The 57,671-nt window shown below is 66.5% G+C and carries 41 protein-coding genes and 1 pseudogene (2 of these 42 running past the window's edge); 20 read left to right on the forward strand and 22 right to left on the reverse strand.

The window, feature by feature from the left end; all coding sequences use genetic code 11:
* Positions 1 to 856, reverse strand: partial view of an MFS transporter gene (locus tag ACVWY1_RS12555; protein ID WP_457378348.1) — the 5' portion only. Its footprint begins 518 nt before the window's first position; the window shows 856 of its 1,374 coding nt (coding positions 1–856); it begins with the start codon at positions 854 to 856; its stop codon lies off the left edge, out of view.
* A gap of 393 nt (positions 857 to 1,249) precedes the next feature.
* On the opposite strand from ACVWY1_RS12555, the gene quiC reads away from it, so the two are divergent.
* Entirely contained in the window at positions 1,250 to 3,157 is a 1,908-nt protein-coding gene (quiC, locus tag ACVWY1_RS12560; protein ID WP_214501846.1) for a 3-dehydroshikimate dehydratase QuiC, read from the forward strand.
* 126 nt (positions 3,158 to 3,283) lie between these two features.
* Entirely contained in the window at positions 3,284 to 3,946 is a 663-nt protein-coding gene (locus tag ACVWY1_RS12565; RefSeq protein ID WP_102683763.1) for a TetR/AcrR family transcriptional regulator, read from the forward strand.
* A 71-nt stretch (positions 3,947 to 4,017) separates the two neighbouring features.
* Here the strand turns inward: ACVWY1_RS12565 and ACVWY1_RS12570 are convergent, their stop codons facing one another.
* Positions 4,018 to 4,863 (reverse strand): shikimate dehydrogenase, encoded by an 846-nt coding sequence (locus ACVWY1_RS12570; RefSeq protein ID WP_457378349.1) that lies wholly within the window; start codon positions 4,861 to 4,863, stop codon positions 4,018 to 4,020.
* Positions 4,860 to 5,309 (reverse strand): type II 3-dehydroquinate dehydratase, encoded by a 450-nt coding sequence (gene aroQ / locus ACVWY1_RS12575; protein ID WP_277503539.1) that lies wholly within the window; start codon positions 5,307 to 5,309, stop codon positions 4,860 to 4,862. Before aroQ ends, ACVWY1_RS12570 begins: the two co-directional genes overlap by 4 nt.
* A gap of 297 nt (positions 5,310 to 5,606) precedes the next feature.
* Between aroQ and mqo the strand changes: the two genes are divergently transcribed.
* The 3 genes from mqo (at position 5,607) to ACVWY1_RS12590 (ending at position 21,387) form a co-directional block, all read left to right on the forward strand.
* Positions 5,607 to 7,181: a malate dehydrogenase (quinone) gene (mqo, locus tag ACVWY1_RS12580; protein ID WP_139670170.1), complete on the forward strand. Its 1,575-nt coding sequence runs from the start codon at positions 5,607 to 5,609 to the stop codon at positions 7,179 to 7,181.
* Between the two features lie 349 nt (positions 7,182 to 7,530).
* On the forward strand, positions 7,531 to 8,679 hold the full coding sequence (locus ACVWY1_RS12585) for a substrate-binding domain-containing protein (protein WP_457378350.1): 1,149 nt from the start codon (positions 7,531 to 7,533) through the stop codon (positions 8,677 to 8,679).
* Between the two features lie 207 nt (positions 8,680 to 8,886).
* On the forward strand, positions 8,887 to 21,387 hold the full coding sequence (locus ACVWY1_RS12590; protein ID WP_457378351.1) for a filamentous haemagglutinin family protein: 12,501 nt from the start codon (positions 8,887 to 8,889) through the stop codon (positions 21,385 to 21,387).
* Between the two features lie 27 nt (positions 21,388 to 21,414).
* On the opposite strand, the gene ACVWY1_RS12595 is transcribed toward ACVWY1_RS12590, so the two are convergent.
* The 5 genes from ACVWY1_RS12595 to ribBA all read right to left on the reverse strand — a co-directional run bounded on the left by ACVWY1_RS12595 (position 21,415) and on the right by ribBA (position 26,774).
* Positions 21,415 to 22,563: an ABC transporter ATP-binding protein gene (locus tag ACVWY1_RS12595; RefSeq protein ID WP_214501841.1), complete on the reverse strand. Its 1,149-nt coding sequence runs from the start codon at positions 22,561 to 22,563 to the stop codon at positions 21,415 to 21,417.
* A 19-nt stretch (positions 22,564 to 22,582) separates the two neighbouring features.
* Positions 22,583 to 23,389, reverse strand: coding sequence for an ABC transporter permease (locus tag ACVWY1_RS12600; protein ID WP_110701623.1), 807 nt, complete (start codon positions 23,387 to 23,389; stop codon positions 22,583 to 22,585).
* Positions 23,390 to 23,395: 6 nt separating this feature from the next.
* Positions 23,396 to 24,313: an ABC transporter permease gene (locus ACVWY1_RS12605; RefSeq protein WP_111532250.1), complete on the reverse strand. Its 918-nt coding sequence runs from the start codon at positions 24,311 to 24,313 to the stop codon at positions 23,396 to 23,398.
* On the reverse strand, positions 24,310 to 25,335 hold the full coding sequence (locus tag ACVWY1_RS12610) for an ABC transporter substrate-binding protein (protein WP_094011077.1): 1,026 nt from the start codon (positions 25,333 to 25,335) through the stop codon (positions 24,310 to 24,312). Before ACVWY1_RS12610 ends, ACVWY1_RS12605 begins: the two co-directional genes overlap by 4 nt.
* 326 nt (positions 25,336 to 25,661) lie before the next feature.
* Complete coding sequence (gene ribBA, locus ACVWY1_RS12615) at positions 25,662 to 26,774, reverse strand: bifunctional 3,4-dihydroxy-2-butanone-4-phosphate synthase/GTP cyclohydrolase II (protein WP_110701627.1); 1,113 nt, start codon at positions 26,772 to 26,774, stop codon at positions 25,662 to 25,664.
* A 78-nt stretch (positions 26,775 to 26,852) separates the two neighbouring features.
* On the opposite strand from ribBA, the gene ACVWY1_RS12620 reads away from it, so the two are divergent.
* Positions 26,853 to 27,146, forward strand: coding sequence for a DUF1330 domain-containing protein (locus ACVWY1_RS12620; protein ID WP_457378352.1), 294 nt, complete (start codon positions 26,853 to 26,855; stop codon positions 27,144 to 27,146).
* Here ACVWY1_RS12620 and ACVWY1_RS12625 read toward each other — a convergent pair whose 3' ends face one another.
* Positions 27,147 to 28,235, reverse strand: a complete 1,089-nt coding sequence (locus tag ACVWY1_RS12625; protein ID WP_457378353.1) for a TerC family protein — start codon at positions 28,233 to 28,235, stop codon at positions 27,147 to 27,149. It abuts the gene before it with no gap.
* 304 nt (positions 28,236 to 28,539) lie between these two features.
* On the opposite strand from ACVWY1_RS12625, the gene ACVWY1_RS12630 reads away from it, so the two are divergent.
* Entirely contained in the window at positions 28,540 to 30,774 is a 2,235-nt protein-coding gene (locus ACVWY1_RS12630; protein ID WP_457378354.1) for a TonB-dependent siderophore receptor, read from the forward strand.
* 36 nt (positions 30,775 to 30,810) lie between these two features.
* On the opposite strand, the gene gspI is transcribed toward ACVWY1_RS12630, so the two are convergent.
* Positions 30,811 to 31,191 (reverse strand): type II secretion system minor pseudopilin GspI, encoded by a 381-nt coding sequence (gene gspI, locus ACVWY1_RS12635; RefSeq protein ID WP_110701631.1) that lies wholly within the window; start codon positions 31,189 to 31,191, stop codon positions 30,811 to 30,813.
* Between the two features lie 147 nt (positions 31,192 to 31,338).
* Here gspI and gspG point away from each other — a divergent pair, with 147 nt between their 5' ends.
* Genes gspG through gspF form a run of 7 tightly spaced genes read left to right on the forward strand, consistent with a single transcriptional unit; the run spans position 31,339 to position 39,150 of the window.
* The gene (gspG, locus tag ACVWY1_RS12640; RefSeq protein ID WP_038705895.1) at positions 31,339 to 31,785 is read left to right on the forward strand and encodes a type II secretion system major pseudopilin GspG; all 447 of its coding nucleotides are present in this window, start codon (positions 31,339 to 31,341) and stop codon (positions 31,783 to 31,785) included.
* Positions 31,786 to 31,791: 6 nt separating this feature from the next.
* Entirely contained in the window at positions 31,792 to 32,742 is a 951-nt protein-coding gene (gspK, locus tag ACVWY1_RS12645) for a type II secretion system minor pseudopilin GspK (RefSeq protein WP_457378355.1), read from the forward strand.
* Positions 32,739 to 33,659, forward strand: a complete 921-nt coding sequence (locus tag ACVWY1_RS12650) for a GspL/Epsl periplasmic domain-containing protein (protein WP_457378356.1) — start codon at positions 32,739 to 32,741, stop codon at positions 33,657 to 33,659. Before gspK ends, ACVWY1_RS12650 begins: the two co-directional genes overlap by 4 nt.
* A complete protein-coding gene (gene gspM, locus ACVWY1_RS12655; protein WP_457378357.1) occupies positions 33,649 to 34,167 on the forward strand; it encodes a type II secretion system protein GspM in 519 nt (172 codons plus the stop codon). The genes ACVWY1_RS12650 and gspM overlap by 11 nt, the downstream gene beginning before the upstream one ends.
* Complete coding sequence (gspD, locus tag ACVWY1_RS12660) at positions 34,164 to 36,527, forward strand: type II secretion system secretin GspD (protein WP_457378358.1); 2,364 nt, start codon at positions 34,164 to 34,166, stop codon at positions 36,525 to 36,527. Before gspM ends, gspD begins: the two co-directional genes overlap by 4 nt.
* Positions 36,524 to 37,945 carry a type II secretion system ATPase GspE gene (gene gspE, locus ACVWY1_RS12665; protein WP_139670185.1) on the forward strand — a complete coding sequence of 474 codons (1,422 nt, stop codon included), beginning with the start codon at positions 36,524 to 36,526 and terminating at the stop codon, positions 37,943 to 37,945. Before gspD ends, gspE begins: the two co-directional genes overlap by 4 nt.
* The gene (gspF, locus tag ACVWY1_RS12670) at positions 37,945 to 39,150 is read left to right on the forward strand and encodes a type II secretion system inner membrane protein GspF (RefSeq protein ID WP_457378359.1); all 1,206 of its coding nucleotides are present in this window, start codon (positions 37,945 to 37,947) and stop codon (positions 39,148 to 39,150) included. Before gspE ends, gspF begins: the two co-directional genes overlap by 1 nt.
* Positions 39,151 to 39,212: 62 nt before the next feature.
* Here the strand turns inward: gspF and ACVWY1_RS12675 are convergent, their stop codons facing one another.
* Complete coding sequence (locus ACVWY1_RS12675) at positions 39,213 to 40,265, reverse strand: YVTN family beta-propeller repeat protein (protein WP_277503566.1); 1,053 nt, start codon at positions 40,263 to 40,265, stop codon at positions 39,213 to 39,215.
* A gap of 266 nt (positions 40,266 to 40,531) precedes the next feature.
* Here ACVWY1_RS12675 and ACVWY1_RS12680 point away from each other — a divergent pair.
* Positions 40,532 to 40,606, forward strand: a pseudogene (locus ACVWY1_RS12680) (hypothetical protein); the annotation flags it as partial.
* On the opposite strand, the gene ACVWY1_RS12685 reads toward ACVWY1_RS12680, so the two are convergent.
* The gene (locus tag ACVWY1_RS12685; protein WP_457378360.1) at positions 40,587 to 41,513 is read right to left on the reverse strand and encodes a LysR family transcriptional regulator; all 927 of its coding nucleotides are present in this window, start codon (positions 41,511 to 41,513) and stop codon (positions 40,587 to 40,589) included. The pseudogene ACVWY1_RS12680 and the gene ACVWY1_RS12685 overlap by 20 nt on opposite strands.
* Before the next feature lie 87 nt (positions 41,514 to 41,600).
* Here ACVWY1_RS12685 and ACVWY1_RS12690 point away from each other — a divergent pair, with 87 nt between their 5' ends.
* Together ACVWY1_RS12690 and ACVWY1_RS12695 are read left to right on the forward strand one after the other, a co-directional pair.
* Positions 41,601 to 41,906, forward strand: a complete 306-nt coding sequence (locus tag ACVWY1_RS12690) for a putative quinol monooxygenase (RefSeq protein ID WP_111532256.1) — start codon at positions 41,601 to 41,603, stop codon at positions 41,904 to 41,906.
* A 13-nt stretch (positions 41,907 to 41,919) separates the two neighbouring features.
* Positions 41,920 to 42,774, forward strand: coding sequence for a type 1 glutamine amidotransferase domain-containing protein (locus ACVWY1_RS12695; protein ID WP_277503570.1), 855 nt, complete (start codon positions 41,920 to 41,922; stop codon positions 42,772 to 42,774).
* A 113-nt stretch (positions 42,775 to 42,887) separates the two neighbouring features.
* On the opposite strand, the gene ACVWY1_RS12700 is transcribed toward ACVWY1_RS12695, so the two are convergent.
* Complete coding sequence (locus ACVWY1_RS12700) at positions 42,888 to 43,376, reverse strand: signal peptidase II (RefSeq protein ID WP_277503572.1); 489 nt, start codon at positions 43,374 to 43,376, stop codon at positions 42,888 to 42,890.
* 194 nt (positions 43,377 to 43,570) lie between these two features.
* Between ACVWY1_RS12700 and ACVWY1_RS12705 the strand changes: the two genes are divergently transcribed.
* The gene (locus ACVWY1_RS12705; protein ID WP_457378361.1) at positions 43,571 to 44,617 is read left to right on the forward strand and encodes a class I SAM-dependent methyltransferase; all 1,047 of its coding nucleotides are present in this window, start codon (positions 43,571 to 43,573) and stop codon (positions 44,615 to 44,617) included.
* A gap of 99 nt (positions 44,618 to 44,716) precedes the next feature.
* Here the strand turns inward: ACVWY1_RS12705 and ACVWY1_RS12710 are convergent, their stop codons facing one another.
* Positions 44,717 to 45,961 carry a saccharopine dehydrogenase family protein gene (locus ACVWY1_RS12710; protein ID WP_038705903.1) on the reverse strand — a complete coding sequence of 415 codons (1,245 nt, stop codon included), beginning with the start codon at positions 45,959 to 45,961 and terminating at the stop codon, positions 44,717 to 44,719.
* Positions 45,962 to 45,991: 30 nt separating this feature from the next.
* Complete coding sequence (locus ACVWY1_RS12715; protein ID WP_102683737.1) at positions 45,992 to 47,089, reverse strand: carboxynorspermidine decarboxylase; 1,098 nt, start codon at positions 47,087 to 47,089, stop codon at positions 45,992 to 45,994.
* A gap of 480 nt (positions 47,090 to 47,569) precedes the next feature.
* Between ACVWY1_RS12715 and katG the strand changes: the two genes are divergently transcribed.
* Positions 47,570 to 49,816, forward strand: coding sequence for a catalase/peroxidase HPI (gene katG / locus ACVWY1_RS12720; protein ID WP_457378362.1), 2,247 nt, complete (start codon positions 47,570 to 47,572; stop codon positions 49,814 to 49,816).
* 55 nt (positions 49,817 to 49,871) lie between these two features.
* Here the strand turns inward: katG and ACVWY1_RS12725 are convergent, their stop codons facing one another.
* From ACVWY1_RS12725 to ACVWY1_RS12755, 7 genes are all read right to left on the reverse strand, one after another.
* Positions 49,872 to 51,506: a hypothetical protein gene (locus ACVWY1_RS12725; protein WP_457378363.1), complete on the reverse strand. Its 1,635-nt coding sequence runs from the start codon at positions 51,504 to 51,506 to the stop codon at positions 49,872 to 49,874.
* A 142-nt stretch (positions 51,507 to 51,648) separates the two neighbouring features.
* Positions 51,649 to 52,995 carry an MFS transporter gene (locus ACVWY1_RS12730; RefSeq protein WP_258598191.1) on the reverse strand — a complete coding sequence of 449 codons (1,347 nt, stop codon included), beginning with the start codon at positions 52,993 to 52,995 and terminating at the stop codon, positions 51,649 to 51,651.
* A 149-nt stretch (positions 52,996 to 53,144) separates the two neighbouring features.
* Positions 53,145 to 53,591, reverse strand: a complete 447-nt coding sequence (locus ACVWY1_RS12735) for a hypothetical protein (RefSeq protein WP_102683734.1) — start codon at positions 53,589 to 53,591, stop codon at positions 53,145 to 53,147.
* Positions 53,592 to 53,695: 104 nt separating this feature from the next.
* Positions 53,696 to 54,475: a DNA/RNA non-specific endonuclease gene (locus ACVWY1_RS12740; protein WP_457378364.1), complete on the reverse strand. Its 780-nt coding sequence runs from the start codon at positions 54,473 to 54,475 to the stop codon at positions 53,696 to 53,698.
* Positions 54,476 to 54,559: 84 nt separating this feature from the next.
* Entirely contained in the window at positions 54,560 to 56,134 is a 1,575-nt protein-coding gene (locus tag ACVWY1_RS12745) for a sensor domain-containing diguanylate cyclase (protein ID WP_457378365.1), read from the reverse strand.
* A gap of 167 nt (positions 56,135 to 56,301) precedes the next feature.
* Positions 56,302 to 56,781: a hypothetical protein gene (locus ACVWY1_RS12750; RefSeq protein WP_198755226.1), complete on the reverse strand. Its 480-nt coding sequence runs from the start codon at positions 56,779 to 56,781 to the stop codon at positions 56,302 to 56,304.
* 56 nt (positions 56,782 to 56,837) lie between these two features.
* The gene (locus tag ACVWY1_RS12755) at positions 56,838 to 56,993 is read right to left on the reverse strand and encodes a hypothetical protein (protein ID WP_156177603.1); all 156 of its coding nucleotides are present in this window, start codon (positions 56,991 to 56,993) and stop codon (positions 56,838 to 56,840) included.
* A 285-nt stretch (positions 56,994 to 57,278) separates the two neighbouring features.
* On the opposite strand from ACVWY1_RS12755, the gene ACVWY1_RS12760 reads away from it, so the two are divergent.
* Positions 57,279 to 57,671: the 5' portion of a bleomycin resistance protein gene (locus ACVWY1_RS12760; RefSeq protein WP_102683730.1), read on the forward strand. Its footprint extends 42 nt past the window's final position; only the first 393 of its 435 coding nucleotides appear in the window; its start codon is at positions 57,279 to 57,281; its stop codon lies off the right edge, out of view.

Consider the following 57,671-nt stretch of genomic DNA (forward strand, 5'->3'; position numbering starts at 1 on the left):
CGATGTTACCCACCACCGGGATCCACAGGTACACGCTCTTGTCAAAGCCGATGCCGTAGGCCGGCTGCACCGCGTAGGCCGCGCCGAAGATGGTGGCGACCACCGGGATCACGTTCATCAGCGCCATGAACATCACCAGCACCATGTGCTTCCAGCTGTGGCGGAAGGCCTCGCTGATCGGCGACTTGGCCACCTTGTCCTGTTTCTCTTCCCTAACGAAGGCCGGAGTCTCGTGAACCTCCTTGCGGATGATGAAGCCAGCCACCAGCACCAGCGCGCTCATCAGGAACGGAATGCGCCAGCCCCAGTCGTTGAAGGCCTCGCTGGGCATGAAGTAGGCCAGCGGCAGGAACACCGCGGCGGCCATCACCTGGCCGGCCTGCACCCCTTGCAGGGTGTAGCTGGCGTAGTAACCACGCCGGCCGAACGGCGCGTGCTCCATGATCATCGAGCTGGCGCCGGAGATCTCGCCGGCCACGGCGAAGCCCTGGACCAGGCGCAGCAGGACCAGCAGTGCCGGGGCGAGCAGGCCGACATCGTGGTAGGTCGGCAGCAGGCCTACGGCCATGGTCGAAAGACCCATGAGGAACATGCACAGCAGCAGCACGTTCTTGCGCCCGCGGGTATCGCCCCAGTGGCCAAGCACGAAGGCGCCCACCGGGCGCGCCAGGTAACCCACGCCGTAGGTGGCCAGCGAGGCGATGATGGCCATCTTCGGGTCGGCGGACGGGAAGAAGATCTGCGGGAAGATCAGCGCCGCGGCCTGGGCGTAGATGAAGAAGTCGTAGTACTCGAGGGCAGAGCCGATCCATCCGCTGGCGGTGGCTTTCTTGGCTTGGGAACTTGAGCGGGCCATGTTGTCTCCGTTGTTCTTGTCAGGGGCCGGATTGGTCAGCGCTTGAGGCGCGGGCAGGGGCTGTGTGGAGAAGACGAACGAGGCGGCGCGGATCGCAGGGCGAGCAAGGTGTGCATAGGTCGGTACCCGTTTTCTTGAACTTATTATGTGGTGACGTTGGGTATTGCAGCGCAGGTTCCGCCGAACGACCGGCGTGGCGGCGGGAAGGGGCGGCGGGCCTGCGACTGGTGTTCATGGTTGTTCACGGGGGTGGGTGAGGCAATTCGCTGGAACGGGTTTTGTTCGGTAATCGAACAAAAACTAACTGTTCCGTACAAAGTTCGTTGCCGGGGCGACTTTACCTGCGAATAATCGATCGTGCCAGGCCTCACTCAATAACAAGGAATACCCGCCATGCACCGTTCGATTGCCACCGTTTCCTTGAGCGGCACCCTGCCGGAAAAGCTCGAAGCCATCGCCGCCGCCGGTTTCGACGGCGTCGAGATCTTCGAGAACGATCTGCTGTACTACGCCGGCAGCCCCCGCGAAGTGCGCCAGTTGTGCGCGGACCTGGGGCTGGCCATTACCCTGTTCCAGCCGTTCCGCGATTTCGAGGGCTGCCGCCGCGACCGCCTGCGCAAGAATCTCGACCGCGCCGAGCGCAAGTTCGATCTGATGCAGGAGCTAGGCACCGACCTGGTGCTGGTGTGCAGTAATGTCCAGCCCGACGCCCTGGGCGACGAACAGTTGCTGGTGGACGACCTGCGCCTGCTCGCCGAACATGCCGGCGCGCGGGGCCTGCGCATCGGCTACGAGGCCCTGGCCTGGGGGCGCCACGTGAATACCTGGCAACAGGTGTGGAACCTGGTGCGCCAGGCCGACCACCCGGCACTGGGGGTGATCCTCGACAGCTTCCATACGCTGTCGCTCAGGGGCGACCCCAGCGGCATCCGCGATATCCCTGGCGAGAAGATCTTCTTCGTGCAGATGGCCGATGCGCCGATCCTGGCCATGGATGTGTTGGAGTGGAGCCGGCACTTCCGCTGCTTCCCCGGCCAGGGGGAAATGGACCTGGCGGGCTTCCTGGCGCCGATCCTGGCCAGCGGCTATCGCGGCCCGTTGTCGCTGGAGATCTTCAATGACGGTTTCCGCGCGGCACCACCCCGGCAGAACGCCGCCGATGGCCTGCGCTCGCTGCTGTACCTGGAGGAGAAGACCCGCCGCCAGCTCGAGCGCGAGGCGCGGGCGGTCGAGCCGGGCGTGCTGTTCGCGCCGCCGGCCGCCAGCCGCTACGACGGCGTGGAGTTCCTCGAGTTCGCCGTCGACGAGGCGGTCGGCGCACGCCTGGGCGCCTGGCTCAAGCGCCTGGGCTTCGCCGAGGCCGGCGAGCACCGCAGCAAGGCCGTGCGTCTGCTGCGCCAGGGCGATATCAACATCGTCCTCAATGGTGAACCTTATTCGTTCGCCCACAACTTCTTCGAAGCTCATGGCCCGTCACTGTGCGCCACGGCCTTGCGGGTCAACGCTGGCCAGGACGCCCTGCAGCGCGCCATGGCCTACCGTGGCCAGCCGTTCCGCGGCCTGGTCGGCCCCAACGAGCGCGAGATCCCGGCGGTGCGCGCACCGGACGGCAGCCTGTTGTACCTGGTGCAGCCCGACGGCAACGGCCAGACCCTCTACGACACCGATTTCCGCCTGGACCCGACAGCCCGCGCCAGTGGTGGCCTCAAGCGAATCGACCACATGGCCCTGGCGTTGCCGGCCGAAGCGCTGGACAGCTGGGTGCTGTTCTATAAGAGCCTGTTCGACTTCACCGCCGACGACGAGGTGGTGTTGCCCGACCCCTATGGCCTGGTCAAGAGCCGTGCCCTGCGCAGCCACTGCGGCACCCTGCGGCTGCCACTGAACATCTCGGAAAACCGCAACACCGCCATCGCCCATGCCCTGGACAGTTATCGCGGCTCGGGCGTGCACCACGTCGCCTTTGACTGTGACGACATTTTCCGCGAGGTGGCCAGGGCCAAGGAAGCCGGCGTGCCGTTGCTGGAAATCCCGCTGAACTACTACGACGACCTGGCGGCGCGCTTCGACTTCGATGACGAGTTCCTCAGCGAGCTGGCGTATTACAACGTGCTGTACGACCGCGATGCCCAGGGCGGCGAGCTGTTCCACGTGTACACCGAGCCGTTCGAAGGGCGGTTCTTCTTCGAGGTCCTGCAGCGCAAGGGCGGCTATGCCGGCTATGGCGCGGCCAACGTGGCGGTGCGCCTGGCAGCGATGGCCAAGGCGCGCAGCGGGGCAGGGCGCAAGGTGGTGTTGTGAGCGAGGCCCTTGGCCGGCGACGGCGCCTCTAGGCCAAACCTGACCACCCGACCAACACCGCGCTTCCCAGCATCGCCCGGCTCACGGATAATCGCCCGGATTACTACAACGAGCCTGTGAGTCGGTATGAGTGATTCGGTCGTCAAGCCTGAAGTCGAAGGCCTGCGCAAGACGCGCAAGAACAATCCGGAAAAGACCCGCGAGAACATTCTCCAGGCCGCCATCACCGAGTTCGTCCAGCAGGGCCTGGCGGGTGCCCGGGTCGATGCCATCGCCGAGCGCACCGCCACCTCCAAGCGCATGATCTACTACTACTTCGGTAGCAAGGAGCAGTTGTACGTCGAGTGCCTGGTCAAGCTCTACGGCGACATCCGCAAGACCGAGCACAGCCTGGACCTTGACTCGCTGGCGCCTGAGCAGGCGATCCAGCGCCTGGTGGAGTTCACCTTCGACCACCACGCCAACAACGTCGATTTCGTGCGCATTGTCTGCACCGAGAACATCCACTACGGCGAGTACGTCAAGCAGTCGCCGGTGATCCGCGAAATGAGCAGCATGGTGCTCGACGCGCTGGGCAAGATTCTCGCCCGTGGCGTTGCCCAGGGCGTGTTCCGCCCCGGCATCGAAGTGATCGACCTGCATATGCTGATGAGCTCGTTCTGCTTCTACCGGGTGTCCAACCGCCATACCTTTGGCGACATCTTCCAGATCGACCTGTCCGACGAGCAGGTCAAGCAGCGTCACAAGCAGGTAATCTGCGAGGCGGTGATGCGTTACATCAAGGCCTGAATGCAAGCGCGGGGCAAACCCGCTCCCTCTTCCATGGGAGCGGGCTTGCCCCGCGATGAGCTGCCTGGCGACTAGAAACTGGCGAAATGCGCCTGCATCCGCGTGGCATCCGCCGGGCGTCCACTGAACAGCTCGAACGCCTTGACCGCCTGGAACACTGCCATGGTGCCGCCATCGAGGGTGCGACAGCCCAGGGCCCGGGCCTGGCGCAACAGCTCGGTCTCCAGCGGAAAATAGATGATCTCCGCCACCCAAAGCCGTGCGTGCAGCAACGCTGGCGGCAAGGGGGTGCCCGGCAGCTTGGCCATGCCCACGGGCGTGGTGTTGACCAGGCCATCGGCGCCGGCCAGGGTCTCGGCCAGATCGTTGCCGAGCATGGCGCGGCCCGCGCCGAAGCGCTGTGTGAGATTGTCCACCAGCGCCTGGGCGCGGGCCGGATCCACCTCGAACACGTGCAGTTGCTCGACGCCTTCGGCCAACAGTGCGTGAGCCACCGCCGCGCCCGCGCCACCCGCGCCCAGCTGCACCACGCGGCGTCTGGCCACCCCGGGCAGGCCCCGGCGCAGACCTTCGGCGAAGCCCAGGCAGTCTGTGTTGTGGCCGACCCGCCTGCCATCGCGCAGCACCACGGTGTTCACCGCGCCGATGCCGCGGGCCTCGTCCGACAGTTCGTCGAGCAACGGCAGGATCGCCTGCTTGAACGGGAAGGTGATGTTGAGCCCGCTGAACCCGGTGCGTTGGGCCGCGTCGAGCAACGCGGGCAGGGCGCTGTCGTCAAGGCCCAGCTGGTCGGCGTCGATCAGCCGGTACAGGTAGCGCAGCGCCTGGGCGTCGCCTTCGCGCTCGTGCAGCGCCGGTGTGCGCGAGGCCTGGATGCCACGGCCGATGAGGCCGGCGAGGATGCCTTGGGTGCTCATGCCGCGTGCTCGCACAGGTGCTCGCTGAAATAGCCCAAGGCCATGCGGTAGCCCTGGCTGCCAAGGCCGCAGATGACTCCCACGGCGATGCTGGAGACGAACGACAGGTGACGGAACGGCTCGCGCTTGTGCACGTTGGACAGGTGCACTTCGATCACCGGCAGTTCACTGGCCACCAGGGCATCGCGGATGGCCACCGAGGTGTGGGTCCAGGCGGCGGGGTTGATCACGATGCCGTGGCAGCGGCCACGGGCGGCGTGAATCCAGTCGAGCAGCTCGCCTTCGTGGTTGGTCTGGCGGAACTCCAGTTCCAGGCCCAGTTCGCGGGCACTGCCGGCGCACAGGCTGGCCAGGTCGGCAAGGGTTTCATGGCCATACTGGGTAGGTTCGCGGGTACCCAGCAGGTTGAGGTTGGGGCCGTTGAGCACGAGGATTCGGGGTGTCATGGCGGGTATCGCTTTGTTGTTTTTGAATAGCTCGATATTTGTACTATCTGGTTAGTTTCGTCAAATCCCGGAGGATTGAAAACGGGCGATTATCGGACCGTCCATGTCGATTATTTCGCGCATTTTTGCAGCGCCCATTAGACCGAGCGCCGCCCGAGCGGCGCTCGATCCCACAGGCGCTGCAACTCTCCCGCCGATCACGACAAAGGCGATAAGAAACACAGCAACCATGCCTGAGCAAAACACTCGGCTAAGCTTGTCCTCCAGGCGCACGGAATGACCAAAACGGGAGAGCACATGAACATCTACAAAACGCCCAGATGGGCATTGGCGGCCCTCACCCTGGCCCTGGGGTTGCATGCCCAGGCCGCCGACAGCAAGCGCGTCGATGTGCTGCTGGTGGGCGGCGGCATCATGAGTTCCACCCTGGCGGTGTGGCTCAACGAGCTGGAGCCGGGCTGGTCGATGCAGATGGTCGAGCGCCTGGACAAGGTGGCCGAGGAAAGCTCCAACGGCTGGAACAACGCCGGCACCGGTCACTCGGCGCTGGCCGAGCTCAACTACACGCCGGAGAAGGACGGCAAGATCGACATCAGCAAGGCGGTGGAGATCAACGAGTCGTTCCAGGTCACCCGTCAGTTCCTCGCCTGGCAGGTCAAGCAGGGCGTGCTGAAGAACCCGCGCTCGTTCATCAATACCACGCCGCACATGAGTTTCGTCTGGGGTGACGACAACATCCGCTTCCTCAAGAAACGCTACGAGGCGTTGCAGGCCAGCCCGCTGTTCAAGCCAATGCAGTACTCCGAGGATCACGCGCAGATCGCCAAATGGGTGCCGCTGATGATGCAAGGGCGCGACCCCAACCAGAAGCTCGCCGTCACCTGGACGCCGATCGGCACCGATGTCAATTTCGGCGAGATCACCCGCCAGTACGTGGGCTACCTGCAGACCCGGCCGAACTTCGACCTCAAGCTGTCCAGCGAGGTGCAGGACATCACCCGTAACGACGACGGCAGCTGGCACGTCGAGTACAAGAACCTCAAGGACGGCGGCACCGCGAGCACCGACGCCAAGTTCCTGTTCATCGGTGCCGGCGGCGCCGCGCTGCACCTGCTGCAGAAGTCGGGCATCGACGAGGCCAAGGACTACGCCGGCTTCCCGGTGGGCGGCTCGTTCCTGGTCACCGACAACCCGGCTATCGCCCAGCGCCACATGGCCAAGGCCTACGGCATTGCCGCCACCGGCGCGCCGCCCATGTCGGTGCCGCACCTGGACACCCGGGTGCTTGATGGCAAGCGCATGATCCTGTTCGGGCCGTTCGCCACCTTCTCCACCAAGTTCCTCAAGGAGGGCTCGCTGCTTGACCTGTTCGCCAGCATGTCGTTGCACAACACCTGGCCGATGGTGCGGGTGGGGGTGCGCGAGTTCGACCTGGTGCAATACCTGATCGGCCAGTTGATGCAGTCCGATGATGACCGCTTCGCCGCCTTGCAGACCTACTTCCCTGAAGCGAAGAAGGAAGACTGGCGCCTGTGGCAGGCCGGGCAGCGGGTGCAGATCATCAAGAAGGATGACAACCTGGGCGGGGTGCTGAAGCTGGGCACCGAGGTGGTCACCGCCAAGGACGGCAGCATAGCCGGGTTGCTCGGCGCCTCGCCGGGCGCCTCGACCGCGCCGCCGATCATGCTCGACCTGTTGAACAAGGTGTTCAAGGACAAGGTGGCCACGCCTGAGTGGCAGGCGAAGATCAAGCAGATCATCCCCTCCTATGGCATCCGCCTGAACGAGCACCCCGACAAGGTCCAGGAAGAGTGGACCTATACCAGCGAACTCCTGCAACTGGCATCGCCCAGCGAGGTGGCCGCGCCCTGAAAGTCCGGCCATGACCAACCGGCCACTGTGAAGTGGCCGGCGCTGGCACACTGTTTTTTCTCCCCTTGGCCCAACTCCCGAGTGCCTGATTCGCCATCCTCCGGAGCGTCCCCTCCCGTACCGCCTGCGCCGGCTCATGGCCAGCCCGCCGCACACCCGAAAAGCGCCCGCCGACACCCGAGCTTTTCCCCGCCGAACTCCCGATGTTTTTTCCTTTGCCTGTCACCACAAGCTGCGAATGTTGGCCCCGTGGACAGGCCTCAGCCCCTCTGGATCAGGGTATACGGCCTGTGGCCACAGCAATGCGCGACCCACTCAACGTATGAACACGACGATAGGAGATTGCTTCATGTTTAAGCGTACTGTGATCGCCGCCTCCCTGGTGGCTGCTACCCTGGCTTCGGCCCAATCCATGGCTGCTGTTGTCGGTGGCGGCGCCACCCTGCCGGAAAACCTCTACAACGGCACCTCGAGCCTGCCGCGCCTGCTGCCGGCCGACTTCAGCTACACCGGTGTCGGCAGTGGTGGCGGCAAGACGGCGTTCCTGACCAACGCAGCGGCCTCGGTCAACCAGCCGGCCGGCACCAACGTCGACTTCGCCGGCAGCGACTCGGTCCTGAGCGCCTCGGAGCTGTCGACCTACAACAGCAGCAAGGCCGCCACCTGGGGCAAGCTGGTGCAGATCCCATCGGTGGGCACCTCCGTTGCCATTCCCTACAAGAAGTCGGGCGTGACCAACCTGCAACTGACCGGCGCCCAGCTGTGCGGCGTGTTCTCCGGTACCACCACCACCTGGGGCCAGCTGCTGGGCACCGCCGACGCCACGCCGATCAAGGTCATCTACCGCTCCGGCAGCAGCGGCACCACCGAGCTGCTGTCGCGCTTCCTGGCTGACGCCTGCCCATCGTCCTTCGTGGTCAGCAGCACCTTCACCACCGCCAACGTCGGCAGCGAACCGGCCACCTGGCAAGCCGTCGCCGGCAGCGCCGATGTGGTCAACGCGGTCAACGCCACCGATGGCACCATCGGCTACGTCAGCCCTGACTATGTCGCCACCGGCAACAACGCCGTGGTCGCCCGCGTCAGCAAGAACGCCATGGCCGCCGGTACCGCGCCACTGCCAACCGCCGCCAACGCCCGCACCGCCCTGGGTACCGCTGTCGCCCCGAGCACCGCAGCCGACCGCGCCGACCCAAGCAAGTGGGTGCCGATCTTCAACGCCGGTGGCGTGGTACCGACTTCGGGCTATCCGATCGTCGGCTACACCAACCTGCTAGTCGGCCAGTGCTACCAGACCGCCGCCGATGCCACCGCCATCCGCAGCTTCCTGAACGATCTGTACACCGGTGCCAAGGCCGCCACCATCGCCCAGCACTCCTTCGTCAGCCTGCCGGCCGCCTACGCCGCCGAGATCAAGAAGGTGTTCCTGGACAACGGCTACAACGAAGGCACCAACATCGCCAACGCTTCGGTCTGTAACGGTATCGGCCGTCTGTAAGCGTCACGCGAAGCGCCAGGCCCGCAACGGGCGGACAACCGACGGTGGCCGGCACGGCACCGTCGGTTTTCGCGTGTGCGCGTACCCCAGGCAGATGAACTTTGCATGACAAAGCTTCGGTCCGCGCCCGGGCCGACTGCCTTATGGCAAAGCGGCATCACGGCCGCACCGACCTGCCTTCCATGACCCTGCACAAGGAACCCTGCAATGTCGCGCGGCCAGCACCAGCCAGACCTACCCGCCACCGTCGCCCGCCGGCGTCGCCAGCCTGCAGGCCACGCGCCGATGCTGCTCAAGCCCTTGGCCCAGGCCATCGCACTGTTGTTGCTGTCCGGCACGGCCCAGGCCGCGCAGCCGTTCAGCTCGGCCTGGTTCGCGGCCAAGGGCGCCGCGCCCGCAGCCGGTGGCGGCGCGGCAGCGGGCCACGTGCAACTGCCCGGCGCGCCACCTCCGCTGGCCCAGCAGCAGCGCCTGCAGCAGCGGTTCCAGCGCTCCCTGGGCAACCTCGACAACACCGTGTCCGCCATCGCCGCGCAGCAGGCGGCGCAGGCCGCCGGCCGCACCCTGGCGCAGGTGCAGCCGCAGACCGTGCCCAACGGCCTGGGCGAGGGCGGCCTGAAGGTCGACGAGAACCCGCTGACCAAGGGCTGGCAGAACGCCAAGGCGCCGCAGCAGAGCCAGGTGGGCGGCAAGACCCAGGTGCTGATCGAACAGACCGCCGACAAGGCGATCCTCAACTGGGAAACCTTCAACGTTGGCCGCGACACCACGGTCAAGTTCGACCAGCAGGCGCAGTGGGCGGTACTCAACCGGGTCAACGACCCCAACGCCCGGCCGAGCCAGATCCACGGCCAGATCGAGGCCCAGGGCACGGTGATGCTGCTCAACCGCAACGGCGTGGTATTCAACGGCAGCAGCCAGGTCAACGTGCGCAACCTGGTGGCGGCGGCGGCGCAGGTCAGCGACGAGCAGTTCCGCGAACGCGGGCTGTATGTCGACAGCAACGGCAGCCAGGCCACCTTCACCCAGGCCGGCGGCAAGGTCGTGGTGCAACGGGGCGCGCAACTGCAGACCCGCGCCCCAGCCACCTCCACCGAAGGCGGCGGGTATGTGCTGCTGCTGGGCAGCGAGGTGAACAACGAAGGCCAGATCATCACGCCCCAGGGCCAGGCAACGCTTGCCGCCGGTGACGACTTCTACATCCGCCGGGGCAGGGGCACCCAGGCCAACGCCTTCTCCACCACCCGCGGCAATGAGGTCGCCAGCAGCCTTAAGCCCGGCAGCAGCGCCGGCAACGTGGTCAACAACGGACTGATCCAGGCGGCGGGCGGTGATATCACCCTGACCGGCCATGCCGTGCGCCAGGATGGCGTGGCCCTTGCCAGCACCGCGGTGGACCGGCGCGGCAGCATCCACCTGCTCAACTCGGCCAGCGACACCAGCGGCACGGTCAGTTTCGGCAAGGGCAGCGTCACCGCCGTGCTGCTCGACGACAGTCAGGCCCTGGACAGCCAGCGCGAGGCCTCGCGGCAGGGGGTGGATGGGGTCAGCGGCAACAATGCCACGGGCCGCTTCGACAACCTGAGCAAGGTCATCGACCGCCCCGAGCAGTCGCGGGTGGAGGTGGTCAGCGGTGGCACCGTGCATTTCCAGGAAGGCGCCCTGACCCTGGCCACCGGTGGCCAGGTGGCCGTCAGCGCCGGGCTGCGCAGCCTGGTGGACGATGGCGCGCGCATCGACGTGGCCGGGGCCCTCGGGGTCAAGGTCGCCATGGAAAGCAATGTCATCAAGATCAACGTGCAGGGCAACGAACAGCGCGACGCGGCCGGCAACCGTGACAAGGGCGGCCTGATCAACCGCGATGTGTGGGTGGACGTGCGTGAGCTGGTGCATGTGGAAAAGGGCGTCAACGGCTACGCCAGCGAGCGCTGGTACACCGCCGGTGGCCTGCTCGAGGTGGGCGGCTACCTGGGCACGCGCAACCACAGCGTCGGCGAGTGGATGGCCCAGGGCGGCACGGTGACCTTCACCGGCCAGGACCTGGTGACCCGCGCCGGCGCCGAGATCAACTTGTCTGGCGGCACCCTGGCGGTGCAGGACGGCTACATCCGCCAGAGCTGGCTGCGCGGTGAGGACGGCCGCCTTTACGAACTGTCGAAGGCCCCGGGCGACCTGCTCTACACCGGCCTGTACAACGGCTACGAGGCGCACAGCGCGCGCTGGGACCAGACCCGCACCTTCTACAACCCGCTGATTGCCCCCGGCCAGCGTTACGAGCAGGGTTATACCGTGGGCCGCGACGCCGGCAGCCTGGTGGTGGCGACCCAGAGCGCGCTGCTCGACGGCCAGTTGCTCGGCCAGACCTGGCAGGACGAGCGCCAGGTGCAGGCGCCGGTACGCGGGCGCGACGGCTATCGCCAGGTGCACACCGCCCGGGCCCAGGGCGCGCAACTGGTGCTCGGCCAACAGCTGCCCGGCTACCTCAGCGACGCCAAGGAGCTCGGCTTCAGCCTGACCCCGGTCATGCAGCAGGTGCTGATACGCCAGGGCGCCGGGGGGCAGAGCGCCGACGTCGGCCTGCAGGCACCGTTGGACGAGCAGCGCCGTGGCCAGCTGGCACTCGACAGCGACTGGCTCAACGGCCTGGAGCTGGGTGGTTTGAGCGTTGCCGCCCAACAGCGCATCGAGGTCGATGATGCCGTGCGCCTGGCCGATGGCGGCAGCCTGACCTTCTATGCCCCGCAGGTCCAGGTCAATGCCGACCTGACCGCCAGGGGCGGGCAGATGGTCCTGGGCGATGTGCTCCGCCAGCGTGTTCTCGCCAGCCTGCAGGACCAGGCGCTGGCCACCCCGGCAGGGCTGCGCGCGCAGGTCGGCGTGGCCGCCGGGGTGCGCCTGGATGTCAGCGGTCTGCGCAGCGAGGGCACGGACCCAGGTGAGCGCGCCTGGCGCAACGGTGGCAGCCTGAGCCTGCGCAGCAGCGGCGATGTGCTGCTGGACAGCGCCAGCGTGCTGGACGTGTCCGGCGGTGTGGTACGCCGCGAGGGCAACCGCCTGCTCGGTGGCAGTGGCGGCAACCTGACCTTGCAGAGTAGCGCGCTGGACAACAGCGGCACCGGGCGCATGCGCCTCGATGGCGAGCTGCGCGGCTACGGCAGCAGTGGCGCAGGCACCCTGACCCTGGCCGCCGAGCGGGTGAGTGTGGGGGGCAGCGGGCAGGGCGAGACCGGCGTGCACTTGGCCGAGGATTTCTTCAACCGTGGTTTCGCTCATTACGCCATCACCGGCAACCATGGCCTGAGTGTGGCCGCTGGCAGCCGTATCGACGTCACCCGGCCGGTGGAGCAACTCGACGCCAGCCGGCCGCTCGGCGATCCGGCGCTGATCGGGTTGGCGCCACTGTTGGCGCAGAACGCGGTGGCCGGCAAGCTGGAACCGCGCGCCGGCGCAAGCCTGGCCCTGGCGGCGGGTGATAGCCGCTTCGACCAGGCGAGCCGTGAAGCGGCGGTGCTCGAGGTCGGGCGCGGCGCGACGATCAGTGTCGACCCCTTGCAGTCGATCAGCCTGACCAGCACCGCGCAGTTGAACCTGAACGGTACCCTCAATGCCTGGGGTGGCAGTGTCAGCCTGCTGCAGCAATGGTTGCCGACCATGGACTCCGGCGTGACGGAGGGGGCGCACCAGCGCTCGATCCGCCTGGGTGAGCAGGCCGTGATCGATGTGTCCGGGCGGGCGGTCACCGCCCTGGATGCGCAAGGTCGCCGTTATGGTCGGGTCGACGATGGCGGCAGCATTGTCATTGGCGGGCAGATCGACCATGACCAGGGCACCAGCAACGGCGCCTATCTGTTCCTGGACATGGCCGAGGGCGCTCGCCTGCGCGCCGACGGCGCCCAGGCCACGCTGGATATCCGTGGCCAGGGTCCGCTGGCCATGGCCAGCAACGGCGGGCGCATCAGCCTGTCGTCGAGCCACGGCCTGCGCCTGGACGGCAGCTTCAGCGCCGCCTCCGGTGGCCTTGGTGCCGCGGGCGGCAGCCTGGAGGTGGCGCTGGATAGCGGTCTCTACCTCAACGGTAGCCTGGTCGACGCCGTCAAGGCGCCACGCGAGCTGGTGCTCGGCCAAGGCGCGGCCAATGCCGAGCAAGGGCCGCTGCGCTATGGTCAGGGGCAGCTCGACGTTGCTCAGGTTGCTGCGGGGGGCTTCGACAGCTTGTCGCTGCTCAGCGATGGTGTAGTGGCCTTCGAGGGTGACCTGGACCTGCGCATGGCCCGTAGCCTGCAGCTGTACACCGGCTCGCTGGTGCTGGCCCAGAGCAGCGCCGGCGATGCCCGTGTGCACTTGCGGGCGCCCTATGTGCGGCTTGCCGGCAGCAACCATCGCAGCGCCGACCAGGCGACCCGGCCGACCCTCAAGGGCGGGCTGTCGACGCAAGACAGCGCGGCGCTGTTGCAGGTCGACGCCCACCTTCTGGACCTGCGCGATGCCGTGACCTTGGGCGCCCATGGCAGCCTGGCGCTGGCCGCCGGTGGTTCACTGGACTTCGACCGCCGTGGTTTTGCCTTGGGCAGCCTGCGCAGCCAGGGCGACCTGCGGGTGCTGGGCAAGGTTGGCGAGGGCACCGACAGGACCCTGCTGCGCAGCAATGCCGACCTGGAGCTGCTCGCTGCCCAGGTCTATCCGACCACGGGCGCCTTCGGCCAGATCGAGACGGCCAGCGACGCCACCTTGCGCATCGGCAGGGCTGGGCAAGGCACGCCCGACCAGCCGTTCTCGGTGTTTGGCCGGTTGGCGCTGATCGCCGGCAAGGTCGAGCAGGGCGGGGTGCTGCGCGCGCCCCTCGGCGGGCTGTCGCTGGGGCTGGAGGCGGGCGGCACCCAGGCGGTCACCTTGTTGCCGGGCAGCATCACCTCGGTCAGCGCGGCAGGGCTGGTCATGCCCTACGGCGGGACGGTGGATGGCCTGAGCTACCTGTTCGCAGGCCTGGCGGTGAGGCTGCTGGGCGCGGCGGGCGACAGCCTGTATGGGGTATCGCTCAACGGCAAGTCCATCGACATCCGCCAGGACGCGCTGATCGACCTGTCCGGAGGCGGCACGCTGACCGGCGCCGGCTTCGTCTCCGGGCGTGGCGGCTCCACCGACGCCCGCTACCACCCGCTGATGCAACTCGATGGCGAGGGCCGCCTGGTCCTGCCCACGCTGGGCAGCAACCCGGTCTACGCCATTGTGCCGAGCTTCACCGGCCCTTATGCGCCGGTGACCGGCGAGGCCGGCGTGACGGCGCCGGGGATCGGCCAGCAGATCACCCTCGATGGCAGCGTTCCTGGCCTGGCGGCCGGCACCTACACCTTGCTGCCGGCCAGCTTTGCGCTGCTGCCGGGGGCGTTCCGGGTCGAGCTCAATGGCCTGGCCATGGCCGGAGGCAGCGCTGCCAGCCTGGCGATGCGCAACGGCTCCTGGACTACCACGGGCAGCCTGTCGGTGGCCAACACCGGTATCCGCCAGCCGCTGTCGAGCCAGGTGATCCTGACCTCGGGCGACGTGCTGCGGCGCTATTCGCAGTACAACGAAACGTCCTACGCCGCCTTCGCCCGTGCCGATGCCTCGGCCAAGGGCGTGCCGCGCGCGGCGATCGAGGCCGATGGCAAGTGGCTGAACCTGCGGGTGCAGGGCAACAACGAGGCCGCCAGTACCTTGCGCGTCGCCGGTCGGGTGAACTTCGCCGCCGCCGAAGGCGGTCATGCCGGCAGCGCGGCGGTGTTCGGCGCCCGTGGCCTTGAAGTGGTGGCCGATGGTGGCGTCGGCCAGGCCATTGGTGAGCACATCGCGGTGCTGTCGGCCCGCGAGCTCAATGCCTTGCAGGCACCCCGGCTGACCTTGGGCGGCCGCGCCAACGTACTCTACGGCCAGGGCGGCAACCAGATGACCTTCCTCGAAGGCACCAGCGATATCTGGCTGCGTTCGGGCGCGGTGCTGCAGGCCGGTGAAGTGTTCCTGACCAACAACGACCCGCGTGGCAGCATCGTCGTCGAGCAGGGGGCCGGGATCGTCACGCTTGGCCGAGGCGCGGTGCCTTTCGATGCCGATGACGGCTACTTCATCAACAGCAACGGCCGTGCCTTGCTGGCGGTGTCCAACGGCCGGCTGGATGTGGTGTCGTCGCAGTTCACCAGCAGCTGGTCGCCGGGCTCCATCCTCATTGGCGGTTGCAGCGCCGGCGGTTGCCAGGGCACCACCCGGCTGTACTCGGAAGGCTCGTTGTTCGCCGCCACCGACAAGACCTTCAGTCTCGATGACGGGGTGGCCTTCGGGACCCGGCACCTGGGCCTGGCGGTCGGGCGGATCAACGTCGGCAGCGCCGACGCGCTGGCTCGCGCCCTGGCGGACGGCGTGCTGGGCCAGGGCCTGACCCTCAACCAGCAGGTGCTCGACCGTCTGCTGCAGGGCAGCCCGGCCGAGGCTGTGCCGGCACTGGAGACCCTGACCCTGGCGGCGTCCGACTCGCTGAACTTCTTCGGCACCACGGCGCTCGACACCTACGACCCGGTCACCGGCAAGAACCGCCTGCAGGCGCTGGTGCTCGGCGTGCCGGCCATTTATGGCCATGGCCAGGCCGGCGACCAGGCGACCATTCGCACCGAACGGCTGATCTGGAGCGGTGCGCGCAACGCCGCGGGCGCGCCGATCGCGGGCGGGGCCGGCAGTGGCGATGGCCTGCTGGCAATCCGCGTCAAGGACCTGGAGTTCGGTTACGGCGCCAACAGCCAGCCCGATGGCAGCACCGACATGGCGCGCCAGACCCTGGGCTTCAGCCGCGTGGAACTGCACGCCAGCCACCAGGTGAGCGCCAACCACAAGGGCAGCCTGCTGGTCCACCACCGCCGTGGTGACTACCAGGCCGACGGTAGCTTCGCCTACAGCGGCGGTGACCTGCTGGTGGACACACCGCTGTGGACCGGCAGCGCCGGCTCGCTCAATCGTATCGAGGCCGGTGGCACCCTGCGCGTGCAGGGCGGCGGTGGCACCCTGGCCAGCGGTCGTCAGGCCCTGGGCGCCGAGCTGAGCCTGAAGGCGCGGCAACTGCTGGTCGATGGCACCTTCAGCCTGCCCAGCGGCCGCCTGACCCTGCAGGCGCTGGACGACCTGCGCCTGGGTGACGCCGCACGGCTGGACCTGGCCGGGCGTACCTTGACCCTCAACGACGTGACCCAGTACAGCTGGGGCGGCGAGCTGGTGCTGGGCAGCCAGTTCGGCGACATTCACCAGGCCGCTGGCGCGCTGATCGACCTCAGTGCCCGCGGCAACCGCGCCGGGCGGCTGACGGCCATTGCCCTGGGCGAGCAGGGTGGGCGCATCGAACTGCTCGGCCAGATCCTCGGCGCGGCCAGTGGCCGTTACGACGCCGCCGGCACGCAGGTTCCGTACGCGGGCGGGGCGGTCGATATCCGCGCCCGGCAGCTGGACGACTTTGCCGGCCTCAACCAGCGCCTGAACCGCGACCAGGTGTTCGGTGCGCGCAGCTTCCAGATCAAGCAGGGTGACCTGGTGATCGGCGATGAGCTCAAGGCCCAGCAGATCAACCTGTCGCTGGACAACGGGCAGCTCACGGTCAACGGCCATGTCGATGCCAGCGGCGAGCAGGTTGGCAGCATCCGCCTGGCCGCCAATCGAGGCCTGGCCCTGGGCGCCGGGGCCTTGCTTGACGCCCATGGCAGTGTGCTGCGGGTCGACAGCTATGGCGCGATCATCGATGCGCCCAACCGCGCCGTGGTAGAGCTCAGCAGTGGCCAGGGCCAGTTGACCTTGGCCAGCGGCGCACGCATCGACTTGCGCCACGGCACCGCCTCCGGGCAGGGCGATGGCCGCCAGCGCGGCACCCTGGAGCTGATCGCCCCGCGCCTGGGCAGCGATACGGCGGGCGATATCGCCATCGACGTGCGTGGTCCAGTGGACATTCTCGGCGCGCGCTCCATCGCCGTGGTCGGCAACCAGCGCTACACCGACGCGGCGCCGGGCGGCACTTCGGCCAGTGGCCGGCCGATCCAGGTCATCGACCAGGACTACTTGACCCGCAAGCACGACCAGAGTGTGCTGTTCATCGACAACCTGCTGCGCAACCGCGACCTGCTCGACGTGCGCCTGGCCGGGCTGAACAACGCCCGCTACGCCCAGGCCCTGCACCTGCGCCCGGGCGTGGAGATCGCCACGGTCGATGCCGGCACCGACCTGGTGGTGCAGGGTGACCTGGACCTGTCCGGCCATCGCTACGCCAGCCTCAACCCGCTGACGCCGAAGACTGCCGTCCACGGTTCGGGCGAGGTAGGCAACCTGGTGCTGCGCGCCGGCGGCAACCTGGAGGTGTATGGCAGCATCAGCGACGGTTTCATGCCGCTGGACCTGGCCAGCGACGAAGCGCGCATGGACGGCAAGGGCTGGTTGCTGCTGCCCGGCAAGCAGCCGTTCGACAGCGACCTGGTGATCCCGCGCAGCGGCGTCGAGCTGGCCGAGGGCACGCTGTTCCCAGAAGGCAGCCTGCTCAATTTCGACCTGCCGTTCGCCGCCACCACCTTGCCGGCCAACCTGCGCCTGCCCAGCGCCATGAGCCTGTCGGCGCCGCTGAGCCTGCCCGCGGGCACGGTGCTCGAGGCCGCGGTACGCGACGCTGGCGGCAACCTGTTGTACGCCGCCGGCACGCTGCTGCGCGAGGCGGTCACCCTGGGCATGGGCACGCGCCTGGACGCCGGCAGCCGCCTGCCGGTCAGCGTGGCCGTGCAGGGCGGTATCTGGAGCAAGGGCATCGCCCTGCCCAGTGGCGGCCTTACCCAAGGCAGCGCGCTTACCCTGGCCGTGGGCTCGCGGCTGCCGGCGGGCACCGATGTCAAGCTCGCCGCAGGCGTCGACCTGATCGAGCTGCGCCCCGCAAGCAATGGCCAGCAGGGGCGCAACTGGGCGCTGGCGCAGATGTTGCCGGCAGGCTCGCAGTCGTGGTCGATGCGCCTGGTGGCCGGCGCCGACCTGGACGCCGCCGACAGCCGCATCACCCGCGCCGACACCGATGCCGGCGTGCTGCGCCTGGCCGACCTGCACTACATCGCGCAGCAGAAGCGCAGCGGTGGCGGGGCTGGCGGCACCGGCATGGTCTGGGGGCCGGACAACACCTACGGCATGGAGCCCGGTACCCCGGTAGCCCCCGAGGACCTGGCGCTGTGCGACATCGCCGGTTGGTGCGAGCCGGCGGTGAAGACCATCAAGGTGTGGGGCCCCGACAACACCTACGGCATGGAGCCGGGCACGCCGGTGGCGCCCGAGGACCTGGTGTTGTGCGACATCGCCGGCTGGTGCGTGGACCAGACGCTGGGGGGCAAGAAGCTCTGGGTCTGGGGGCCGGACAACACCTATGGCATGGAGCCCGGCACCCCGGTGGCCGACGCCGACATGGAGTTGTGCTCGATCCCCGGCTGGTGCGTGGAGATCGACGCGCCGACCGAGCCCGAGCGTATCGAGGTCACGCCGCACACCCTGATGTTCAGCGTGTTGCGCACCGGTACCGGCGACCTTGACCTGCTCAGTGCCGGCGACTGGCGCATGGACTCGCTGTTCGGCGTCTACACCGCCGGCACCCAGGCGCCGTCGCTGTGGCGCGACGGCGTCGATCCGCACCAGCTCGCCCGTGGCCGGCTGGCCGACGGCAGCGTGCTCGGCAGCGCCGGCGCGCCCTATGAGGCGCTGACCGAAAGCCTGTACCGCGCCTGGTATCCGGAGCAGGGCGGCAACCTGCGGATCACGGCCGGGGGCGATCTTGCCGGCAACCTGGTGGCGAGCAAGACCGGCGGCGCCCTCTCCAGGCCGCAAGTGGCATCGGCCGCGCTGGGCAACTGGCTGTGGCGCCAGGGCCAGACCAGTGCCGATACCCCGGCGGCGTGGTGGGTCAACTTCGGCACCTTCGCCCAGCAGCCCCAGGCCTCGGTGGCCGAACCTTGGCTGGTGGGCTTCACCGGCATCGGCACCCTGGGGGGTGGCAACCTGGACGTCGGCGTGGGTGGCTCGGCCGGCCTGTTGCAGGCCAGCAACACCGCGGGCGTCGAGGCCGAGCGCAGCCAGGGCCTGAACCTGGTGGTCGGCGGCAGTGGCCGGATCGCCGAGGATGGTCGCCTGGTGCAGACCGGCGGCGGCGACCTGAACCTGCGGGTGGCCGGTGGCATCAACCCGGCGTCCGCGGCACTGGAGATGGCGCGGGTCACCCCCGACCTGGGCGGCACGCTGGTCAACCTGCGGGGTGCGCTGAATGTGCAGGCGGGCAGCGTCGGGGTGGTCAGGCAGGTGTATGGCAGCAGCTTCGCCTTCAATGACAGCAGCGAGTCGCGCGCCTACGACCCGTATACCTCGACCAAGGCCGCGGCGCTGGGGGGGCTGACGCTCATGCCTGGTGATGCCGCGGTGCGCCTGGACAGCCGCGGCGACCTGGTCGTGCAGGGTGTCGGTGACCCGGGCCGGGTGCCGCAGTTCAACATGACCGGCTTCCTCGGCGACAACGGTGTGCGCTATGCCGGGCAGGGCAACAGCTGGTTCTCGTTGTGGCGCGAGACCACCGCCGTGGACATGCTCGCCCTGGGCGGCAATGTCACGCCGGTGAACTTCGATGAGCTGCGTCCGGGCCGTAACCTGCCGCTCTACGGTGGCCGCCTGTTCTACCCGACGGCGCTGCGGGTGACGGCGGCCAACGGCAGCCTGTACTACGGCAGTTCGGCCAGCGAGCGTGGCATCGCCACCTCCGCCTATTCGTTGATGACCGCACCTTCGGCGCGCAGCGCTTTGCAACTGATCGCCGGTGAGTCGATCTACGCCGGCGGCTATGTGATCAGCCAGTCGGGCACCGACACCTCGGCCATCGCCACGCCGCAACGGCCGGCAATGCTTGGCCAGGACTTCTCGTACGTGTACCAGGCCAGCAACCTGAGCGCGGATATCGCCGCGAGCCTGGATGCGTCGCCGCTGTTCACCTATGGCCTGAACACCTACAAGGCCGGGTCGCGGCCGCAGACACCCGCGCGCTTCTATGCCCTGGCCGGGGACATCGTCGGCTTGAACACCGGCGAGATCATCGAGTACCAGCAGACCGGGCTCAAGCTGTATCAGGGCGCGGGGCCGGTGCGGGTGATGGCCGGGCGCGACATCGTCAACGCCGGCAAGGCGCTGGGCGTCGAGCGCTTCGGCGCGCCGGGCATGGTGGCGGGGGACCAGGGTAACGTCTATTCCTCGGGCAACCTGGTTATCCATGGCGATGCCCTGGATGTCTCGCTGATCAGCGCCGGGCGCGACATTCGCCTGAGCACCTTCAATGTTGCCGGGCCCGGCCAGCTGGAGGTGGTCGCCGGGCGCAACCTGTTCCAGTCCGGCCAGGGCGTGGGCTCGGCTTACCAGGAGGCGGCGATCAACAGTATCGGCCGGGTCGATGGCAGTGGTGGCGGCAACGATGGCGCGGCTATCGCCATCGTCGTCGGCGCCGGCAAGGCCGGCCCGGACTACCAGCGTCTGCTCGAGCGCTACCTCGGTGCGGAGCAGCCCGTCGACAGCGGCCAGGCGGACAACGTGTTCAAGCGCTATGACCTGGAGCTGCAGGCCTGGCTGCGCGAACGCTTCGGCTTCAGCGGCGACAGCGCCGACAGCCGCGCCTACTTTGCCGCCTTGCCCGCCGAGCAGCAGCGCATCTTCGCCCGCCAGGTCTACTTCAGCGAGCTGCGTGAAGGCGGGCGCGAGTACAACGACGTCAACGGCCCGCGTACCGGCAGCTACCTGCGCGGTCGCCAGGCGATCGCCGCGTTGTTCCCGGACAAGGACGTGGCCGGCAATCCGATCCGCTACGACGGCAGCGCCACCGTCTACGGCGGCGCGGGCATCCACACCGATTTCGGCGGCGGCATCCAGGTGCTGACCCCAGGTGGCCAGCAGGTGTTCGGCATCGAGGGCGAAGCGCCGCCGTCCACCGCCGGGGTGATCACCCAGGGCAGCGGTGACATCCAGCTGTACTCCCAGGGCAGCATCCTGCTCGGCCAGAGCCGGATCATGACCACCTTCGGCGGCTCGATCCTCGGCTGGTCGGCCCAGGGCGACATCAACGCCGGCCGCGGCTCGAAGACCACCGTGGTGTACACGCCGCCCAAGCGCACCTACGACCTGTGGGGTAACGTCGGCCTGGCGCCGAGCGTGCCGAGCACCGGTGCTGGCATTGCCACGCTCAACCCGATTGCCGAGGTGGCGCCGGGGGATATCGACCTGATCGCACCGTTGGGCACCATCGATGCCGGCGAGGCGGGGATCCGCGTGTCGGGCAACGTCAACATCGCCGCGCTGCAGGTGGTCAACGCTGCCAACATCCAGGTGCAGGGCGATGCCAAGGGCATGCCGGTGGTGGCCGCGGTGAATACCGGGGCGATTGCTTCGGCCAGCGCCGCGGCGTCGTCGGCGAGCCAGGCGGCCGAGGAGGCGGGCCGCCAGCAACAGGCCGCGTCGCGTCAGCGCCAGCCATCGGTGATCACCGTGCAGGTGCTGGGCTTCGGTGGCGAGCGGCTGGTGCCGGGGCAGGACGGGGCGAGCCTTAATCCGCAGTACAACCGCCAGAGCCCGGTGCAGGTGCTGGGCGCGGGGGCGCTGGATGAGCGGGCCAAGGCGCAATTGACCGAGGAGGAGCGGGGCAACCTGTTGCTGTGAGGGGCCGCGCCGCGGCCCCTGGTTGGCTCAATGTGCCCCGGCGCCCTTGCTCAGGTCGCTCTCGGCCCAGTCGGTGTAGATGCACGCATCCGCTACGGCCCAGCGCACCCTGACCTGGTCGCCCGGCTGCATGGGCATGCCCGCAGCGGACAGCGCCTTGACCGTCAGCGCCGTGCCGCCCTGGGTGACCACATGGCAGGTCTGGCTTTCGCCGAGGAACAGCAACTCGGCGACCGTGGCGCTGACTTCGTTCCAGCCTGCCGGCAAGGGTTCGCGCGCGGCCTGCTCGACGGTCAGCGCCTGGGCCTTCTCCGGGCGCACCATGATCAACGCTTCCTGGGCGTTGGCCAGGCCCGGGGTCAGGCGCACCGCCACCGGCTGGCCCTCGAAGTGTCCGCCGCCGTTGCCGCTGGCAGTGAAACGCAGGAAGTTGGAGTTGCCCAGGAACGAGGCGACGAAGGCATTCGGCGGGTTCTGGTAGAGGTCGTAGCCGGTGCCCAGGCCGACGATGCGGCCATGGCTGAAGATGGCGATGCGCTGGGACAGGCGCATCGCCTCCTCCTGGTCGTGGGTCACGTAGACGATGGTGATGCCCAGGCGCCGGTGCAGCTGGCGCAGTTCGTCCTGCAGGTCTTCGCGCAGCTTCTTGTCCAGCGCGCCGAGTGGCTCGTCCATCAGCAGGATGCGCGGCTCGTACACCAGCGCCCGGGCGATCGCCACGCGCTGCTGCTGGCCGCCGGACATCTGCGAGGGCTTGCGGTGGGCGAAGGGTTCCAGGCGTACCAGCTTGAGCATGGCCTCCACGCGCTTGCGGGTCTCGTCGGCGCCGAGTTTGCGGATGGCCAGGGGGAAGCCGATGTTGTCGCGCACGTTCAGGTGCGGGAACAGCGAGTAGCGCTGGAACACCATGCCGATGTCGCGCTTGTGCGGCGGCACGTTGACCAGCGACTGGCCGTCAACCAGGATCTCGCCGCTGCTGGGCGTCTCGAAGCCGGCCAGCATCGACAGGGTGGTGGACTTGCCCGAGCCGCTGGAGCCGAGGAAGGTGAGGAACTCGCCGTCCTGGATCTCAAGGTCCAGGTTGTCCACGGCGGTGAAGTCGCCGTAGTGCTTGTTCAGGCCGCGCAGGCTGACCAGGGTCTGGTTGCGCGTATCGTCTTTGATCACTGCACTCATTGTCATTGTCTCCAGGCAGTCAGGCGTTTTCGGCGCGCCGGCGCAGGGCGGCGGCAATGAACATCACAAGCAGGGACAGGCCGATCAGTAGCGTCGAGGCCACCGCGATCACCGGGCTCAGGTCCTGGCGCAGGGTGGTCCACATCTTCACCGGCAGGGTCTGCAGGTCGGGGCTCGCCATCATCACGCTCAGCACCACCTCGTCCCACGACACCAGGAAGGCGAACAGGCCGCCGGCGATCATCCCCGGGCGGATCGCCGGGAAGGTCACCTTGACGATCGCCTGCAGGCGCGAGGCGCCGCAGATCACCGCGGCGTCCTCGATGGATTGGTCGAACAGCTTGAGCGAGTTGATGATCGAGATGATGGTGAAGGGCAGGGCGACGATCACGTGGCTGACCACGAAGGCGAACAAGGTGCCGGTGTAGCCCAGCTTGAGGAACAGCGCGTACACCGCCACGGCGATGATCACCAGGGGCACGATCATCGGCATGGTGAACAGCCCGTACAGCAGCTCGCGGCCCGGGAAGCGACCGCGCACCAGGGCAAAGGCAGTGGGCAGGCCGAGAGCCACGGCGGCGAAGGTGGTGAGCAGCGCCACCTTGAGGCTGGCCAGCGCCGCATCCATCCACTCGGGGTTGGCGAAGAACTGCGCGTACCACTTCAAGGTCCAGCCCGGTGGCGGGAACACCAGCCACTGCGACGAGCCGAACGACAGCAGGATGATGAACACCACCGGCAGCAGCAGGAAGGCAGCGATCAGCCCGGTGGTCAGGTACAGCCCGGTGCGCAGTGGGCGACCCATGGCATTGGGGGAAAGCAGCATGGCGGTTTACCTCGCGTTGCCGACCGGGGACTCCGGCTGCAGCTTCAGGTACAGGTAGAAGAGCACCAGGGTGATCACCACCAGCAGCGCGGCGGCGGCGCTGGCCAGGCCCCAGTTGAGGAACGACTGAACCTGCTGGATGATGAATTCGGGCAGCATCATGTTCTGCGCGCCGCCGAGCAGGGCCGGGGTAACGTAGTAACCGAGCGACATCACGAACACCATCAGCGCGCCGGAGAACAGCCCCGAGCGGCACAGCGGCAGGAACACCTTCCAGAAGTTGGTCCAGGGGCTGGCGCCGCAGATCGAGCCTGCCTGCAGCACCATCGGGTCGATGGCGTGCATGGTCGCCTGCAACGGCAGGACGATGAACGGGATCATGATGTAGCTCATGCCGATCACCACGCCGGTGAGGTTGTGCACCATCTCCAGCGGCGCATCGATGATGCCCAGCGCCATCAACACCTTGTTGATCACCCCCGAGCTCTGCAGCAGCACCAGCCATGAGTAGGTGCGCGCCAGCAGGCTGGTCCACATCGACAGCAGCACGATGTTCAGCAGCCAGCGGCCCCAGCCCTTGGGCACCAGGGTGATCGCCCAGGCCAGCGGGAAGCCCAGCAGCACGCTGATCAGGGTGACCAGGCCGGCCACCGAGAAGGTGTTGAACAGCACCCGGGCATAGGCCGAGTTGGCGAACAGCTGCGCATAGTTGCCAAGGCCCGGCTCGGGCTCCAGCACCCCGCGCAGCAGCAGGCCGACCAGCGGGGCGAAGAAGAACAGGCCGAGGAACAGCAGCGCCGGCAGCAGGTTGCGGCTGCCGCGCCAGCGTTGGCTGATGGGCGGGCGACGCTCGGCCGCCCCGGGCGCGCCGGTGCCGCTGGGGGCACCTTGCGCGTTGTGCAGGGCATTGATGGCGACTTTCATTTGACCAGCCACTCATTCCAGCGGGCGGCGATGGCCTGGCCGTTCTTCGCCCAGTAGGCGAAGTCCAGGGTCACCTGGTCCTGGGCGTAGGCAGTCGGCAGGTTCGGCGCCAGGTCTTTGTCGAGCTTGGCCACGCTGTCGACGTTGACCGGGGCGTAGGCGGTCTTGTTGGCGAACTCGGCCTGGCCTTCGGCGCTGCTGGCGTTGGCCAGGAACTTCATGGCCGCGTCCTTGTTCTTCGCGCCTTTGGGGATGACCAGGAAATCGGCCATGACCAGGTTCTGCTTCCAGCTCACGCCGACCGGCGCGCCGTCCTGCTGCAAGGCATACACGCGGCCGTTCCAGAACTGCCCGAGCGAGGCTTCACCCGAGGCCAGCAGTTGCTGCGACTGGGCGCCGCCGCCCCACCAGACGATGTCTTTCTTGATGGTGTCGAGCTTCTTGAAGGCGCGGTCCAGGTCCAGCGGGTAGAGCTTGTCTGGCGCCACGCCGTCGGCCAGCAGGGCCAGTTCGAGCACGCCGGGGCTGGGCCACTTGTACAGGGCGCGCTTGCCGGGGTAGGTCTTGGTGTCGAACAGGGCGGACCAGTCCACCGGTTTGTTGGCGCCGAGCTTGCCCTCGTTGTAGCCGAGCACGAAGGAGAAGAAGAACGAGCCGACGCCATGGTCGGAGACGAAGCGCGGGTCGATCTTGTCGCGCTGGATCTGCTTGAAATCGAGGGGTTCGAGCAGGCCTTCGCTGGCGGCGCGCAGGGCGAAGTCGGCTTCGACATCGACCACGTCCCACTGCACGTTGCCGCTTTCGACCATGGCCTTGAGCTTGCCGTAGTCGGTGGGGCCGTCCTGCACCACCTTGATGCCGGACGCCTTGCTGAAGGGTTCGGCCCATGCGGCCTTCTGCGCATCCTGGGTGGTCCCGCCCCAGCTGACGAAGTTCAGGCTGTCGGCCGCCTGGGTGGCCTGGCAGGCCAGGGTCAGCAGGCTGGCGGACAGCACTGCGGTTACTCGTTTGCTCAACAGCATGGTTACGCCCTCGTTGCTTTTGTTATTCGAGGCGGGCTTCTGTCGCCCGCCAATCATGTTCGGGGAGCAGCGTCAAACGGGTGGAGCGTGGCCGTCATGTCAGTGTAGGTGCGGCCGGCAGAATCAAGGTCTACGGAATGTCATATTATGGTATTCCAAACTTTTCGCAAGAGGTCGGCGCTGACCGGCCATCACTCCGCGTGGCGACAGGGCCGCTTTGCGGCCCATCGCCGGCAAGCCGGCTCCCACAGATACGGCGCGGGTCTCAGGAATTGCGAGGTCCCTGTGGGAGCCCGCTGACAGGCAGTGCTTGCAGCCCCGTGAAATCAATTACCCTCGAACGGAATGCTCTGCACCACCTCCAGCTCGTACCCGGCCAACCCGGCGTACTTGAGTGGCGGCCCCAGGTGGCGCAGCTTGCCCACGCCCAGGTCCTGGAGAATCTGCGCGCCGGTGCCGACCTCCGAGTAGACCTTCGACTGGCCACGCTGGTAGGGCCGGGCCGGCTGAGTCAGTTGCGGCACGCGTTCGAGCAGGGCCTGGGAGGATTCATGGTTGGCCAGGATCACCACCACCCCGGCACCTTCCTCGGCGACCTTCTGCAGCGCCGCCCACAGCGTCCAGTTGGCCGGGCCTGCGTACTCGGCGCCAACCAGGTCGCGCAGCGGGTCGATCACATGCACGCGCACCAGGGTGGGCTGCTCGCGGCGGATCTCGCCCATGACCATGGCCATGTGCACGCCGCCTTCGATGCGGTCTTCGTAGGTGACCAGGCGGAAGTTGCCGTGCACCGTGGGCAATGCGCGTTCACCGATGCGCTTGATGGTCTGCTCGGTGCTCAGCCGATAGTGGATCAGGTCGGCGATGGTGCCGATCTTGATGCCATGCCGGGCGGCGAACACTTCCAGGTCGGGCCGGCGGGCCATGCTGCCGTCGTCATTGAGCACCTCGACGATCACCGATGCCGGGCTGAAGCCTGCCAGGCGGGCCAGGTCGCAACCGGCCTCGGTGTGCCCGGCGCGGGTCAGCACGCCGCCTTCGCGGGCACGCAAGGGGAAGATGTGGCCGGGCTGTACCAGGTCTTCGGGGCGGGCGTCGGCGGCCATGGCCGCGGCCACCGTGCGTGCCCGGTCGGCGGCGGAAATGCCGGTGGTCACACCGCTGGCGGCTTCGATCGAGACGGTGAAAGCGGTACCGAACACGCTGGCGTTGCTTGGCACCATCTGCTCCAGGCCCAGGCGCTGGCAGTGCTCATCGGTGAGGGTCAGGCAGATCAGGCCACGCGCCTCGCGGGCCATGAAGTTGATGGCCTGGGCGTCGCAGCGCTCGGCGGCGATCAGCAGGTCGCCTTCGTTTTCCCGGTCCTCGTCGTCCACCAGCAGGACCATCCGGCCCTGGCGGTAGTCGTCGAGGAGTTCTTCGATGTTGTTGAAGGCCATGTTGCACGCTCATACTGGTCAGGAAAGTTTTATGGTATACCATAATACGATAATGACCATGCAACCGGAGCGCGACGAATGAAGGCCTACTGGATCGCCCATGTGGACGTCACCGACCCCGAGCAATACCTGCAATACACCCAGCGCGCCCCGGCGGCGTTCGTCGCCTTTGGCGGGCGCTTCCTGGCCCGGGGCGGGCGCAGCGAGGCGCTGGAGGGGCGGGCGACGCCGCAGCGCAGCGTGGTGGTCGAGTTCGATTCCTATGAGCAGGCCGTGGCCTGCTATCGCTCGGACCTGTACCAGGAGGCCTGCCGCCATCGCCAGGGGGCGGCGATGGCTCAGGTGATCATCGTCGAGGGGCTCGTGCCCTGATCAGACCCGCAGGTGCGGGCCTTTCTTCTCGGCAATGTTGTCGGCGGCCATGGCGGTCGGCTTGTTTTCTGTGGGCAGTGGTTCGTCCTGTGCTGGTTGTTGTTCGGCCGGTTGCTGCTGATTGCGTGTGCGCAGCAACGACAGCAGCACGCCGCCGAGCAACAGCCCGAACGTGACCCCCAGCGAAATGCCGGCCGGCACCTTGCCCACCAGCCCGTGCCAGAAGATCTTGCAGCCGATGAAGATCAGCACCAACGCCAGCGCGTACTTGAGGTAGACGAAGCGGTGCATCAGTGCCGCCAGGGCGAAGTACAGCGAGCGCAAGCCGAGGATGGCGAAGATGTTCGAGGTGTAGACGATGAACGGGTCCTGGGTGATGGCGAAGATCGCCGGCACGCTGTCGACGGCGAACACCAGGTCGGCCAGCTCGATCAGCACCAGGGCCAGGAACAGCGGTGTGGCATAGCGGATGGCGCGGTCCGTTCCCGGCGGCGTGAGATGGACGAAGAAGTGCCGGCCATGCAGCTGGTCGGTCACCCGCATGTGCCGGCGCACGAAGCGCAGCACCGGGTTGTTGGCCAGGTCCGGGTGGGCATCATCCTTGGACAGCGCCATCTTCACTCCGGTGAACAGCAGGAAGGCGCCGAAGATATACAGCACCCAGGCGAAGTGCTGTACCAGCGCGGCGCCCACGCCGATCATGATCGCCCGCAGCACCACCACCCCGAGGATGCCCCAGAACAGCACGCGGTGCTGATAGCGGCGGGGGATGGCGAAGAAGCTGAAGATCATCGCCATGACGAACACGTTGTCCATCGACAACGATTGCTCGACCAGGAAACCGGTGTAGAACTCCAGCGCCGGCTGCGCCCCGAGTTCATACCAGACCCATACGCCGAACAGCACGCCGACGCTGAAGTAGCCCGAATACAGCAGCAGGCTTTCGCGCATCTCGATCTCGCGGTCCTGGCGGTGCAGCACACCGAGGTCGAGGACCAGCAAGGCGATGACGATGGTGATGAAGACCAGCCACAACCAGGCGCTGGTACCGAGAAAAGGCGTGAAAAGAAAAGTGTGCAGAGCTGTCATGAGCCCCTCCTTGATTGTCGACGTTGCATGGCAACAGTGATTCCGACATGGCGGCGCAAACCGTCAGAGGGGCCCGGCATCACATGCCATTGAGCCTAGTCGCGTTCGCCGGGGTTGCCGAATGGCAGGCTGTTACATTTCTTTGCCTGGATCCAATCAATGCGAAATATTCGCAATTGTAAAAAAATTCGTAAAAACCCTAGGATGCGCCGCAGCCGTCGCAGAACGGGCGCACAACCACAACAATCGCCAGTGATTAGCCCCACCTGCATCAAGCAGACACAACAACTAGGGGTCGACAAGCGTGCAACGACAGCACTCTCTGAACACGGTTCAAAGGGCAGGGAACGCCACCACCGTCCGCCAGCGCCATCCGCTGGCACTGGCCATCCTCGCGGCAAGCCTCGCCGCGCCGGCCGGCCCGGCCTGGGCCGAAGCCGCCAGCGGCAAGGGCACCCTGGAGCTGGGCGCCACCGCCATCACCGATACCGCGCTGGGCGAGACCACCGAAGGCAGCGGGTCCTACACCACCGGCGCCAGCCGCACCGCCACGCGCATGGCCTTGTCGCCACGGCAAACGCCGCAGTCGGTCACGGTCATCACCCGCCAGCAGATGGATGACCAGAACCTCACCAGCATCAGCGATGTGCTGGGCAAGACGCCTGGCGTCACCGTCACCAAGCTCGACAGCAACCGCGCCAGTTTCAAGGCCCGTGGCTTCGACATCGACAACTTCCAGGTCGATGGCATCCCGGCGGCCTTCCGCTTCGGCAATGGCATCGACCAGACCGACCTGGTGATCTACGACCGGGTCGAGGTGCTGCGTGGCGCCACGGGCCTGCTCAGTGGCTTCGGCAGCCCGTCGGCGACCGTCAATCTGGTGCGCAAGCGGCCGACCCGCGAGTTGTCCGGCTATGTATCGCTCGGCGCCGGCAGTTGGGACACCTACCGTGGCGAGTTCGACATCGGCGGCGCGCTGACACCGGACGGCAATGTGCGCGGGCGCCTGGTCACGGCCTACGAGGACGGCCAGTCGTTCATGGACAACCTGTCCGAGAAGAAACAGGTGATGTACGGCATCGTCGAGGCCGACCTCAGCGATGACACCTTGCTCAGCGTCGGCCTGAGCCGCCAGAGCAACCGCCCGGAAGGTTCGTCCTGGGGGCCGTCGACACCTTTGCTGGACAGCCAGGGCAACCGCTTTGGCATGTCGCGCTCGTTCAACCCCGGGGCCAAGTGGAGTGCCTGGGACAACACCGCCGACAACCTGTTCGTCACCCTCGAGCAGCGCCTGGCCAACGACTGGACGCTCAAGGCCTCGGCCACTCGCAGCGAGACCGATGCGCCGATGCGCCTGGGTTCGGCTGCCAGTGGCTACCCCGATGCCGCCACGGGAGCCGGCATGGGCGTGTGGCTGGGCCGCTACCGCTACCAGACCGACCAGAACGCCTACGACCTGTACGCCAGTGGCCCGTTCCAGTTGCTGGGGCGTGAGCACGAATTGGTAGCGGGTATTTCCCACCGCGACGTGCGCGCCCATGAAAGCAACTGGCCGTTCCTTTTCGGTGGCGCCAACATCTACCAGTGGCGCGGCGAGTTCAGCGAACCCGACTGGGGGCGTCCGCTGTCGAAGGTCGATACCCGTGTGCAGGAAGACGCGGCCTACCTGACCGGCCGCTTCAAGCCCACCGACAAACTGTCGGTGATCCTCGGTGGTCGCCTGTCCAACTGGCAGCTCGACAGCACCCGCCTGGACACCACCAGCGGCCAGCGCAGCAAGACCCAGGACCTGGAAGAGAACGGCGTGGTCGTACCCTATGCCGGCGTGGTCTATGACCTGGACGACAGCTGGTCGGTGTATGGCAGCTACACCAGCATCTTCAAGCCGCACGAGACCGAGCAGGACGCCAACGGCAAGATGATCGAGCCGGAGGAGGGCGACGCCTATGAGCTGGGCCTGAAGGGCGAGTTCTACGACGGGCGTCTCAACGCCAGCCTGGCGCTGTTCGAGGTACGCCAGGACAACCTCGCTGAACTCGACCGCACCGACCCGGCCACCAACCGTGGCATCTACCGGGCGATCCAGGGCGCCAAGACCCGTGGCTTCGAGCTGGAAGTGGCGGGCGAGCTGACCCCGGACTGGCATGTGCAGGGTGGCTTCACCCACCGTATCACCCGCGATGGCGAGGGCGACAAGATCTCCACCATCGAGCCGGAGAACCTGCTGCGCCTGTCCACCACCTACCGCCTGCCGGGGGTGTGGAACAAGCTTACCGTCGGCGGCTCGGCCAACTGGCAGAGCAAGATCTGGAAGGACCTGGACAGCCCGGTGGCGGCGGGCGAGACCATCCGCTACACCCAGTCGAACTACCTGACCCTGGATGCGCTGGCGCGGTACCAGGTGACCGAGCAGTTGTCGGTGACCCTCAACGGCAACAACCTCACCGACAAGAAGTACTTTAACAACCTGGGCTTCTACAACGGCGGTTACTACGGTGACCCACGCAACTTCATGCTGACCACGCGCTACGCGTTCTGAGGGTACCCGCCACGGGGGAGCGGGCACGCCCGCTTCTTACGTGGAGGGCGCAGCCTCGGCGCCCCCGAGCAACGTCTGCAACCGCGCCAGCGCCGGCCCTTCATGCTGGCGGTCGAACACCTGCAGCGACACCTCCAGCAGCCCTTGCCGCGAGCGCGACACGCGCTGCTCGCAGCGCAAGCGCAGGCGGCCCTGGTCGCATTCGAACTGCCTGACGCCTGGCCTGGCGCTGCCTTCCAGGCGCAGTTCGGCCAGGCGTCCCTGGGCGGCGAGCAAGGCCAGCGCCTTGTCGCGCAACAGCCCGTTCCCCTGGGTCATCAAGCCGCTGGCGCGCACTGCGGCGGCCATGGCCACCGCCACGATGGTCAACGCCACCAGCACTTCGATCAGGGTGAAACCATCCTCGGTGGCACGCACAGGGCACCTTTCGCGCAAGGCAAAGCAGCACTGTAGAGCGGCCCGATGACGCTTTGACGACGTCGACTCCCGAGCTTTTTCAATATCCGTGACATACCGCCTTGCCACAATCGGCCCCCGATTCGAACTCACGCAAGGAATGCCGAGATGCAGATCGCCCGCCGCAACCTTCCCGCCCGCCGCTTGCGCCAGCAGGGCTTCACCCTGATCGAGATCATGGTGGTGGTGGTGATCCTCGGGATTCTCGCGGCGATGGTGGTGCCCAAGGTACTCGACCGCCCCGACCAGGCGCGCGCCACGGCGGCGCGCCAGGACATCGGCGGGTTGATGCAGGCACTGAAGCTGTACCGCCTGGACAACGGCGCCTACCCGAACCAGAACCAGGGCCTGAAGGTGTTGGTGGAGAAGCCGGCACAGGCCAAGGATGGCCAATGGCGTGCCTACCTCGACCGCCTGCCCAACGACCCCTGGGGCCGCCCTTACCAGTACCTGAATCCGGGCGCCAACGGCGAGATCGATGTGTTTTCCCTGGGCGCCGACGGCCAGGCCGGGGGCGACGGGGTGAACGCCGACCTCGGCTCCTGGCAGTTGTGACCGGCCATGGCGCGCCAGGAAGGCATGGCCGTGATCAGTGCGCTGTTGATTGCCGCGGTGGTGGCGGTGATCGCCGCAGGCATGATCGAACGCCAGGGGCTGCAGACCCGGCAGATAGAGAACCGCCAGATGGCGCTGCAGGGACAATGGGCGCTGGAAGGCGGCCTGCAGTTGAGCCGTCGGGTGTTGTTCGAACAACGCCTGCGCGACCCACTGGTACGTAGCGGCCAACCCTGGACGCGACCGATGCGCGATGTGCCGTCCGGTAGCGTGCGCTTCGATGGGCAACTGGAGGATGAGCAGGGCAAGTTCAACCTGCGCAACCTGGTGGTCGATGGCCAGGTGGACAGCGAGGCACTGGCGACCTTCCAGCGCCTGTGCGCGCTGATCGGCATCGGCGAGCGGCTGGCCACGGCCATCGCCGGGCAGGTGATCGACAGCTACCCACAGCGCCCGCCGGTATCCCCCAGCAGTGCCGGTCAAGGCCTGCAAGGCAGCCGTGCGAGCTCGCCGGCCGTTGCCGCCGAGCCGTTGCCGGCCAGGCGCCCGATGCTGCGCAGCGTCGATGCCCTGGCCCGGCTCAAGGGCATGGATGGCCAGGCCCTGCAACGCCTGCGCCAATTCGTCACGGTACTGCCGGCGCTGACCTGGATCAATGGCAACACCGCCAGCGCCGAAGTGCTTGCCGCGCAGGTGCCGGGGCTGTCGCTGCAGCAGGCCATGGCGCTGGTGGCCGAGCGCGACAGTGGGCGCTGGTTCATCAACCGGGGCGATTTCGTCAACCGTTTGCGCATGCCGCAGCTGGCCATGGCCAATGTGCGGGTGGGGATCAACAGCGACTGGTTCCGCCTGCGCGGCCAGGCGCGCCTGGGCAGCCGTGAACTACCCCTGCAGGCGCTGCTGCGCCAGCGCGAGGGGCAGTTGCCGGATGTCATCTGGAGCCGGGTGGGCGCATGAGTACGCTGGTTGACGTGCAGCTGCCGCCGTTGGCGGAGCTGGGGGATGCCTCGCTGCTGGATTACCGCCAGGCCGAGCGTGGCGGCCAGGCCACCCGCGCGCAGTTGCAGCGCCAGGCCAAGGGCGCGCCCTGGCGCCTGCACCTGCATGCGCACGACAGCCTGGCCCTGGCCCTGGCCTTGCCACCGCTGACGGGCAAGCGGTTGAGCGCGGCGGTGGGCTGCGCGGTCCAGGGGCTGGTGCTTGGCGATGTCGGGCAGGTCCATGTGGCGCACGGGCCGCGCCGGGCTGATGGGCAGGTCGCCGTGGCCTGGCTGGGCCTTGCGCAGATGGCGCTTCTGCAGGCGTGGCTGCAGGCCGATGGCATCCGCGTGGCCGGGCTGTTCGCCCGGCAGGACGATACAGCGTCGTCGGTCGATTTGGCCGGCGGGCTTGCCGGGCCAGTGAAATCGCCAGCGTTGGGACGCACCTTGGCGATCTGGGGCGCGGCGGCAGTGATCTGGTGCCTGGGCTTGAACCTCTATGCCGCGCACCTGGCCGACGAGGGCGAGCGGCTGCGCGCCTACATGGTCGCCCAGGTGCGCATGGCCTTCCCGCAGTTGCCGGTGGTTCTCAACCCGTTGCAGCAGGCGCGTCAGCAACTGCAGGGCGGGCAGGGCGGCGCCGGCTCGGGGCTGGCGGCCTTGCTCGACGGCGCCGGACAGGTCATGCCGTTCCTCGCGGGTAATGTCGAGGCACTGGACTATCAGGATGGCGTGCTGCGTCTCACGCCCCTGGACGATGGTGGCAAGGCTCCGGCGGACAGCGCCTGGCAGGCCGACCTCGCCGCACGCGGCATCGAGGGCCAGGCCAGTGGGCAAGGCTGGACCCTGAGGGCAGCCAACCCATCCGGTGAGGAGCTGGCCCATGTCGATTAAGGCCCGCCTGGGCCTGCTGCGCGGGCAGGGCCGGCAACGCTGGCAAGCCCTGGCCGCGCGGGAGCGTCGTGCGGTCGCCCTGGCAGGCGGCTTGCTCGGCGCGCTGTTCTGCTGGCAGGTACTGATGCTTCCCGCCCTGGCCCGGATCGACCACTGGCAGGCCGAAACACCCAAGCTGCGCAGCCAGGCGCAGGCGCTCGATGCCTTGCTCGGCGAGCGCCTGGCACAACGGCCAGCGGATACCGCCCAGGCTTTGCGCCAGGGCCTGGAGCAGGCTGGCCTGCTGGCGCAGTCACAGCTCGACGGCGAGGGCGACACCTGGCACCTGGGCTGGCAGCGGGCCCCCGCAGAGGCGGCCATGGCGTGGCTACAGTCTGTGCCGCCGCGCCTCGGGCTCGGTGTTGGCCAGCTGACATTGCGCCGGGACCCCGGCGAGCCCGGCAGCCCGGTGACCTTTTCCGGAACCCTTCGCATGACTCAGGCGCATGGCGCTAAGGACCCTTCATGACGTGCCTCCGTTCACCGCGACTGCCGTTCGCGCCCTTGCTCCTGGCCTTGGCACTCAGCGCCTGCGCCAGCGCGCCGAGCGTGCAACGCCCCCTGGCCAGCAGCGAGCTGGGCCGCCCGCTGGCCGAAGCCGGTGCCACGGCGGGCACCCTGGATCACCGCGAACCGCAGAGCCGCCCGCTGCAGCGCCAGGCACCGCCTCGCGTCGGCCAGCGCCACAGCCGCGCCGTGGCCGCACCCGTGCCGACCAATCCACTCGGCGACCAGCCGGTACAGCTGAACTTCGTCGATGCCGATATCCAGGCAGTGGTGCGCGGCCTGTCCCGCGCCACCGGTCGCCAGTTCCTGGTCGATCCACGGGTCAAGGGCCAGCTGACCCTGGTTTCCGAAGGTGAGGTGCCTGCCGCCAAGGCTTATTCCATGCTGCTGTCGGCCCTGCGCATGCAGGGCTTCAGCGTGGTCGATGTCGGCGGCGTGGCCCAGGTGGTGCCCCAGGCCGACGCCAAGTTGCTCGGCGGCGCGCTGGTGAGCGGTGACCGCGACGCCGGCAACGGCATGGTCACCCGGACCTTCCGTCTGCAGTATGAAAATGCCGTCAACCTGATCCCGGTGCTGCGCCCGATCGTCTCGCCGGACAACCCGATCAACGCCTACCCGGGCAACAACACCCTGGTCGTCACCGATTACGCCGAAAACCTCGAGCGGGTCGCGCAGATCCTCGATCGGGTCGACATCCCCAGCGCCATCGACACCGATGTGGTGGCGATCAACAACGGTATCGCCAGCGACATCGCCAGCATGGTCAATGAGCTGCTCGACAGCCAGGGCAGCGACCCGACGCAGAAGATCAGCGTGCTGGGCGATCCGCGTTCGAACAGCGTGGTGATCCGTTCCGGCAGCCCCGAGCGCACCCAGCTGGCCCGCGACCTGGTCTACAAGCTCGACAATGCGCAGAACAGCGCCGGCAATCTGCACGTGGTGTACCTGCGCAATGCCCAGGCAGACAAGCTGGCGCAGAGCCTGCGCGGGCTGCTGACCGGTGAGAGCGACAGCGCCACTGCCGACGGCACGCGTGCGCTGCTCAGCGGTGGCGGCATGCTCACCGGCGGCAGTGGCAACAGCAATAGCGCCAGCACCGGCAACAACACCGGCATGCAGAACAACAGCACAACTGGCAGCCAGAACCGCGGCAACGGCCTGGGCGCCGGCAGCACGCCGAACGGCTACGGCGCCAGCGCGCAGCAGAACGACCAAGGCACCGCGTTCTCCGCTGGCGGCGCGACCATCCAGGCCGACAAGACCACCAATACCCTGCTGATTTCCGCCCCCGAGCCGCTGTACCGTAGCCTGCGCGAGGTCATCGACCAGCTTGACCAGCGCCGCGCCCAAGTGGTGGTGGAAAGCCTTATCGTCGAGGTCGGCGAGGACGACGCCAATGAATTCGGCATCCAGTGGCAAGCCGGCAACCTTGGCAAGAATGGCGTGTTCGGCGGCGCCAACCTCGGTGGCAGCGGGCTGGTCAAGGGGCCGAGCAGCATCGACGTACTGCCGAAGGGGCTGTCGGTGGGCGTGGTCGATGGCACGGTGAAGATCCCCGGCATCGGCGAGGTGCTCGACCTCAAGGTGCTGGCCCGTGCGCTGACCAGCAAGGGTGGCAGCAACGTGCTGTCGACACCCAACCTGCTGACCCTGGACAACGAGGCGGCGAGCATTTTCGTCGGCCAGACCATTCCCTTCGTCAGCGGCCAGTACGTCACCGATGGCGGCGGCAACAGCAACAACCCATTCCAGACCATCCAGCGCGAGGAAGTGGGCCTGCGCCTGAACGTGCGGCCGCAGATCTCCGAGGGCGGCACGGTCAAGCTCGACGTCTACCAGGAGGTCAGCAGCGTCGACCAGCGCGCCTCCAGTGCCGCCGGCACGGTGACCAACAAGCGCGCCATCGACACCAGCATCCTGCTCGACGATGGCCAGATCATGGTCCTCGGCGGGTTGCTCCAGGACGGCTACACCCAGAGCAACGAAGGTATCCCGTGGCTGTCCGGGCTGCCGGGGGTCGGCGCGTTGTTTCGCAGCGAGCGCCGGGCCAGCACCAAGACCAACCTGATGGTGTTCCTGCGCCCGTACATCGTGCGCGATGCCGCGGCCGGGCGCAGCATCACCCTGAACCGCTACGACTTCATCCGCCGTACCCAGGGCAACCTCAAGCCCGAGCATTCCTGGGCGCTGCCGGACATGGACATGCCGCTGCTGCCGCCGGTGGAGCAGGGCGTGCCCGACCAGGGCCGCGCGCGGCCGGTGTCATCGCAGGCACCACGGGCCTCGATCCGTGCCGTGCCGGTGGACGAGGTGGCCCGTTGAGCCGCCTGCCGTATGCCTGGGCCAAGGCCCAGCGGGTGGTGCTGCAGGCCGATGACGAGGCGAGGGCGGTACTCTCGTGTTGCCCTTCGAGCCCGGGCTGGGCGTTGGCAGAGGTGCGTCGGCGTTTTGGCCCGGTGGCTGTCGAAGCGGTGACCGATGCGAACATGGACGCGTTGCTAGTCAGCGCCTACGCCGATACCGGCAGCGCCGCGGCGGTGGTGGGCGCGGCAGAGAACGAAGTGGACCTCGACCGCCTGCTGCAGGACATCCCGGAAGTCACCGACCTGCTCGAGGCCCAGGACGACGCGCCGGTGATCCGCATGATCAACGCCTTGCTCACCCAGGCGGCACGCGACCAGGCCAGCGATATCCATATCGAGCCGTTCGAGAGCCACTGCCTGGTGCGCTACCGGGTCGACGGCACCCTGCGCGACGTGGTCTCGCCGCGCAAGGCGTTGCACGGCGCGCTGGTGTCGCGGATCAAGATCATGGCGCAGTTGGACATCGCCGAGAAGCGCCTGCCCCAGGACGGCCGCATCGCCCTGCGCGTGGCCGGGCGGCCCATCGATATCCGCGTGTCAACCGTGCCCACCGGCCATGGCGAGCGCGTGGTGATGCGCCTGCTGGACAAACAGGCCGGGCGCCTGCGCCTGGAGGCGCTGGGCATGGACGCCGCAGTGCTGGCGCGGCTGGACCAGTTGATCCGCCAGCCCCATGGCATCGTGCTGGTCACCGGCCCCACCGGCTCGGGCAAGACCACCAGCCTGTACGCCGCCCTGGCGCGGCTGGATGCCAGTGTCAGCAACATCCTCACCGTCGAGGACCCGGTGGAATACGACCTGCCGGGGATCAGCCAGATCCAGGTCAACGCGCGCATCGACATGAGCTTCGCCGTGGCCCTGCGCGCCATTCTGCGCCAGGACCCGGACGTGATCATGATCGGCGAGATCCGCGACCTGGAGACCGCGCAGATTGCCGTGCAGGCCTCGCTGACCGGGCATCTGGTGCTGGCCACGCTGCACACCAACGATGCTGTGTCGGCGGTCAACCGCCTGGTCGACATGGGCGTCGAGCCGTTCCTGCTGGCCTCGGCGCTGCTCGGCGTGCTGGCCCAGCGCCTGGTGCGGCGCCTGTGCCCGCACTGCCGCGAGCCCGACCCAGCCGCGCCCGGGCAGTACCGGGCGGTGGGCTGCGCGCATTGCAATCACTGTGGCTACAGCGGGCGCACCGGCATCCACGAGCTGTTTTGCGTGGACGACACCGTACGCGCCCTGGTGCATCAGGGCGCCGATGAACAGGCCCTGCGCGCCGCCGCCCGGGGCAACGGCATGCGCAGCATGCGTGAAGACGGCCAGCGTTGGGTCGACAGCGGCAGCACCTGCCTGGAAGAGATCCTGCGCGTGACACGGGATGCCTGATGAACCGTTATCGCTATGAAGCCGCCGACGCCCAGGGGCATATCGTCAAAGGGCTGCTCGAAGCCGACAGTCCGGGCGCCGCGATGGCGCAGCTGCGCGGCCTGGGGCTGACCGCGCTGGAGGTCGAGGCCCAGGCCGCTGTCGGGCAGGGCGCGGGCCTGTTCAGCGCCAGGCTGAGCGATGGCGACCTGGCCTGGGCCACGCGTCAGCTGGCCAGCCTGCTGGCCGCCGGCCTGCCGCTGGAAGCGGCGCTGGGCGCGACCTTGGAGCAGGCCGAGCGCAAGCATGTGGCGCAGTTGTTGGGGGCGGTGCGCGGCGATGTGCGCAGTGGCATGCGCCTGGCCGACGCACTGGCGCAGCGGCCGCGGGACTTCCCCGAGATCTACCGGGCACTGGTGGCGGCGGGTGAGGAGTCCGGCGACCTGGCCCAGGTGATGGAGCGCCTGGCCGACTACATCGAGGAGCGCAACACCTTGCGCGGCAAGATACTCACCGCGTTCATCTACCCCGGCGTGGTCGGGCTGGTGTCGGTGGGCATCGTCATCTTCCTGCTCAGCTACGTGGTGCCGCAGGTGGTCAGCGCCTTCACCCAGGCACGCCAGGACCTGCCCGGGCTGACCCTGGCGATGCTGGCGGCCAGTGACTTCGTGCGTGAATGGGGCGCGCTGTGCTGCGCCCTGATGGTCGGGGCGTTCTGGGCCTGGCGGGTCTACCTGCGCGCCCCGGCGGCGCGCCTGGCCTGGCACGCCCGGATCCTGCGGCTGCCGTTGTTCGGCCGTTTCGCGCTGGGCCTGAACACGGCGCGTTTTGCCTCCACGCTGGCGATCCTCGGCAGCGCCGGGGTGCCGCTGCTGCGTGCGCTGGAGGCGGCGCGCCAGACCTTGGGCAACGATCGCCTCGACCAGTGTGTCAGCGAGGCCACCGCGCGGGTGCGCGAGGGCGCCGGGCTGGCCTCGGCGCTGGCGGTGGAGAAGGTCTTTCCACCGCTGCTCATCCACCTGATCGCCAGCGGCGAGAAGACTGGCAACCTGCCGCCTATGCTCGATCGCGCCGCCGACAGCCTGGCCAAGGACATCGAGCGCCGCGCCATGGGCATGACCGCGCTGCTCGAGCCGCTGATGATCGTGATCATGGGCGCGGTGGTGCTGCTGATTGTCATGGCGGTGCTGATGCCGATCATCGAGATCAACCAGCTGGTGCAGTGAGGGGGGCAGCCATGGCCCGAGCGCTCGGCAAAGGCGCCTCCCGCGAGGCGCCTTTGCGGTGCTCAGCTGTCTTCTTTCGGCTGCACCACGATCGCCAGGGCATCCGGCTCGGGGCCGGCTTTCCAGCGGGCCTTCTCGGTCCAGTTGGCGGTGCTGATCACCGCGACTTCGTCGCCGCCGCTGATCGCCACATAGACCCGCTTGCCATCCGGCGAGACCACCGCGCCAATTGGCAACGCCTCTTCGCCGAGCATCGTACGGCGGTATTCGGCGCCTTCGCGCGCCAGGCCGATGCGCTTGATCTCTTTCTTGGCCGCCACGTCGATCACCGCCAGTTCCGCCGACTTGGCGCAGGTGACGAGTGCATACTTGCCATCCGGGGTCATCGCGACGCGGATCGGGAACAGGCCGGTGCGGATACGGTCGGTGACTTCCAGGCGCTTGCTATCGACGATGACCACTTCGTTTCCGTCGCGGTTGCTGACCCATACCTGGGTGCCGCTGGGGGTCACCGCCACGCCTTCGCTGCCGGCGCCCGTGGGGACCTCGGCGATTTTCTTCTTGTGCAGCAGATCGACCACCGACAGCGTGCCGCTCTCGACATGGCTGACGTAGGCGCGGTCGGCACCGGGTGACAGCGCGACCATGTGCGGTTTGCCGCCACCGACGTCTATCCGGTCGAGCACTTTGCCTTGGGCCAGGTCGACCACCAGCAGACGTTCGCTGGCTTCGGTGGTCACCACCACACGCTGGCTGTCGGGCAGGAAGCGAATGCCGTGGGGGCGGGCGTCTTCGCCCAGGTCGATGGTGCGCACGACCGTCCGGGTCGGCCAGTCGATCACGCTCAGGCTGTTGTTCGCCGTGCCTTGCGCGCCGTAATTGCCAACCACGGCCAGCAGGCCATTGCCACTGACCACCACCTCGTGGGGGCCGGTGCCTACCGGCAGGCGGATCATTTCCTGGCCACTGCCAGTGTCCAGGGCTGACACGCTGGCGTCGGCCTTGTTGCCGACCAGCAGCACGTCGTCGGCATTGGCCAAAGTGGAGCAGGCCAGCAGGGCACCGGCCAGGGCCAGCAGGCGGAAGGGGGGGGTGAATGTCATGGGGTAGGGCATGTCCAGTCTCCTTGAAGGTGTGATCCTTGTTGCATGCACTGGCTGTGACCCGTCGGGCCGCCCTAGAGTTTCAGTGGACATGTGCAGCCGCAGGGGCAGTGCCGGCGGTCCAGACTTAAGTTCGGGCCGGTTGCAGACAAGGCCCGATCATCCATCCCACCACCGCCTCCCGGACCGGACGTCGCCGACGTTGGCCTTCTGGCAGAGGAGGACAGGTCATGGACGAGGCAAGCCTTCACGAGTTCATGGGCAAGCTGGTGGGCGATATGGGAGCGGTGGTGCTGCTGATCGTCATGGCGGTGCTGATGCCGATCATCGAGATCAACCAGCTGGTGCAGTGACCCGCTGCGCCACCTCCCATACCTGTTGCCGGAACCAGCGACGCAAGGGGTCGACGTGGGTACGCGCGTGCCAGATTTGCATCACTTCCACCCGAGGCAGCGCCAGGGGCAGGGTGTGCAGGCGCAGGCCGGGGTCGCGCTCGACCGCTTCGATGGCCAGCGAGCGCAGGCAGGTGAGTAGCAGGTCGGTGCCGCGCACCAGGCGCGTAGGGGCAATGAAGCTGGACAGGCCGGCCACCACCCGACGTTGCCGACCAATAGCCCGCAGGGCGTGATCGACCCGGCCATCGAGGTCGCCGGTGAGTGTGGTCAGCAGGTGCTCGCAGGCCAGGAACGCCTCCAGGCTCATGCCCTCGGTCAGGTGTGGGTTGTCGGCGGCGGCCAGTACCACGAAGTCCTCACTGAGCAGGCGCTGTTGATGGAAGGTGTCCGGCAAGCCGTTGTAGAAACCGGCGATGGCCAGGTCGCAGGTGCCTTTTTCCAGCGCCTCGCGTGGCAGGTTGCCCTGGGTGTTGTGGGTGATCAGGGTCAGGTTCGGTGCCTGGGTGCGCAGGATCGGCAGCAGCCTGGGCAGCAGGGTCTGCTCCAGGTAGTCGGTGCTGTAAAGGTGCACCTGGGTCGGGCGGGAGAGGAAATCATCGCCGTCGCAATCCCTGTAGAAGTCCTGTAGCTGTGCAACCAGTTGCTGTATCCGGGGCGCCAGTTCATGGGCCCTGGGCGTTGGCGTGAGGCCACGCGGCGCACGCACGAACAAGGGGTCGCCGAACTGCTGGCGCAGCTTGTTGAGCTTGTGGCTCAGGGCGGGCTGGCTGAGGGCCAGCCGTTGCGCTGCATGGGAGGCATTGCGCTCTTCATAGAGCACCTGGAACAGGTGCAGCAGGTTGAGGTCCTTGTTGCTGATATTCATAAAATGAATCACAGGAATAAGTGCTTTCGAATTATCGAATCATAACGCGATGGGTAGGATGGGCCCAACTTGTTGAGGGAGACGCCCGTGACCATTGCCATCTTCGCCACTATCCAGCCGCATCCTGAACACCGTGAGGTCACAGAACAGGCCTTGCGCCTGATGGTGGAGCAGACCCGCGCCGAGCCCGGCAACCTGCGCTATGACCTGTTCGTCCGCGAGGGCGAGGTAATGGCGTTCGAGCTGTTCGAGCTGTATGTCGATGCCGCCGCCGTCGAGGCCCATCGCAACAGTGCCCATTACCAGGCCTATCGCGCCGCCAGCGCCGGCTGGTTGGCCGCACCGACTCAGGTGCAGCTTGCCCACGGGCTGGATATCGCGCCATTCAACTGATCAGGAAGACACCATGAACATGATTGCTCCCGTCGCGCTGGCACTGGCTGGCACTTTGCTGGCCGGTCAGGCCGCCGCCGCTGTGAAGGGTGAGGTACTGGTGCTGTTGTCCAGCGAGAACCAGCTGCAGCTCAAGGACGGTAAACCGTACCCCACCGGTTACTACCTCAACGAATTCGGCGTGCCTGCCGACCAGTTGCTCAAGGCCGGCTACAAGCTGGTGCTGGTGACTCCCAAGGGCAATGCGCCGAGTGTCGATGAGCGCTCGATCGATCCGATGTACTTCGGCGGCGATGCCCGCGAGATGCAGCGTATCCGCCAGGTGGTCGACAGCCTGCCGGATATCGACGACACGCTGTCGGTGAAGGAGGTACTGGCGGGCGATATGGGCCGCTATGTCGGGATCTTCATCCCGGGGGGCCATGCGCCGCTGATCGACCTGGCCAACAACCCCGACGTCGGTGCCCTGTTGCGTCACTTCCACCAGGCCGGCAAGCCCACGGCTGCCATTTGCCACGGCCCGATCACGTTGCTGTCGGCGCAGCAGGATCCGGTTGCCTACCGCGCCGCGCTCGCTCGTGGCGAAACCCCGGCGGCCAGCGACTGGACGTACCGGGGCTATCGCATGACCATTTTCTCTGACCCTGAGGAGCAGGTGTTCGAGGGCTCACTCAAGGAGCAGCGTCTGCAGTTCTATCCCGCCAAGGCCATGGCCGGCGCAGGAGGCGACATGAGTTATGCCCAGGCCTGGCAGCCCCATGTAGTGGTCGATCGCGAGTTGATCACCGGGCAGAATCCGTTTTCCGACAAGGCGTTGGCCAAGGCGTTGCTCGAGCAGTTGGAGAGTGTCGGTAGTCGCAAGAACTGAGCGAGTGCAGGTGATCGAGGCCTTGCGGATGCTGGCAGGGCCTCGGTCATTCAGGTGCGCAGGCTTTGCCTCGCTTGGGGCGGCCCGCAGTGCGGCCCATTGGCGAGGCGGGATCAGCCTTTGCTCGGCCGGGTAATGCCGTCCACCACCAGCACCGTGGCGCCGGCCATGATGGCGATGTCGGCCAGGTTGAACACGCCGGTGTGCAGGGTGCCGATGTTGAGGACCAGGTAATCGACCACGTGGCCGTCGCGAAACACCCGGTCGATCAAGTTGGACAGCCCGCCCACGGCGATGAACCAGGCCGCGCTGGCCTTGACCGGTGCCGATTGCCAGTGGCGCCAGGCCCAGACCATGGCCCAGGCGCACACCACGCCGACGGCGACCACGAACACCAGTTGCTTGAGCCACGGAGCCAGCCCGGCGCCGAGGCTGAGGAACGCTCCGGGGTTGAGGCTCAGGGCCAGGTCCAGCCAGACGCTCTGGTTGCCATAGACATAGCTGTGATTGTTCAGGGCGACCAGGGCGATCAGTTTTACCCACTGGTCGAGAATGATGAAGGCAACGCCCAGGGTGAGGACGAGGGTACGGCTGGAAAACATGCTGACAGTTCCTTTAGTGCGCGAATGCGGTCGTCCGCCATTGGCGGGCAAGCCTGCGGCGCGGCGAAGATAGCGCAGGCGGGTCTAGACTTAAAGCCCGGGTCGGTTGCAGATGCGACCCGATCAACCATCCGACCACCGCCTACCGGACCGGACGTCGCCGACGGTGGCCTTCTGGCAGAGGAGGGCAGGTCATGGACGAGGCAAGGCTTCACGAGTTCATGGGCAAGCTGGTGGGCGACATGGGCGCGGCGGCGACGCTGGCCAATGTCATCCTTGGGGATGAGCTGGGGCTGTATCGGGCCATGGCCGACAGTCAGCCAGTCACGCCCGAGGCCCTGGCCGAACGCACCGGCTGCCAGCCGCGGCTGGTACGCGAGTGGCTCAATGGCCAGGCCGCGGCGGGTTATCTGGTGCATCACGATGGACAGTTCACCCTGCCCGAAGAGCAGGCCATGACCTTGGCGCTGGAAGATTCGCCCGCCTACATGGCCGGCGGCGCCTCGGTGCTGGCGGCACTGTTCCATGACAAGGACAAGCTGGTGGCGGCCATGCGCGGCGATGGCGCCCTGGCCTGGGGCGATCACCATCCATGCATGTTCAGTGGCACCGAGCGCTTCTTTCGACCCGGCTACCGAACGTTCCTGGTGGCTGATTGGCTGCCGGCTCTGGACGGGGTGGTGGAAAAGCTGCAGGCCGGCGCCCAGGTGGCCGATGTCGGCTGTGGCCATGGTGCCTCGACCATTGTCATGGCCGAGGCGTTTCCCGCCTCGCGCTTCATCGGCTACGACTACCATGCGCCTTCGGTGCTCACCGCTAGCGAGCGCGCGTGTGACGCAGGCGTGGCCGAGCGGGTCGGCTTCCAGCAGGCGTCGGCCAAGGACTATCCCGGCCACGATCTGGACCTGGTGTGTTTCTTCGATTGTTTACACGATATGGGTGACCCGGTGGGCGCGGCACGACACGCCTATCAGGCGCTCAAGGACGACGGCACGGTGATGCTGGTGGAGCCGTTCGCCGAGGATACCCTGGATGCCAATATCAACCCGGTGGGGCGCTTGTTCTACGCGGCTTCGACGTTCATCTGCACGCCGAACTCACTGTCGCAGGAAGTGGGGCTGGGGCTGGGTGCGCAGGCTGGGGAAGCTCGGTTGCGGGCGGTGTTCGAGGAGGCGGGGTTCAGGCGCTTCCGGCGGGCGACGCAGACGCCGTTCAACTTGATACTGGAGGCCAGGAAGTAGCGATTTGCCGGTGCTAGCGCTATCGCGGGGCAAGCCCGCTCCCTCAGTTAGGTCCCACAAACAGAAGGGGCGCCATCTGGCGCCCCTTCATCGTGCAACTTAGGCTTCAGCGTCCCACGGACGATCGCCTTTTTCATCCTTGACGCGGGTCGGCAGGCCCATCACGTCCAGCGCCTTGAGGAACGGCTCGGCCGGCAGCTCCTCGACGTTGACCATGCGCCCGGCATCCCACTGACCACGGGCAACCAGTAGCGCGGCGGCTACCGGAGGCACGCCTGCGGTGTAGGAAATACCCTGGCTGTCGGTCTCGGCGTAGGCTTCTTCGTGGTCGGCCACGTTGTAGATGAACACCTCGCGCGGCTGACCGTCCTTGGTGCCCTTGACCAGGTCACCGATGCAGGTCTTGCCGGTGTAGCCCGGGGCCAGCGAGGCCGGATCCGGCAGCACGGCCTTGACCACTTTCAGCGGCACCACTTCCAGGCCTTCGGCGGTTTTCACCGGTTGCTCGGAGAGCAGGCCGAGGTTCTTCAGCACGGTGAACACATTGATGTAGTGCTCGCCGAAGCTCATCCAGAAACGCACGTTCGGCACGTTCAGGTTCTTCGAGATCGAGTGCACTTCGTCGTGGCCGGTCAGGTACAGGTTCTGCGAACCCACTACCGGCAGATCGTCGGTGCGCTTGACCTCGAACATGGTGTTGCTGGTCCACTGGCTGTTCTGCCAGCTCCAGACTTGCCCGGTGAACTCGCGGAAGTTGATTTCCGGGTCGAAGTTGGTGGCGAAGTACTTGCCGTGAGAACCGGCATTCACGTCCAGGATGTCGATCGAGTCGATCTGGTCGAAGTACTGCTGCTGCGCGAGTTTCGCGTAGCTGTTCACCACACCCGGGTCGAAGCCGACGCCGAGAATGGCGGTAATGTTCTTTTGTTGGCACTCTTCGAGGTGTTTCCACTCGTAGTTGCCGTACCACGGCGGGGTCTCGCAGATTTTGCCCGGCTCTTCGTGGATGGCGGTGTCAAGATAAGCGACACCGGTATCGATGCAGGCGCGCAGCACCGACATGTTGAGGAAGGCGGAGCCAACGTTGATCACGATCTGCGATTCGGTCTCGCGGATCAGTGCCTTGGTCGCCTCGACATCGAGGGCGTTGAGCGAGAAGGCCTGGATGTCGGCGGGTACCTTGAGGCTACCCTTGGCCTTGACGCTGTCGATGATGGCCTGGCATTTGGAGATGTTCCGTGACGCAATCGCAATACGACCCAGTTCGTCGTTATGCTGTGCGCACTTGTGGGCCACCACCTTGGCGACACCTCCTGCACCAATGATAAGAACGTTCTTCTTCAATTCAGCTGCTCTCCTTCATGAAAGCCTGTCTTACGACAGGCTCGAAACGTAGTCTTCGAAACCGAACTCGCGCACCACTTCGACGCTGCCGTCGAGTTGCTTGACCGCGATGGATGGCATTTTCAGACCGTTGAACCAGTTTTTCTTGACCATGGTGTAGCCCGCCGTGTCGACGAACGACAGCCGATCACCGATGGCCAGTGGCTTGTCGAATTGGTACTCGCCGAAGATGTCGCCGGCCAGGCACGACTTGCCACAGACCATGTAGGTGTGCGCGCCGTCGTTGGGGGCCATCTTGGCGTTGAGGCGGTAGATCAGCAGGTCGAGCAGGTGCGCTTCGATGGAGCTGTCGACCACGGCCAGGTGCTTGCCGTTGTACAGGGTGTCGAGCACGGTCACTTCCAGCGAGGCGCTGTTGGTGATGGCCGCTTCGCCCGGCTCCAGGTACACCTGTACGCCGTAGGTTTGCGAGAACTGCTTCAGGCGCGCGCAGAAGGCGTCCACCGCGTAGTCCTCGCCGGTGAAGTGGATGCCGCCGCCGAGGCTGACCCACTCGACCTTGTGCAGCAGGTGGCCGAAACGTTCCTCGATGTGCGTAAGCATCTTGTCGAACAGGCCGAAGTCGCCGTTCTCGCAGTTGTTGTGGAACATGAAGCCGGAGATCTTCTCGATCACCTTCTCGATCTTCTCTGGATCCCACTCGCCGAGGCGGCTGAACGGGCGCGCCGGGTCGGCCAGCAGGTAGTCGGAGCTGCTCACCTGCGGGTTGACGCGCAGGCCGCGCACCTTGCCTTCGGACTGCTCGGCAAAGCGCTCGAGCTGGCCGATGGAGTTGAAGATGATCTTGTCGCAGTTCTCGAGCATCTCTTCGACTTCGTCGTCGGCCCAGGCCACGCTGTAGGCATGGGTTTCGCCGGCGAACTTCTGGCGGCCGAGCTTGAGCTCGAACAGCGAAGACGAGGTGGTGCCGTCCATGTACTGCTGCATCAGGTCGAATACCGACCAGGTAGCGAAACACTTGAGGGCAAGCAGTGCCTTGGCACCGGAGTGTTCGCGCACGTAGGCGATCTTCTCCATGTTGCTCAGCAGCTTGGTTTTGTCGATGAGGTAGTACGGCGTCTTGATCATTTAAAGGCCCCCGGCCAGGCCGGCCAAAAAAAGGACACGCATTGTGCCTTCACTTGCCGCGGTACGAAAGGGCGTGAGGCGCATTTCGTCCGAGTTGTCCACGCACTTGGCCAGGCAAGTGCCATCAGGCCCGTGACTGCGCCGTCCTTGGCGCGGGGTCGGCCGCTATCGCGAAGGACGGCCGAATGTGCTTTTGCATCGGGGCGAGCCCAGTTGAACAGATCAATGTGACGATCCTGATCTGCCGGCGCCACAGGCTGACAGAGCCAGGCTATCACCCCCCAATATCGCCTCTATTAGACCTCTGCCCAGGCTCGGCTAGTCTTTCTGCTGGTTCCGTGAAAAGCCGGTGCACAGGTGTGCCCGGCCATAACCGATGAGGGGCAGGCGCGCTTGGCGAACGCCTGATCCAACACCTGGCAGCGCAATTACAAGAACGCCCGGAAATCTGAATTGAACCGACCCTAAAGGTAGAAGCAGATGGCGAACGAATCGAAATGCCCGTTCCACCAGACCGCCGGTGGCGGCACCAGCAACCGTGACTGGTGGCCTGACCAGCTCAACCTGAAGATCCTCCACCAGCACTCCAGCAAGTCCGACCCCATGGACCCGGACTTCGACTACGCCAAGGCGTTCAAGAGCCTCGACTTCCAGGCCTTGAAAAAAGACCTGAGCGCCTTGATGACCGACTCCCAGGACTGGTGGCCGGCCGACTTCGGCCACTATGGCCCATTGTTCATCCGCATGGCCTGGCACAGCGCCGGTACCTATCGCATCGGCGATGGCCGTGGCGGCGCCGGCTCCGGCCAGCAGCGCTTCGCCCCGCTCAACAGCTGGCCGGACAACGTCAGCCTGGACAAGGCCCGGCGCCTGCTATGGCCGATCAAGCAGAAGTACGGCAACAAGATCTCCTGGGCCGACCTGATCGTGCTTACCGGCAACGTCGCCCTGGAGTCCATGGGCTTCAAGACCTTCGGCTTCTCCGGTGGCCGCGCCGATGTGTGGGAGCCCGACGAGGACGTGTACTGGGGCTCGGAGAAGGTCTGGCTGGGTGGTGACACCCGCTACGGCAAGGAACAGGTCAAGGCCCAGCCGCCCGGCCAGGGTGACCTGGTGGCCGAGCCCGCCAAGCATGGCGAGGAGCAGAACCGCGACCTGTCTGCCGAGCGCAACCTGGAAAACCCACTGGCCGCCGTGCAGATGGGCCTGATCTACGTCAACCCGGAGGGCCCGGAAGGCGAGCCCGATCCGGTGAAATCCGGCAAGGATATCCGCGAGACCTTCGGCCGAATGGCCATGAACGATGAAGAGACCGTGGCGCTGATCGCCGGCGGCCATGCCTTCGGCAAGACCCACGGTGCCGGCCCCGCCGACAACGTCGGCGCCGAGCCGGAAGCCGCGGGCCTCGAGCTGCAGGGCCTGGGCTGGAGCAACAAGTTCGGTACCGGCAAGGGTGGCGACACCATCACCAGCGGCCTGGAAGTGACCTGGACCTCGACCCCGACGAAGTGGAGCAACGAGTACCTGAACAACCTGTTCAACTTCGAGTGGGAACTGACCAAGAGCCCGGCTGGCGCCCACCAGTGGCGGCCGAAGGATGGCAAGGGCGCGGGGACCGTGCCTGATGCCCATGATCCCGGCAAGAAGCACGCGCCGTCGATGCTCACCTCTGACCTGGCGCTGCGCTTCGACCCGATCTATGAGCCCATCGCCCGGCGCTTCAAGGACAACCCCGACCAGCTCGCCGATGCCTTCTCCCGTGCCTGGTACAAGCTGATCCACCGCGACATGGGCCCGCTGGCACGCTACCTCGGGCCGGAAATGCCCAACGAGGAACTGCTGTGGCAGGACCCGCTGCCCAAGGCAGGGCCTCAACCCAGCGACGCCGATATCGCCGCGCTCAAGGCCAAGGTGCTGGCTTCTGGGCTGAGTGTCGGCGAACTGGTGTCCGCCGCCTGGGCCTCGGCCTCGACCTTCCGCGGTTCCGACAAGCGCGGCGGCGCCAACGGCGGTCGCCTGCGTCTGGCGCCGCAGAACGGTTGGACGGCGAACCAGGGGCTGGACAAGGTGCTGGCGGCGCTGGAGAAGATCCGCAACGAGGGCGGCAACAAGATCTCCCTGGCCGATCTGATCGTGCTGGCCGGCAGCGCGGCGGTGGAGAAAGCCGCCAAGGATGCCGGGCACAACATCAGCGTGCCGTTCCATCCGGGGCGCGTGGATGCCTCGCAGGAGCAGACCGATGTCGAGTCGTTCGCGGTGCTTGAGCCTCTGGCCGACGGTTTCCGCAACTTCAGCAAGGCGCGCTACAGCGTCAAGGCCGAGAAATTGCTGCTGGACAAGGCCCAGTTGCTGACGCTCACCGCACCGGAGCTGACCGTGCTGATCGGCGGCCTGCGGGTGCTTGGCGCCAACCATGGCGGCAGCAAGGAGGGTGTGTTCACCGACAAGGTCGGCGTGCTCAGCAACGACTTCTTCCGCAACCTGCTGGACATGGGCGTGGAGTGGAAACCGACTTCGGCGGACAACGAAGCGTTCGAGGGCCGTGACCGCAAGACCGGCCAGGTGAAATGGACCGCCAGCCGGGTCGACCTGGTGTTCGGCTCCCATGCGCAGCTGCGTGCCTTGAGCGAGGTGTATGGCAGCAGCGATGCCAGGGAGAAGTTCGTCAAGGACTTCGTCGCGGCGTGGGTGAAGGTGATGGAGCTGGACAGGTTCGATTTGCCTTGATTCCCGAAGGTCAGGGGGCGCTGTGCGCCCCCTTTTAACCCTTGGGTAATAGCGTTCAACCCGCAGCGGCTTGCGGTTCGTCGGGTGTCGGGTCCAGTTCGAAGTATTCAGGCGGTACGTCTCCCCAATCGGTGGGGTAGCGTATGACCAGTCGATTATGTACCGCATCGAATGACATCCCGTCGACGAAGCATTCACTGGCCATGCGGGGGTGTTGCCTGAGCATTCCTGCCAGATGCGCCCTGACCCATTGCAGAAGCTCGATGTGAAGTGTTCTCCAGGTCGATCCATAGTCACTGTCTTCCTTGGAGACCACGAAACCGAGCACGTTGAGGCTATATCCCAGCAGGCGAACGCTATCGAGATCCGGGCATCGCTTGATCGTGTTCAGGAGCTGCTCATGTACGATGGACTGGATCGCTGTACCTGCATCGCTCCTGAGTGCGCAGGAGTTGAGGATGTCCTCCCAGACCAGTTTGGCCTGGATCTTCCTCGCTACGGGGCGTGGCTTGCGTACGCAAGAGGCTGCTTTGATCAGGTCAAGGATGATCTTGGCGATAGTTGTGTGCGGCAGGGGCGCAGGCGCTTTGTGCTTGTCCAGCATTTCGACCATGTCCTCGATCAATTCTCCAAGGGCCTGGAGGCGCTGGAAAAGATCGTCGTCGGGCCGTAATTCCTGAACTGACAGATCCGCATTCAGATCTGCATACATCCCGCGAATATTTAGATATGCCCAATGCAGCGAATTGGGATTCATCGTGCAGGGCCCCTTCACATACGTAGCGAACGCTTCCCGGACCAGGTGGAGATAAGCGCGCCATTGTTCGAGATCCCATGGGGTTCTGCGCGAAGTGTAGGGAGAGAGCAGCATGCTGATACCGTTGACCATGTTCAGGTCGCCCCACAGTGCCCTGATAACCGGGTAGTCCTTCAAGCCCAGCTCTTCATGTTGCAATTCTACGAACAGGAATGAGTCACGATTGTTGATGGCGGCGGTCAGGACATTTCGTGCCAGGTTTTCTGCTTCGGGACCATACGCCTCCTGTGCGCGGATCTCGTTGAACAAGCTGATGATCAACTTTGGTGCGCTTTCCACGAAAACCTTGCAGAACCTGGGGCTGGCAATGGTGTTGAGTAGCTCACGGGCGCGTGCTGTGGTCTTGAGATTGCCTTTCGGCGCCCGTTCGGCAGCATGGCTGATAATGCTGCTGGATGATCGGATCAGTTCTGCTGCGACAATCGTCAATTCGCCCGTGGACCCACGCTGTAGACGAGACTCGACACTCTTGCCGAACTGTCTGGCATTGCAGTGATTGAAGACTGGAGGTCTCAGGAACGCGACAATCAACCACGTGCTGAATACCGCGAAGAACACCAGGCCCAGCATGAATTGCCAGATTTCGGGAGTGATCGGTCCCTTCAGGGGCATCCACCATTGGCTGTAGCGCCATAGATCAGTAATCAGTACCACTACACCCAGCGCCAGGATGATAGCGATCGAGGTGTCTCGTACCCTGAACCCGGCGGTCTCTATACGAAACTTGTAGCGTACATCGGCAATGGTCCAGACCAGCAGGGTCAGGGCCAGGCCACTGAGCAGTTCGGCGAAACCAAAGAGCTTGGGCGCATTCTTGTCCAGCTGGAAACATTCGAAAGCGATTCCCGCCAGAGTGCAGACATCTGTAGCCATCAGCGCATCCTTTACATGGCATTGACCGACTCACGGCTCAGTGAGTAGGAACAAGACAGGTGGCCCCCATCAGGCCACCGAGGCCACGCATGCTAATGCATGGCCTATCGCCATGTCTTGATGCTGTCGACAGCGCGTGCAATCAGTCCGTCGACATCGCTTTATCGCTATCGGCATGCCGGCGCGCGCCTTCGCTTTCACGGTGTAGTGAAACCTGCGATGTCTCCGGTAACGCCAACCCGCCCACCAACGCCAGCAAGGCAATCACCACCAGGTAGAACGCCGGCGCCAGGCGGCTGCCGCTTTGTTCGATCAACCAGGTCGCCACCAGCGGCGCGGTGCCGCCAAACAGGGTGTAGGCAACGTTGTAGGTGATCGCCGAGGCGGTGTAGCGGCTGCGGGTGGGGAAGCACTCCGACAGCAGCGCGGCGGTGACCACGCCACTCATCAGCGCGCCGATGGCCAGCAGGATCACCCCCAGCAATGCCCCGGTCAGCGACCCCGAACTGGCCAGCCAGTAGGCCGGGAATACCGCCACCATCACCCACAGGCAAGTGAAGCCGATGGTCCGGCGTCGCCCGACACGATCGGAAAAGGCGCCCGCCAGCGGGCAACCGGCGGCGGCGAACAGCAGCGCCACGGTCGAGACCAGGAGCGCCTGGGCGCGGCTCAGGTGGCCGACCGTCTGCAGGTAGGTGGCGAAGTAGGTGGTGAACATGTAGAACGACAGCGCTGTCAGCGATATGAACGCGCCAAGGTTGCGGATGGTGCGGCCATGGTGGCGCAGAGTGTCGCCCAACGGCGAATGGTTGTGGGCCTTGCCTTCGGCGATTGCCTGGCGAAACGCCGGGGTTTCCTCCATGCGCCAGCGCAGGTACAGGCCGACCAGGCCCAGGGGCGCGGCGACGAGGAACGGAATACGCCAACCCCAGGCATTCATCGCCTCGGCAGTGAGGCTCGCCTCCAGGCCATAGGCGATGACCGCCGCGCAGGCGAAGGCGGAGAAGGTCGAGACCGGCACGAAGCTGCCGTAGAACGCCCGTCTGCCCCGTGGCGCGTGCTCCATCAGGTAGGCGCAAGCGCCGGCATATTCACCCCCAGCGGAAAACCCCTGCAGGCAACGGGCAAGGGTGAGCAGCGCCGGGGCCAGCACGCCGATGCTGGCATAGGTCGGCAGCAGGCCGATCAGCGTGGTGGAGCCGGCCATCAGCAGGATGGTCAACGACAGTATGCGCTTGCGCCCGAGGCGGTCGCCCAGCGCGCCGAACACGATGCCGCCCAGCGGGCGCAGGGCGAAGGCCACGGCAAACACGGCGAAGGTCTTGAGCAGGGCGACGCTTTCATCCTCGCTGGCGAAGAACTGGCTGGCGATCAGCGTGGCGAGGAAACCGTAGACGGCGAAGTCGAACCATTCGACGAAGTTGCCAATGGCCGAGGCAGCGATCACCCGCCGCAAGGTGGCGGGTGGGACCTCGTGGGCGATGGACATGGGGTGCTCTCCGGTGGTCTTGGCAGCCTGGACGGATGCGACGCGCTCGGGGCGCGCCGTCGTTGTTCTCGGGCCAGTAGACAAGCGGTAGGGCGAGGGCGCTTTGTCGGGGGCGACATCCGGATGCCTGTTAGCACCGGATGTGGGACTCAGGGCCGCGGCATCGGCAGGCGAGAGATCAGCACAAGGGGGGCGATCACTTCCACCTGGTCGTTCTCGAACAGGCCTTCAGGCACTGGCGGGTAGGTGGTTCTCCAGCATTCGTGCTCGACCAGTTGCTTCAATTGGCTCAAGGAAGATGCCGTGACGCCCAAGGGCAACAGCCGTTCATGGGCAATCGAACTGCGCACGGCCTTGCAGGCGATGGGGCGATTGTTCCGGTCCAGGGTGAGCTTGAGCGTGACTACGCCAACCAGAGTGCCTTGGTTGGCGGCATCGATGCGGTTGATGAGGGCGCTCTGCATGGCCGCCGTGAAACCGGACAGGGCGGCGGCGTCGACTTTCGCGCTGGCCTCGGGGTTCGCGCTGCAGGCCACGAGGGTGAGCAGGCCAAGCGCTGCCAGGGGGGAGAGGGTGAAACGCTGGATCTTCGACACGGCAACGTCCTTGGAGGCAAACACCGGTACCTGCGTGTACCGGTTTGAGAAGGGGCGGTAGCTTAATGTGACTGCGCCTCATTCTTCAGGGGGAAGGCTTCCCCTCACTCACGGTCGCAACGCGCAGGCAGCGGCCAGGTGTGGGGCGGGCGCTGATCTTTCAGCTGCTCGGGCACCTCGATCGGCGGCTCGTCCGGGCCAAGCGCAGTCTCGATCTGGCGAACGCTGCGCAAGTATGGGTCCAGGTCGGTACCGAGTCCGGCCTGGTGCGGGATCCACCAGGCGATGACCTGGGGCTGTCCGTGTTCATCCTCGGTCAGCAGCACCTTCCAGAACGCCTCGGGCGTGGCGATGCCGTGGGACTGGACGAAGGCATCGTTGTCCAGGGCCGCGCCGGCATGGCCGAACACCACGCCACCGATTACCGTCACCGGGCGCAGGTCGCGGTAGCACTCGGTCAGCAGCTCGGTCTGGTACCAGGTGCGGCTATTGTGCGAGGCCAACTGCGGGACGATATTGCTCATCAGGTTGGAGGCGTCCATCGCCGCCCGGTCGTCGTCGAAATGATTGTTGGCTGCCAGGTGGCCGCGGTGATAGCCCTTGGGTGTCGAGTAGGCCTTGGCCGAGAACTGGCCCATGCAACCCTCGGGCAGGCTGCGATCGATACGGAAGTTATCGACGCGAGGCAGGTGACCCTGGTCCTTGTCGAGGGTGAAGCTGAAACGGTGCGGCTCGCCGCGCTGGCAGTCGTACCAGAGCCGGAAGCGCCCATGGTCGAGCAGGGTCAGCGGCGTGGCGGCAGGCTCGGGAGGTGTTGGGGAGGGCAGGCGGGGCGCGCACGAGGTCAGGCTCAGGGCCAGCAACAGGAACAGCAAACGGCGCATGGCGCGTCTTCCTTGAACAAAAGCGCGGGATGTTACAGCAGTCTGCAGGAGGCCGGCCTTTTTCCGGCCTGTGCTGGCGAAGTGTCAGGCCTGGCTGTCGATGCACACGCGGTTGCGCCCCTTCTGCTTGGCCCGGTACAGCGCCTGGTCAGCTTTGCGCAGGGTATCGCCAGGCTCGTCACCCGTCAGGGGCTGCCAGCTGGCCACGCCCAGGGACAGGGTAATCCCGCCGATAGGTTCGATAGGGGTATGCTCCACGGTCAGGCGCAGGTGGCCGGCGATGGCGGTCGCCACCTCCAGGCCCGCGCCCGGCAGGAGCATCAGGAACTCCTCGCCACCGGTGCGGCACAGCAGGTCGCCCTCACGGCAGGTACCACGCATCAGGCCTGCCAGCCGCTGCAGGACCAGGTCGCCGATGTCATGGCCGTGGTTGTCGTTGATCCGCTTGAAATGGTCGATGTCCAGTACCACCACGGCGAAGCCGCGTTTCTCGGCCTGCAGCAAACGCAGTGCCTGCTGCAGGCCACGGCGGTTGAGCAGTCCGGTGAGCGGGTCGGTCTGGGCGTCATGGTTGAGTCGGCCGATGCGCTCCTGCAACAGGTTCAGGCCGAACAGCAGGGCGCGTTTGAGCTCCGCAGCCTCGGCGTACCAGGCGCGAACCTGGTGGATGCGCTCGGTGGTCTGTTGCTCGCCCGTGCCCCGGGCGACCGTGGCCAGTTGCCTGAGCGGGTGGGCGATGACTTGCGTCAGCCAACACAGCAGCAGGCAGCCGAGCAGGGCCAGCGGCGCGGAAATGGCGATGACATTGAGGATCAGGTGGCGCAGCGGTGCCACGGTCTGTTGCAGCGGTTGCTGGGAAACGATGGCCCAGCCGGTGCTGGGCACCGTGGCGAAACCGGCGAGCATTTCCACGCCCTGGCTGTTCACCAGCCGGCGGGTGCCTTGGTCAAGATGGGGGAGTTCGTCGACCAGCGAGTTGTCGCCCACCAGCGTGCCGACCCGCTGGCTGTCGGGGTGGAACAGCAGTCGACGGTTGCGATCAATCACGTAGAGGTAGGCGCCGTTCTGGTAGAAGTGCGTGCCCAGCAGGCTGTTGAGCAAGTTGCGTTCGCGCAGGTACAGGCTGCCGCCGATATAGCCCTGATAGCGTCCGTCGGCGTCGAAGATCGGCTGCGACATGATCACCAACAGGTTGCCGGCCGCCGACAGGAAGGGCGTGGAAACCAGCGTACGGCGCTCGCGCAAGGCTTCCCGGGACGCGGCCGAGCTGGCCTGGGTACCGGCCAGGTGTTGCAGTGGCGCTGGCGCAAGCGTGCGCACCACACCTTGGGCGCTGACCCGCAAGGTTGAGTTGAACAGGTTGCTTTGCTGTTGCAGGCGGTCGATTTCAGCCTGTACCAGGTTAACGTCATCGGGGTGCCGGGCACATTGGCTGGCGCTGTAGGCCAGTTGCTGCAGGGCGTTGCCCAGGGTGTTCTCGGTCACGGCGGCCACTTTGGCGGCGTAGGCCCGGTTGGCTTCCAGGGCACTGTCGATCAGCAGTTGGCGTTGCACACGGTAGCTGGCGAAGTAACTGGCCAGCAGCATCACCAGCGCGGTGATGGCGCAGAGCGCGAGGATGAGAGTGCGCAGGTCGGGGCGCCGAGCGTGGGGGGGCATGTATCGCAATCCTTGGCCTCATGGGATGCAGCAGGTGCCTCACCTTACGCGCTAGGCGCAAGGTGAACCATGCAGGCGGGCAATTGCAGGGTTGGATTACGCAGGGCGCTCCGGCTTCTCACAGCTATCACGGACTTTGCCGTGATTGATTCCTGTGCCCTACAGGGTCAGGGCGCGTCCTGTTCCAGTGCTCGCAGGTCATCCTCGACCTGCTGCATGCGCGCCTGAGCCAGGGCCTGGACCTGGGGGTCGCTGGCGCTCTCGCGCATCAGCCGGGTGAGCTTCTCGCTCAGGCGCTTGCCCTCGTCGCTCTGGCCCAGTTCCTTGGCTTTGGCCGGGTCGCGGGTGGCCTGGACGATGCTGGCGAATTCGGCGTCGTCGAAGTGCTCCTCGCTGTACAACTTGAACAGGTCCTGGCGCTGATCCTCGACGGTGAGGTGCTTGCGCAGCACCTGCTTGATCTTGTCCTGGGGCACCTGCGCGTGGTTCATGGCCAGCAGCCCGGCCATGCGTTCGATGTTGTGGTCGTAGGCTTCCTGCAAGGGCAGGTTGGCGAGGATCTGTTCCTCGCGGCTGGGCTTCTGGTCGCAGGCGGCGAGGGCGCCGAGCAGGAGCACGGGCAACAGCAGTCGGGTCAGGCGGGACATGGGGCAGCCTTGGGCACGTTAAGGCCTGCGAGTTTACTGCAAACCCATGCGCAAATTCAGCGTTGCAACGGATTGCGCAGGCGCACCCAGACAATCGCCGGCAGGGCCATCAGCAGCCATTTCAGGTAGCGGTTCACTTCGTAGTGCTCGCAGGCGATGCCGATGCTGGTGCAGACCACCACCACCGCCACGAACTGGATCATTCTTTCCATCGGCAGGTTTCCATCATTGCTGGGGCCGGGAGGGCCGCGGCGCGCACTTTAGCAGTGGCGCGGGCGCGCAGGCCAGGATGCCATGCGGCGTAACACTTTTACGGCGCTCCATGCGCACCCCCACGGTCGCCTTGCTGCTGGGCTGCTGGGCTGCTTCGATGGCAAGGGCGCCCAGGCCCTGCGGCCCACATCGCATTCGTTTCGTGCTTGCCGGCCACGCTGGTGGAAGTTGGGGTAAGCGTTATCATGTCGTCCGCTTGCCCATACCCCTCAAGGACGACCCGCATGCTACAGCGCAACAGGATGGTGCCCGAACTGATCGTCAGCGACCTCGACAGCAGCCTGGATTTTTGGGTGTCGTTGCTGGGCTTCGAGATTGCCTATCAACGCCCGGAGCAGCGTTTCGCCTACCTCGACCTGCACGGCGCGCAGGTGATGCTCGAGCAGCTCGATGCCGATGATCACTGGCTCACCGGGCCGCTGGAAAAACCCTTTGGGCGGGGGATCAACCTGCAGATCGATGTCCCCGCTGTCGCGCCGCTGCTCGAACGGCTGGAGCGCCATCGCTGGCCGTTGTTCCAGGCATGCGAGGAAGTCTGGTATCGCGCAGATGCCGTCGAAGTGGGGTTGCGCCAGTTCCTGGTCCAGGACCCCGATGGCTACCTGTTGAGGTTGGCG

It is taken from the genome of Pseudomonas sp. TE6288 (assembly GCF_054062095.1).

Coding starts and splice junctions, on each gene's coding strand:
- quiC (WP_214501846.1), top strand. CDS start 1,250: ATGCACCGTTCGATTGCCACCGTTTCCTTGAGCGGCACCCTGCCGGAA.
- ACVWY1_RS12565 (WP_102683763.1), top strand. CDS start 3,284: ATGAGTGATTCGGTCGTCAAGCCTGAAGTCGAAGGCCTGCGCAAGACG.
- ACVWY1_RS12570 (WP_457378349.1), bottom strand. CDS start 4,863: ATGAGCACCCAAGGCATCCTCGCCGGCCTCATCGGCCGTGGCATCCAG.
- aroQ (WP_277503539.1), bottom strand. CDS start 5,309: ATGACACCCCGAATCCTCGTGCTCAACGGCCCCAACCTCAACCTGCTG.
- mqo (WP_139670170.1), top strand. CDS start 5,607: ATGAACATCTACAAAACGCCCAGATGGGCATTGGCGGCCCTCACCCTG.
- ACVWY1_RS12585 (WP_457378350.1), top strand. CDS start 7,531: ATGTTTAAGCGTACTGTGATCGCCGCCTCCCTGGTGGCTGCTACCCTG.
- ACVWY1_RS12590 (WP_457378351.1), top strand. CDS start 8,887: ATGTCGCGCGGCCAGCACCAGCCAGACCTACCCGCCACCGTCGCCCGC.
- ACVWY1_RS12595 (WP_214501841.1), bottom strand. CDS start 22,563: ATGAGTGCAGTGATCAAAGACGATACGCGCAACCAGACCCTGGTCAGC.
- ACVWY1_RS12600 (WP_110701623.1), bottom strand. CDS start 23,389: ATGCTGCTTTCCCCCAATGCCATGGGTCGCCCACTGCGCACCGGGCTG.
- ACVWY1_RS12605 (WP_111532250.1), bottom strand. CDS start 24,313: ATGAAAGTCGCCATCAATGCCCTGCACAACGCGCAAGGTGCCCCCAGC.
- ACVWY1_RS12610 (WP_094011077.1), bottom strand. CDS start 25,335: ATGCTGTTGAGCAAACGAGTAACCGCAGTGCTGTCCGCCAGCCTGCTG.
- ribBA (WP_110701627.1), bottom strand. CDS start 26,774: ATGGCCTTCAACAACATCGAAGAACTCCTCGACGACTACCGCCAGGGC.
- ACVWY1_RS12620 (WP_457378352.1), top strand. CDS start 26,853: ATGAAGGCCTACTGGATCGCCCATGTGGACGTCACCGACCCCGAGCAA.
- ACVWY1_RS12625 (WP_457378353.1), bottom strand. CDS start 28,235: ATGACAGCTCTGCACACTTTTCTTTTCACGCCTTTTCTCGGTACCAGC.
- gspG (WP_038705895.1), top strand. CDS start 31,339: ATGCAGATCGCCCGCCGCAACCTTCCCGCCCGCCGCTTGCGCCAGCAG.
- gspK (WP_457378355.1), top strand. CDS start 31,792: ATGGCGCGCCAGGAAGGCATGGCCGTGATCAGTGCGCTGTTGATTGCC.
- ACVWY1_RS12650 (WP_457378356.1), top strand. CDS start 32,739: ATGAGTACGCTGGTTGACGTGCAGCTGCCGCCGTTGGCGGAGCTGGGG.
- gspM (WP_457378357.1), top strand. CDS start 33,649: ATGTCGATTAAGGCCCGCCTGGGCCTGCTGCGCGGGCAGGGCCGGCAA.
- gspD (WP_457378358.1), top strand. CDS start 34,164: ATGACGTGCCTCCGTTCACCGCGACTGCCGTTCGCGCCCTTGCTCCTG.
- gspF (WP_457378359.1), top strand. CDS start 37,945: ATGAACCGTTATCGCTATGAAGCCGCCGACGCCCAGGGGCATATCGTC.
- ACVWY1_RS12675 (WP_277503566.1), bottom strand. CDS start 40,265: ATGCCCTACCCCATGACATTCACCCCCCCCTTCCGCCTGCTGGCCCTG.
- ACVWY1_RS12685 (WP_457378360.1), bottom strand. CDS start 41,513: ATGAATATCAGCAACAAGGACCTCAACCTGCTGCACCTGTTCCAGGTG.
- ACVWY1_RS12695 (WP_277503570.1), top strand. CDS start 41,920: ATGAACATGATTGCTCCCGTCGCGCTGGCACTGGCTGGCACTTTGCTG.
- ACVWY1_RS12700 (WP_277503572.1), bottom strand. CDS start 43,376: ATGTTTTCCAGCCGTACCCTCGTCCTCACCCTGGGCGTTGCCTTCATC.
- ACVWY1_RS12705 (WP_457378361.1), top strand. CDS start 43,571: ATGGACGAGGCAAGGCTTCACGAGTTCATGGGCAAGCTGGTGGGCGAC.
- ACVWY1_RS12715 (WP_102683737.1), bottom strand. CDS start 47,089: ATGATCAAGACGCCGTACTACCTCATCGACAAAACCAAGCTGCTGAGC.
- katG (WP_457378362.1), top strand. CDS start 47,570: ATGGCGAACGAATCGAAATGCCCGTTCCACCAGACCGCCGGTGGCGGC.
- ACVWY1_RS12725 (WP_457378363.1), bottom strand. CDS start 51,506: ATGGCTACAGATGTCTGCACTCTGGCGGGAATCGCTTTCGAATGTTTC.
- ACVWY1_RS12730 (WP_258598191.1), bottom strand. CDS start 52,995: ATGTCCATCGCCCACGAGGTCCCACCCGCCACCTTGCGGCGGGTGATC.
- ACVWY1_RS12740 (WP_457378364.1), bottom strand. CDS start 54,475: ATGCGCCGTTTGCTGTTCCTGTTGCTGGCCCTGAGCCTGACCTCGTGC.
- ACVWY1_RS12745 (WP_457378365.1), bottom strand. CDS start 56,134: ATGCCCCCCCACGCTCGGCGCCCCGACCTGCGCACTCTCATCCTCGCG.
- ACVWY1_RS12750 (WP_198755226.1), bottom strand. CDS start 56,781: ATGTCCCGCCTGACCCGACTGCTGTTGCCCGTGCTCCTGCTCGGCGCC.
- ACVWY1_RS12755 (WP_156177603.1), bottom strand. CDS start 56,993: ATGGAAAGAATGATCCAGTTCGTGGCGGTGGTGGTGGTCTGCACCAGC.